Source organism: Sorangium sp. KYC3313 (assembly GCF_052075895.1).
Classification (GTDB): Bacteria; Myxococcota_A; Polyangia; order Polyangiales; family Polyangiaceae; genus Sorangium; species Sorangium cellulosum_B.
On record NZ_CP197255.1, the window covers coordinates 860,617 to 918,287 of the forward strand.

General features: G+C 67.4%; 42 protein-coding genes and 1 pseudogene (2 of these 43 only partly in view). 18 read left to right on the forward strand and 25 right to left on the reverse strand.

The window, feature by feature from the left end:
- From ACSRUE_RS03385 to ACSRUE_RS03410, 6 genes are all read right to left on the reverse strand, one after another.
- Positions 1-3,114, reverse strand: the 5' portion of a protein-coding gene (locus ACSRUE_RS03385) for a DUF4215 domain-containing protein (protein ID WP_441293051.1). The gene continues 777 nt to the left of window position 1, outside the view; the window shows 3,114 of its 3,891 coding nt (coding positions 1-3,114); its start codon is at positions 3,112-3,114; the stop codon falls past the left edge of the window.
- A 160-nt stretch (positions 3,115-3,274) separates the two neighbouring features.
- On the reverse strand, positions 3,275-3,403 hold the full coding sequence (locus ACSRUE_RS03390; RefSeq protein WP_441289752.1) for a hypothetical protein: 129 nt from the start codon (positions 3,401-3,403) through the stop codon (positions 3,275-3,277).
- 181 nt (positions 3,404-3,584) lie between these two features.
- Positions 3,585-4,514 carry a phosphatase PAP2 family protein gene (locus ACSRUE_RS03395; RefSeq protein WP_437762632.1) on the reverse strand — a complete coding sequence of 310 codons (930 nt, stop codon included), beginning with the start codon at positions 4,512-4,514 and terminating at the stop codon, positions 3,585-3,587.
- An 86-nt stretch (positions 4,515-4,600) separates the two neighbouring features.
- Complete coding sequence (locus ACSRUE_RS03400) at positions 4,601-6,796, reverse strand: beta-propeller domain-containing protein (RefSeq protein ID WP_441289753.1); 2,196 nt, start codon at positions 6,794-6,796, stop codon at positions 4,601-4,603.
- Between the two features lie 39 nt (positions 6,797-6,835).
- The gene (locus ACSRUE_RS03405) at positions 6,836-7,303 is read right to left on the reverse strand and encodes a hypothetical protein (protein ID WP_441289754.1); all 468 of its coding nucleotides are present in this window, start codon (positions 7,301-7,303) and stop codon (positions 6,836-6,838) included.
- Positions 7,263-7,496, reverse strand: coding sequence for a TIGR00366 family protein (locus ACSRUE_RS03410; RefSeq protein ID WP_441289755.1), 234 nt, complete (start codon positions 7,494-7,496; stop codon positions 7,263-7,265). The genes ACSRUE_RS03405 and ACSRUE_RS03410 overlap by 41 nt, the downstream gene beginning before the upstream one ends.
- A gap of 273 nt (positions 7,497-7,769) precedes the next feature.
- Between ACSRUE_RS03410 and ACSRUE_RS03415 the strand changes: the two genes are divergently transcribed.
- Positions 7,770-8,399, forward strand: a complete 630-nt coding sequence (locus tag ACSRUE_RS03415) for a polysaccharide deacetylase family protein (RefSeq protein WP_441289756.1) — start codon at positions 7,770-7,772, stop codon at positions 8,397-8,399.
- A 25-nt stretch (positions 8,400-8,424) separates the two neighbouring features.
- A complete protein-coding gene (locus ACSRUE_RS03420; RefSeq protein WP_441289757.1) occupies positions 8,425-9,852 on the forward strand; it encodes a glycosyltransferase in 1,428 nt (475 codons plus the stop codon).
- Here the strand turns inward: ACSRUE_RS03420 and ACSRUE_RS03425 are convergent.
- Positions 9,831-10,112: a TIGR00366 family protein gene (locus ACSRUE_RS03425; RefSeq protein WP_441289758.1), complete on the reverse strand. Its 282-nt coding sequence runs from the start codon at positions 10,110-10,112 to the stop codon at positions 9,831-9,833. The two genes, ACSRUE_RS03420 and ACSRUE_RS03425, sit on opposite strands and share 22 nt — an antisense overlap.
- A 146-nt stretch (positions 10,113-10,258) precedes the next feature.
- Here ACSRUE_RS03425 and ACSRUE_RS03430 point away from each other — a divergent pair, with 146 nt between their 5' ends.
- The 5 genes from ACSRUE_RS03430 to ACSRUE_RS03450 all read left to right on the forward strand — a co-directional run bounded on the left by ACSRUE_RS03430 (position 10,259) and on the right by ACSRUE_RS03450 (position 13,597).
- Positions 10,259-10,519: a DUF4291 family protein gene (locus ACSRUE_RS03430; protein ID WP_441289759.1), complete on the forward strand. Its 261-nt coding sequence runs from the start codon at positions 10,259-10,261 to the stop codon at positions 10,517-10,519.
- Between the two features lie 52 nt (positions 10,520-10,571).
- Complete coding sequence (locus tag ACSRUE_RS03435; RefSeq protein WP_441289760.1) at positions 10,572-11,495, forward strand: DMT family transporter; 924 nt, start codon at positions 10,572-10,574, stop codon at positions 11,493-11,495.
- Positions 11,496-11,834: 339 nt separating this feature from the next.
- Entirely contained in the window at positions 11,835-12,557 is a 723-nt protein-coding gene (locus ACSRUE_RS03440) for a hypothetical protein (protein WP_441289761.1), read from the forward strand.
- Between the two features lie 19 nt (positions 12,558-12,576).
- On the forward strand, positions 12,577-13,092 hold the full coding sequence (locus tag ACSRUE_RS03445; RefSeq protein WP_441289762.1) for a hypothetical protein: 516 nt from the start codon (positions 12,577-12,579) through the stop codon (positions 13,090-13,092).
- A gap of 34 nt (positions 13,093-13,126) precedes the next feature.
- On the forward strand, positions 13,127-13,597 hold the full coding sequence (locus tag ACSRUE_RS03450) for a hypothetical protein (protein WP_441289763.1): 471 nt from the start codon (positions 13,127-13,129) through the stop codon (positions 13,595-13,597).
- Positions 13,598-13,612: 15 nt separating this feature from the next.
- Here ACSRUE_RS03450 and ACSRUE_RS03455 read toward each other — a convergent pair whose 3' ends face one another.
- Positions 13,613-14,041: a MarR family winged helix-turn-helix transcriptional regulator gene (locus ACSRUE_RS03455; RefSeq protein WP_437762639.1), complete on the reverse strand. Its 429-nt coding sequence runs from the start codon at positions 14,039-14,041 to the stop codon at positions 13,613-13,615.
- 93 nt (positions 14,042-14,134) lie between these two features.
- On the opposite strand from ACSRUE_RS03455, the gene ACSRUE_RS03460 reads away from it, so the two are divergent.
- Positions 14,135-15,220, forward strand: a complete 1,086-nt coding sequence (locus tag ACSRUE_RS03460) for an aldo/keto reductase (protein ID WP_441289764.1) — start codon at positions 14,135-14,137, stop codon at positions 15,218-15,220.
- Between the two features lie 93 nt (positions 15,221-15,313).
- The gene (locus tag ACSRUE_RS03465; RefSeq protein ID WP_441289765.1) at positions 15,314-17,164 is read left to right on the forward strand and encodes a DUF459 domain-containing protein; all 1,851 of its coding nucleotides are present in this window, start codon (positions 15,314-15,316) and stop codon (positions 17,162-17,164) included.
- 244 nt (positions 17,165-17,408) lie between these two features.
- Here ACSRUE_RS03465 and ACSRUE_RS03470 read toward each other — a convergent pair whose 3' ends face one another.
- Positions 17,409-19,553 (reverse strand): TonB-dependent receptor, encoded by a 2,145-nt coding sequence (locus ACSRUE_RS03470; protein WP_441289766.1) that lies wholly within the window; start codon positions 19,551-19,553, stop codon positions 17,409-17,411.
- A 546-nt stretch (positions 19,554-20,099) separates the two neighbouring features.
- Here ACSRUE_RS03470 and ACSRUE_RS03475 point away from each other — a divergent pair.
- The 4 genes and pseudogenes from ACSRUE_RS03475 to ACSRUE_RS03490 form a co-directional block, all read left to right on the forward strand.
- Positions 20,100-20,566: pseudogene (locus ACSRUE_RS03475) on the forward strand (IS1380 family transposase); the annotation flags it as partial.
- Between the two features lie 734 nt (positions 20,567-21,300).
- Positions 21,301-22,668 carry a radical SAM/SPASM domain-containing protein gene (locus ACSRUE_RS03480; protein WP_437762643.1) on the forward strand — a complete coding sequence of 456 codons (1,368 nt, stop codon included), beginning with the start codon at positions 21,301-21,303 and terminating at the stop codon, positions 22,666-22,668.
- A gap of 214 nt (positions 22,669-22,882) precedes the next feature.
- Positions 22,883-23,785 (forward strand): P1 family peptidase, encoded by a 903-nt coding sequence (locus ACSRUE_RS03485; protein WP_441289767.1) that lies wholly within the window; start codon positions 22,883-22,885, stop codon positions 23,783-23,785.
- 116 nt (positions 23,786-23,901) lie between these two features.
- Complete coding sequence (locus ACSRUE_RS03490; RefSeq protein WP_441289768.1) at positions 23,902-26,037, forward strand: class I tRNA ligase family protein; 2,136 nt, start codon at positions 23,902-23,904, stop codon at positions 26,035-26,037.
- 48 nt (positions 26,038-26,085) lie between these two features.
- Here ACSRUE_RS03490 and ACSRUE_RS03495 read toward each other — a convergent pair whose 3' ends face one another.
- A complete protein-coding gene (locus ACSRUE_RS03495; RefSeq protein ID WP_441289769.1) occupies positions 26,086-27,474 on the reverse strand; it encodes an aminotransferase family protein in 1,389 nt (462 codons plus the stop codon).
- Positions 27,475-27,883: 409 nt separating this feature from the next.
- Between ACSRUE_RS03495 and ACSRUE_RS03500 the strand changes: the two genes are divergently transcribed.
- Positions 27,884-29,734, forward strand: coding sequence for an N-acyl-D-amino-acid deacylase family protein (locus ACSRUE_RS03500; RefSeq protein WP_441289770.1), 1,851 nt, complete (start codon positions 27,884-27,886; stop codon positions 29,732-29,734).
- Between the two features lie 172 nt (positions 29,735-29,906).
- Positions 29,907-30,713 (forward strand): hypothetical protein, encoded by an 807-nt coding sequence (locus tag ACSRUE_RS03505; RefSeq protein ID WP_437762648.1) that lies wholly within the window; start codon positions 29,907-29,909, stop codon positions 30,711-30,713.
- 284 nt (positions 30,714-30,997) lie between these two features.
- Here the strand turns inward: ACSRUE_RS03505 and ACSRUE_RS03510 are convergent, their stop codons facing one another.
- The 15 genes from ACSRUE_RS03510 to valS all read right to left on the reverse strand — a co-directional run bounded on the left by ACSRUE_RS03510 (position 30,998) and on the right by valS (position 53,970).
- Positions 30,998-32,362 carry a radical SAM protein gene (locus ACSRUE_RS03510; protein ID WP_441289771.1) on the reverse strand — a complete coding sequence of 455 codons (1,365 nt, stop codon included), beginning with the start codon at positions 32,360-32,362 and terminating at the stop codon, positions 30,998-31,000.
- A 186-nt stretch (positions 32,363-32,548) separates the two neighbouring features.
- Positions 32,549-33,841 carry a spinster family MFS transporter gene (locus tag ACSRUE_RS03515; RefSeq protein ID WP_441289772.1) on the reverse strand — a complete coding sequence of 431 codons (1,293 nt, stop codon included), beginning with the start codon at positions 33,839-33,841 and terminating at the stop codon, positions 32,549-32,551.
- A gap of 6 nt (positions 33,842-33,847) precedes the next feature.
- Entirely contained in the window at positions 33,848-35,164 is a 1,317-nt protein-coding gene (locus ACSRUE_RS03520) for a hypothetical protein (protein WP_441289773.1), read from the reverse strand.
- Complete coding sequence (locus ACSRUE_RS03525) at positions 35,157-37,736, reverse strand: pyridoxal-phosphate dependent enzyme (RefSeq protein WP_441289774.1); 2,580 nt, start codon at positions 37,734-37,736, stop codon at positions 35,157-35,159. Before ACSRUE_RS03525 ends, ACSRUE_RS03520 begins: the two co-directional genes overlap by 8 nt.
- A gap of 55 nt (positions 37,737-37,791) precedes the next feature.
- Entirely contained in the window at positions 37,792-38,319 is a 528-nt protein-coding gene (locus tag ACSRUE_RS03530) for a methyltransferase family protein (RefSeq protein WP_441289775.1), read from the reverse strand.
- A 161-nt stretch (positions 38,320-38,480) separates the two neighbouring features.
- The gene (locus ACSRUE_RS03535) at positions 38,481-40,274 is read right to left on the reverse strand and encodes a carbamoyltransferase family protein (RefSeq protein ID WP_441289776.1); all 1,794 of its coding nucleotides are present in this window, start codon (positions 40,272-40,274) and stop codon (positions 38,481-38,483) included.
- A 24-nt stretch (positions 40,275-40,298) separates the two neighbouring features.
- Entirely contained in the window at positions 40,299-41,303 is a 1,005-nt protein-coding gene (locus ACSRUE_RS03540; protein ID WP_437762655.1) for an isocitrate/isopropylmalate family dehydrogenase, read from the reverse strand.
- A 164-nt stretch (positions 41,304-41,467) separates the two neighbouring features.
- Positions 41,468-43,075: a B12-binding domain-containing radical SAM protein gene (locus tag ACSRUE_RS03545; RefSeq protein WP_441289777.1), complete on the reverse strand. Its 1,608-nt coding sequence runs from the start codon at positions 43,073-43,075 to the stop codon at positions 41,468-41,470.
- Positions 43,076-43,598: 523 nt separating this feature from the next.
- The gene (locus tag ACSRUE_RS03550) at positions 43,599-44,516 is read right to left on the reverse strand and encodes a 3-oxoacyl-[acyl-carrier-protein] synthase III C-terminal domain-containing protein (protein WP_437762657.1); all 918 of its coding nucleotides are present in this window, start codon (positions 44,514-44,516) and stop codon (positions 43,599-43,601) included.
- Between the two features lie 211 nt (positions 44,517-44,727).
- On the reverse strand, positions 44,728-45,606 hold the full coding sequence (locus tag ACSRUE_RS03555; protein WP_441289778.1) for a ferritin-like domain-containing protein: 879 nt from the start codon (positions 45,604-45,606) through the stop codon (positions 44,728-44,730).
- A 67-nt stretch (positions 45,607-45,673) separates the two neighbouring features.
- Entirely contained in the window at positions 45,674-46,975 is a 1,302-nt protein-coding gene (locus ACSRUE_RS03560) for an APC family permease (protein ID WP_441289779.1), read from the reverse strand.
- A gap of 48 nt (positions 46,976-47,023) precedes the next feature.
- Positions 47,024-47,332, reverse strand: a complete 309-nt coding sequence (locus ACSRUE_RS03565; protein WP_437762660.1) for an SCP2 sterol-binding domain-containing protein — start codon at positions 47,330-47,332, stop codon at positions 47,024-47,026.
- Positions 47,333-47,422: 90 nt separating this feature from the next.
- Entirely contained in the window at positions 47,423-50,332 is a 2,910-nt protein-coding gene (locus tag ACSRUE_RS03570) for an aminotransferase class III-fold pyridoxal phosphate-dependent enzyme (protein WP_441289780.1), read from the reverse strand.
- Positions 50,333-50,456: 124 nt separating this feature from the next.
- On the reverse strand, positions 50,457-50,924 hold the full coding sequence (locus tag ACSRUE_RS03575; protein ID WP_441289781.1) for a hypothetical protein: 468 nt from the start codon (positions 50,922-50,924) through the stop codon (positions 50,457-50,459).
- A 454-nt stretch (positions 50,925-51,378) separates the two neighbouring features.
- Positions 51,379-53,970 (reverse strand): valine--tRNA ligase, encoded by a 2,592-nt coding sequence (gene valS / locus ACSRUE_RS03580; RefSeq protein WP_441289782.1) that lies wholly within the window; start codon positions 53,968-53,970, stop codon positions 51,379-51,381.
- Between the two features lie 525 nt (positions 53,971-54,495).
- On the opposite strand from valS, the gene ACSRUE_RS03585 reads away from it, so the two are divergent.
- The 3 genes from ACSRUE_RS03585 to ACSRUE_RS03595 form a co-directional block, all read left to right on the forward strand.
- The gene (locus ACSRUE_RS03585; RefSeq protein WP_441289783.1) at positions 54,496-55,779 is read left to right on the forward strand and encodes an MFS transporter; all 1,284 of its coding nucleotides are present in this window, start codon (positions 54,496-54,498) and stop codon (positions 55,777-55,779) included.
- A gap of 78 nt (positions 55,780-55,857) precedes the next feature.
- Positions 55,858-56,115, forward strand: a complete 258-nt coding sequence (locus ACSRUE_RS03590) for an acyl carrier protein (protein ID WP_441289784.1) — start codon at positions 55,858-55,860, stop codon at positions 56,113-56,115.
- Between the two features lie 480 nt (positions 56,116-56,595).
- Positions 56,596-57,671 carry the 5' portion of a homocitrate synthase/isopropylmalate synthase family protein gene (locus tag ACSRUE_RS03595; protein WP_441289785.1) on the forward strand. Its footprint extends 85 nt past the window's final position, so 1,076 of the gene's 1,161 nt are visible here — the first part of the coding sequence; the start codon lies at positions 56,596-56,598; its stop codon lies beyond the right edge, outside the window.

Here is a 57,671-nt window from a genome sequence, read left to right on the forward strand (position 1 = left end):
CTCCTCACCCCACTCCTCGTCGACGTTGCCGTCGCCGCACCGCGGGGCGGGCGTGCAGTTCGGGTTGCACGTGCCGTAGAAGCCGTCGTTGCTGCCGTTGTCGCACAGCTCGGGGCCGTTCGTCGCGCCGTCGCCGCAGTACGGCCCGATCTCGCACTCGAGCGTGCAGCCGCCGTAGCCGCTCGCCGTGTTGCCGGAGCCGAGGTCGCACGCCTCGTACGGCGCGTTGACCGCGCCGTCGCCGCACCGGGGCGGGGCCACGCACCCCGGCGCGCAGGCGTTCGAGGCGTTGGCGTACGCGCTGTTGTTGACCCCGTTGTCGCAGGTCTCCGGGCCGTTCCTCTGGCCGTCGCCGCAGTACGGCCCGAGCTGGCAGTTGTTGCACCCGCCGTAGCCCGTCCCGTTCTCGGTGCCGTCGTCGCACTCCTCGCCCGGCGTCACGACCGGCGGGTCGACCCCGCACTGCGGCGTGCACACCGACGTGCCGGCGCTGAAGCCCGACAGCGTGAGCTGGTAGTTCGACCCGGTGACGTGGCGCTCGGCCTGGAACACCGCGATCTCGTAGACCTTGCCCGGCTCGAGGTTCAGATCGACCTCGTAGGGGTTGCGGGCGTCCGCCGGGCAGACGTTCTGGTTGCAGGGGGTCACGCGGGCGTCGCCGTTGTCCAGGATGGTCACGCTCTCCTGGAGCTGCCCGTGGATGCCGCCGATGTCCGCGGTCAACGTGTTCTTGATGAACACCCAGACGTCGTCGTCACCGAAGAAGGTGAGCACCGGATCGGCCGCAGCGCCGTTTGGCATGAACTGGAACCAGTACCGGACCTCGCTCGTGAAGTAGAAGTTGTGCCCCTGGTCCTGCGCCTTCTCCAGCCCGGCGGAGACCAGGTTGTCGAGCACGGGATCGCCGTTCGGCTGGGTGCGATCCACGGGCCAGAACGGGTTCCGCTGGTACACGTACCTGCCGGCGTCCGGGAGCAGCTCGATGGTGGTGACGAGCGTCCTGTTGTACGTCGGGTTGTCCCGGTACCACCACTGGAAGTTGTTCTGCCCCGTGGTCCAGCCGTTCGCGTCGCTCGGCGTGACGAAGCCGGGGCCGAACCTGCTCACGGGCTTGCCGTCGACGTCGAGAGTCGTCTGGACCGTGCGGTCGGTCTGAATGCCGCTGGCGTTGCTGGGCGCGATCTCGAAATCGAAGTGCCCGACGAGGCTGTCCGTCAGGTTGTTGTCGCACGCGGTGTTGCTGACGCTGCGGTCGTACGAGGTCGGGCACCAGCCGATGAAGTCGCGGATGACCATCGGCAGCCGCATCTCGCTGGGCTGAACGGTGCAGGTGTAGCCCGGCTCGATCGTGCACGTCGCGGAGCAGCCGTCGCCGCTCACGGTGTTGCCGTCGTCGCACGCCTCGGTGGTGTCGCCGGGCAGGAGCATGCCGTCGCCGCACTTCGAGATGCACGCGCCCCCGCTGCAGTCCGGCTCGCCCTTGCAGTCCGGCGTGCAGCCGTCGCGCCAGTTGCCGTTGCCGTCGTCGCAGGCCTCGGTGCCCTCGCGGATGGCGTTGCCGCAGACCGAGAGGCCCGTGCAGTCCTGGGGCACGCCGTTGGTGCACACCCGCCCGGGCTCGATGCGGCAGGTCTCGTCGCAGCCGTCGCCCGAGACGAGATCGCCGTCGTCGCACTGCTCGGCGCCGCGCTTGCGCCCGTCGCCGCAGATGGTCTTGCAGGGGAACCCGACGCGCGAGCAATCCCACCCGTCCTCGATCGTCTGGCAATCGGCGCTGCAGCCGTCGCCGCTCGCCGGGGGCTGCTGCCCGTCGTCGCACACCTCGGTGCCGCTGATCTTGCCGTCGCCGCACACGGGCGGCGGCGGCGGGGTGCAGCGCCCGCCCGCCGGCGGGCACGTCCAGCCGACCTCGATCTTGCACTGCGCGGTGCAGCCGTCGCCGCCCTCAGGGGACGTCCCCCCGCCGTCATCGCACTGCTCGCCGAGCTGCACCGTGCCGTCGCCGCAATAGGTCCTCACGGTGCAGGGCTGGCCGGGCTTGCAGACCCAGCCCTCCTCGAGCCGGCAGTCCGCCGAGCAGCCGTCGCCGCTCTCCGGCGGGTCGTCGCCGTCGTCGCACTGCTCGTTGCCGCTCACCCGGCCGTCGCCGCACAGGTAGAGCGGGATGCACGGCTGGCCCGGCGCGGGGCACACGTAGGCCGGGTCCTTCACCTGGCAGTCGGCCGAGCAACCGTCGCCGCCCACGGCGTTGCCGTCGTCACAGAGCTCGCCCGGCTGAACCTTGCCGTCGCCGCACTCGACCAGCCGCACGCAGGGCGATCCCGGGGTCGGGCAGTTGTAATAGGGCTCCTGCCGGCACAGGCTCGAGCAGCCGTCGCCGCTCGCGGTGTTGCCGTCGTCGCACCCCTCGCCGGCCTCCTTGGCGCCGTTGCCGCAGACCGGCAGCCGCGTACACGGCAGACCGGGCCGGCTGCACTGGTATCCCGCTTCGCGCTTGCAGTCCGCGCTGCAGCCGTCGCCGGACGCAGGCGGGTCGCCGCCGTCCTCGCACTCCTCCGAGCCGTTCACGCGGCCGTCGCCGCAGTCGTAGAGCAGGATGCACGGCTCGCCCGGCTTCGGGCACACGTACGAGGGGTCGACGTAGTAACAGTCGGCGCTGCAGCCGTCGCCGTCGATGTTGTTGCCGTCGTCGCAGAACTCGCCGGGGTCGACGACGCCGTCGCCGCACGCGATGGTCAGCTCGCAAGGCTGGCCGGCCGTCGGACACTCCCAGTAAGGCTCGACCTGGCACTGCCCCGAGCAGCCGTCGCCCGGCAGCGTATTGCCGTCGTCGCAGGCCTCGGACGCCTGGTTCAGCGCCGCGTCCCCGCAGGCGGGGTCGGGAGGCAGGAAGCACTCGGGGGGCGGATCATCGACCTCGCACGGGCCCGGCTCGCCGCCGCCGTTGCCGCCGAGGCCGATGCCGCTGCCCACCGTGAACTCGGGCTCACCGCCGGTCCCGCCGGCGCCGCCGACGCCAGGCGCGCCGCCGCCGGAGTTCGCGCCGCTCCCGGAGCCGGTCGCATCGCTCGTGGTCGCGCCGCCCCCGCCGCAAGCGACCGTGATCTGAAGCAATCCCACCGCCAAAGCCAGATAAGACGTCCTAAAACCCACGGCCACCTCGATAACGCACGTTGCGCTCTTCCCGAGCAAACGGCGCTAGACACACTTTATCGTAAAAGTGCACCCCGGCTCCAGGCGAAATCGGCGGCGCTGCTGTGCTCGGCGCGGGTCTTCATTCGTTGCTCGCCATCGCGCTCACCGCCAGTCGCCGCCGTGGTTCTGCGCCCCGGCTTCCACCTCGGTCCTGCACCATGGCCTCGGTGGTCTCGGTGAGAATTTCGACAACAATATCTTTTTCCATCGTGACTCAACTCGGCTTCTGCCGAGGAGCTCGCGGCCTGATGTCGAATCGGGCACGGCCGGAGTTCGATCTTGACATCGCCGGGCTCGCCGCGGATCAGGGCGGCGGCGAGGTTCGCGCGGGCCAGCCGCCGCTCAGCCGCCTGCGACTGCCCACCTCGCGGCGGGCGCGGCTGGCCGTCTCAGGCACGCAGCGGCTGCCCGTCGACCCGGCCCGGCCTGCGCCGCGCGACCTCGATCCCCGAGATGCAGACGGCCAGCCACACGGTGCCCGCGGCGAACCCCGCGAGCACGTCGCTCAGGTAGTGCACGCCGAGGTACATGCGGCTGAAGCCCATCACCACGGTCCAGCCGAGCGCGAGCGCGACGAGCACGAGGCGGGCGCGCAGCGTCCGGAGGAGCAGCAGGCCCAGGTACGAGAGCATGCCAAAGGCGACGAACGTGCCCATCGAGTGCCCGCTCGGGAAGCTCCACCCCGCGGCCACCGCGAGCGGATCGGCGAACGTCGGCCGCGGCCGGGCGAACAGCGCCTTGAGCGCGGTGTTGAGGAGCCCGCCGCCGACGAGCGCGAAGAGCCACCCGACCGCGAGGACGCGCCGGCCCCGCCTCAGCAGCGCCGCGGCCAAGACGACCGCGAGCAGCGCGAGCGCCCAGAAGCTGCCGAGGAGGGTGAACGCGCGGAGCGCCGCCACCCCGGCGCGGCTCGACGACGCGTGGAGCGCGCGCGCGAGCGCGAGATCGACGTCCACGATCGGCTCGCCCTCGCGCACCCCCTCCGCGAGCGCGACGAACACGAGCGCGGCCATGCTGAGCACCAGCCCGAGGCCGAGGTGGATCACGAGGTACTCGGCCGCGGAGAGCTCGCGCAGCACCCTCGCGACCGCGGGGAACCGGGCCGAGAGGCGCCGCGTGACCGGGTGCGCGGCCGCCGCGGCGTAGGCCCGGACGGCCCACGCCCACAGCGCCCGCGCGTGGCGGTCGGAGAAGCGCGCGACGGCGACGAGCCCGAGGAGCACCCCCACCGTTCCGATCAAGAGCAGCGCGAGCAGCAGCAAGGGCCGCGCGCCGACCGCCGAGGCCAGCTGCTCGGCGGGGAGGTCCAGCGCTTCCATGCCGGAGCTCTATAGCGGGGCGCATCTTCGCGCGCCACGGGCGCATCCGGGCCGTCCGGCTCGGTGCGGCGCACGTTCGATCTCGCTCAGGGGACGAGGGACACGACGGCTTCCGGCGTCGCGAGATCGCTGATGTTGGCGACCCGGATCTCGTCCTCGGAGACGGAGTAGACGTGATCCTCCATGAAGACGCTCCGCTTCACGAACGACGTCGCGTTGCTCCACCAGCTCCCGCAGCTCGGGCCGCTCCCGCCCGCGCTCGCGTCGGGCAGCGGGTGGGGCACGCCCCCGACGGACGTGAAGCCCGCGCCGGTGTCCACCTTGTAGACGAGCAGCCCGCTGAACGTCATCGTGTCGCCGAAGTCGCCGCCGCTCCCGCCCTCGCAGATGACCATGGGGATCCCGAGCAGCCCCCGCTGGGTGAAGTAGTTGAACGCGAGGTGGTCGGTCGCGGCGTCGCTCGCGGAGCCGCGCGTCCCGATCACCTCCTTGTGCGCGAGCCTCGGCGCGTCGAGGTCCGTCACGTCGAAGATCTGGAGCAGGATCCCCTGGAACCACGCGAAGTCGCCCTGGTCGTCGGCGTCGTAGCCGATGCTCATGACGTGGCCCTCGTCGATCATGTGCATGTAGGTCGAGAAGCCGGGGATCTTCAGCTCGCCGCGCACCCTCGGCGCCTCGGGATCCGAGAAGTCGATGGTGTAGAGCGGGTCGGTCTTCTTGAAGGTCACGACGAACCCGACGTCGCCGTAGAAGCGGGCGGATCGGATGTCCTCGCCGGGAGCGAGCTGGTCCACCATCCCCTTGACCACGAGCTCGCCGCCCTCCTGCTTCAGCGACGCGACGGTGTTGTGCGTGTCCGGGTCGGGCAGGTGCCCGGTGGTGGTCGCGATGCGGAGATAACCCTCGTGCTCGCTGAGGGCGAACTGGTTGAGCACGCGCCCCTTCACGACGCCGCTCCCCAGGTACGCGCTCGGCGCCGCGCGCTCGCTCAGCGCGAACTTGTGGATGGTCGTCGCGTCGGGCGTCGTCTCGCCGTCGTCGTAGAACCAGCCGTACGTCTGGCCGTACTGGTGCCGGCTCGCCACGTAGAGCGAGTCCGCGGTCGCGTAGACGGCGCCGGGCCTGCCCACGATCGTGGTCTGGCCGAACGCCTCGGTGCCGAGCTCGGTCGAGACGACCGAGAGGAAGCTCTGCCCGTCGCCCGTGTTCGACAGGTAGAAGTTCTCGCAGGAAACGAACGGGGCGTGGCTGCTCGGCGAGGCCACGCCGTCCCGGTACACCGTGTCCTCGACGGTGGGCAGCTGGATGTCGAGCGGGGCCGCGTCGATGAGGGCGATGTTCTTCTCCAGGAGCTTGTCGTACGCGCTGTTCACGGCGGCCACCGTGGACGGGTTGACCCCCTGGCTGGACAGGGAGCAGATATCGAGTCCCTCTGGCCAGGTAGAGAGTCCCTCCACCGTCGGCTCGGGGGAGGCAACGATCGTGTGCACCGCGGTCCCGATGCGCCGGGCGTTGAGGAACGATCCGGAGAACTTCAGCGTTCGCACGACGGCCGGCGCCGTGAGGTCGCTGATGTCGAGCTCGGTGACCAGGAGCGGCGTGCCGTCGCCCGTGAACTCGCAGTCGTATCCGTACGTGCACTCACGGCTGGAAGAATAAGAGACCTCGCCGTCGGGCGACGAGGACGGGGACAGCGACGAGTACACGAGGGCGCGCTTCTCGTGGACGAAGAGCTTCTTCGGCTCCCCCTCGATCGCGACCGACGCGACGCGGTGCATGTCGGCGGCGGGCCACGCGTCGAAGATCTGGAATTGCCCATGGGCCAGGATGTAGACGTGATCTCCGTCGTTCTTGATGAAGTCGGCCTCGTCGATGTCCGCTTCCTGCGTGTTGGTCGTCGAGTACTCCTTGGCACCCCCGGCGTCGACACCCCCGCCCCCTGCCTCCTCGGCCGGCGGCGAGACGGGCCCTCCCGTGGAGGAGGAGGAGCCGGAGGAGGCGGATGCGACGACCCCGCCGTCCGCTCCGGACCAGTAGCACCCGCCCTCGAGCTCCAGCAGGGCGTACTTCCGCGCCACGTCGACCGACTTGGCCATGTTCTGCTTCAGCCGTTCGCGCAGCAGCGCCTCGACATCGTCGCAGCTCGTCGCGGGCGTGAGGGCGCTCTGCGCCAGGCCCGTCTGCGCGGGCCCGCCCGATCCGCTTCCGCGCGAGCAGGCGGCGAAGCTGGCGCCGAGCGCAAGCAGAGAAACAAGCGTACAACCCCTGTAGAACGATCGCATGTGAGTCTCCGTGTCCGTCTGTCGTTCGGATCGATGGCATCAGGAGAAGCACTCGACATGCCGAGACATTTCATGAGCAATTCCATATAGATACGGTTGACGTCCATTGGCACATGTTGGCACACATTGCGCCTGAAGCCTCATCACGCCGAGTCGGTGCTCGGGCGCCGGCGGGCTCAGAGGAGGAATGGGAACGCCGTGGTGACCAGGGGCGTACACGACGAACGCGAGAAGCGGGAGCCCGAGCAGCTCCTCCACGCGTGCCACGGCGAGCAGCGGCAGCGCCCAGAACGGCAGCATGAGGTCCGTGGCCAAGTCTCCCCATGCGTAGGCCAGGACGACCTCGCGGGCGCCGAAGAGGAGGTTCCGCACGGGAGAGAAGCCGAGGAGGGACGCGAGCGACGGCCCGGCCGGGTCGAAGCGGCCGAAGCCCGCCACCACCTTCGGTTCGACCTTCATGGTGTGGTCAGGCGTCGAATGGAGGAGCCCCGCGAGCAGCGTCATCACGGCGACGACCGAGAGGAAGATCGCCTGGTGCCTGGTTGAAGGCGGAGAACAGCGTCTCGTCGATGGGGACGATACCGGTGGTCTTCTCGAGGAAGTGGCCCGGCGTGGCGATGCGGAGCGGCGCGGAGGCGGAGACCCCAGAGTGCCATGTCGCGCCCGTTCCAAAGTACGCGCAGCGCCCAAGCACGGTCATCTCGCCGCCGTCCCGGTCACCTCACGTCGAGCATCGATGTCTTCGACACACGCAGGAGAGAGAGCGCGCGATTACATACCAGCAGCGACAACATTGCAAAAACGCCACACCTTGCTAAACACACAGGGTCTGCATTTGCCGAAGTGCTCGCAGCGTCCGCCCTCGGAAGCGCGCGTTCGGCGACTTGGCGCTCACCCGCGGCGAGAAAGGACACTCATGCGCTTTGTACGACAGACGATCAAGCGACTTGCGACGCTGACGGTCCCCCGTCGCATGCTCCTGGAACGCGGTTCTTCGTCCTGCACGCGCGGCCTCATCGCTGGCCATTCCGGCCGGAGCGCCGCCAGTATAGCGCTGACGTTCGATGACGGCCCCCACCCCGAGCACACCCCCCGACTCCTCGACTTGCTTGCCGAGCACGGGGTGCGCGCGACGTTCTTCGTCCTCGGCACCATGGCCCGGAGCCGCCCGGCTCTGGTACGCCGGATGGTCGCCGACGGGCATGAAATAGGCAACCACACCCACACGCACGTCTCGCTGGAGCATGCGTCTCCTCAGCTGCTGCGCGTGGAGGTGGGGACGACACGGGCGTTCGTCGAAGATCTCACCGGAATCGCGTGCCCGCTGTTCCGTCCGCCCTGGGGGAAGGTCTCGGCGCGCGCCCTCCTCCAGCTCTGGAGCGATGGGCACACCGTGGTCCTCTGGAGCGCCGACCCGCGCGATTATGCCATGAAATCGCACGAAGCCGCAGTTGCATGGTGTGCGCGATACAGGCCTCGCAGCGGGGACATCATCCTCCTTCACGACACATCAAGTGTCACCGGCACGCTCGTCCACGAGCTCGTAAAGCACACAAACCGTCGAGACATCGAGTTCTCGCGGATCTCTCAGTACATCGCGTGAATGTCTCGTCATCAGGGGGGAGATCATGTTCTTCGACAACAGTGTTCATTTTGCTGCCACAGGACAGTACAGACCAGCCAACGGCGCCGACGCCCAGGACGGGGGCGTTCTCCGTCGAGCAGCTGGGTACCGGCGGCTCTTGCTCGTCAGCTACCACTTTCCGCCCGTCGGCGGAGCCGGGGTGCAGCGTCCGGTCAAGTTCGTGAAGTACCTGCGTCGCTTCGGCTGGGAGGCGAGCGTGCTCATCGCGGCGAACCCATCAGCGCCGCTCTCCGACGACAGCCTGCTTGGCGACATCCCGGCGGAGGCGCACATCGAGCGCGCGAGGACGTGGGAGCCGAACTACAGCATGAAGGCCAAACTCGCGTCCGACACGACGAGTACGACCACCGCAAACGGACCGCGCCGGCGCCTCGTCGGGGCGCTGCGCAGAGCGGCCACGCTCGCGCTACAGCCCGATCCGCAGGTGCTCTGGCTCCCCTCGGCGCTGCGCGCAGGCAGCCACCTCCTGCGCCGGATCCATCACGACGCCATCCTCGCGACCGCCCCGTCATACTCGAACCTCGTCCTTGGAGCCCTGTTGAAGAAGCGCTTCGGACTGCCGCTCGTCCTCGATTTCCGCGATGAATGGGACATCAGCCAACGTTACCTCGAGAACGCGCGCCATGACGCATTCTCCTATGCCGTCCAGGGCAGGATGCAACGCTATATCCTGCAGCAGGCCGACGCCCTCATCTGCACGACAAAATCGAGCGCCAGGCGCCTTCAGGACCGCGCTCGCGAGGCGGGCAGCCACGCCGCGTCGACGTGCATCTACAACGGCTTCGACGAGGACGACTTCGCTCCCGGGCGGGCTGCGGCCGACATCGCCAAACCGGAGCCGAACACCTTCCGGCTCGTTTATACGGGCACGCTCTGGAATCTGACGAGCATCGAGCCGCTGATCGCAGCGATTGAGGTGCTCGACGCGTCCGCGCCGGAGAGCCTCGCGCAGCTGGAGCTCGTCATCGTGGGCAGGAGAACCGAGCAGCAGGAAAGGCTGCTCGACCGTGTCAAGAAGACGCAATGCCGCCTGCGTCTCGAGCCCTATTGCGACCACTCGCGCTCGATCGCCTGGATGAGATCCGCCGACGCGCTTTGCATGCTCCTGAGCGACGTCGAGAACGCACATCGCGTCGTGCCGGCGAAGATGTTCGAGTATCTCTCGCTCGGGAAGGGGATCCTCGCAATCGCCCCTGACGGCGAGGCGACCGACATTATCAAAGAGCACAACGCGGGCCACCACTTCCAACCGGGCGAGGTGCTCGGGATCGCGAGCTGGCTGCTCGAGCGCATTCGGGGCGAGTCGCGCACGCTCCCGAACGACAACGCCGCCAAGATCGCGCAGTTCAGCCGGGCACAACTTTGCGAGCAGCTCGTGAACGTACTGGATCAGCTCCCCAGGGCGCCGTGAGCCGCCCCGCTGCGCGCGGCCCGGCGAGCGCCAGGAGATAGCCGCTGAACATCACGCGCGGCCATCCGCATGGAGAACGAGAGCAGCTCCCAGAAGCCGCCGCCCCAGCCCTTCACGACATCCATCGGCGCCGCGCCCGCCCGCGTGAGCCCGAGCCCGAACGCGAGCAGCGTGAGCAGCACCGCGATGGCGAAGGCCGAGGGCACGTACCGCGCGCTGAATCGCCCCAGCGCGTCCGCGATGCGAACGAGGGTTTCCATGGGATCCGCCGCAGCCGGTCCGGTTTCCCTGCGGCGTAGCACGGGCGAGCTATGCTGGGGTAGGCCTCGGGCAAGGAAAGCTGACTCGAGAAGAGCCCGAGGAGGGAGCGATGGAGGAGCGATGAAGAAGCTGGAGCTCGAGTCGTATGCTGCGCAGGCCGCCCGCTGGCCCTCGGCAGGACGTCGCGCGGAGGGCGATCCAGCTCGGTCTGCGGGGCGCGACGCTGCGGCAGTTCGTTGAGGAGTGGACGGTGGGCGTGGAGGACGTCTCGGCGCTCGTGGCGGAGCAGAGGGAGGTGCTGCGCGGCCGGGGTGCCGGGCAGATCGAGATCCCGCGGGAGGAGGTGTATTGGCCGACAGCGGCGGAGGCAGCGAAACCGGTTGGGATAGAGCGCTGGGGGGCGTAGCGGGACGGCGAGCCCTGGCCAGGGTAGCGGCGCTCCCCTACTGTCGGCGCCAATGGCTTCCAGCTCTCTCGGCATTGCCGAGTCCCGCCAGCGGCGCATCGCCCACGTCCTGCTGTTCGTCACCCCGGCGCTGTTCACCGCCAACATGCTGCTGGCCCGCGCCACGGCCGATTTCATCCCGCCGGTGGCGCTGGCGGAGCTGCGCTGGACGGGCGTCGTGCTGGTGCTGCTCCCCTTCTGCGGCCGCGATCTGTGGCGCGCCCGCGCCGCGCTGCGGCGGGACTGGGCCCGAGTTGCCCTGCTCGGCCTGCTCGGCATGGGCATCTGCGGCGCCGGCGTCTATCACGGCGCCGCCACCACCACGGCCACCAATATCGGCCTGATTTACGCCGTCTCGCCGGTGATCATCCTCCTGCTGTCGCGGGCCATGTTCGGAGAGCGGCTCAGCCGGCGCCAGGGCCTGGGCGCGGCGCTGGCGCTGGCCGGCGTGCTGGTCATCGTGCTGCGCGGCGACGCGGCGGCGCTGCTGGCGCTCAGCTTCAGCACGGGTGACCTGATGATCCTCGGCGCCGCGATCTCCTGGGCGCTCTACACCGTATTGCTGAAGCGCTGGCCCGATCCGCTCGGGGTCCAGGCGCGGCTCGCCGCCATCGCGCTGGCCGGCGCGATCCTCCTCTTGCCGCTGCTCGGCTGGGAGCTGGCCAGCCGCGGCGCGCCGCATTTCGACCTGCGCACCGTCGCCACCGTGCTGACCCTGGTCCTCGTGCCGGGCGTCGGCGCCTATGCCACCTACGGCTATATCACCGAACATCTCGGCCCCAGCCGCACCGGCCTGCTGCTCTACCTGTCGCCGGTCTATACCGCCGTGCTGGCCTGGCTGCTCCTCGGCGAGGCCTTTGCCCTCTACCACTGGCTCGGCGCGGCGCTCGTCCTGCCGGGCCTCTTCTTCGCCACGTACAAGCCGAAGACGACCTGAATGCCCTGCGCCTCGTTGGGCGCTCCGACCCAGCATGGCGGGAGGGGCCCGCTCCGAGCCTGGGAGCTCCGCCGAGTGGGCCGCGTCCGCGACCTCGGCGAGCGGGCGCGGTTCGCGGAGGACGCCGGTCACGCGACGGCGCCGGAGCGTCGGCGTTCGCGGATTCGCGGAGAGACGAACGCGCCGGGGCTCTCCCTGGACCTGGAGGGCCCCGTCAGGGAATACTTTGCCGAGCCGGGACTTCCAGCTCGGCGCGGACCCGTGCGCCGCGTTCAGCTCGAGCGCACCGCCCTGCCCGCTTGACAGAATCCCCCGTCGGCACCAGACAGATCGTTCCAGATGATGACGAAGACCACCCTGCCCGTCGTGCTCATGACAGCCCTCGCCGTCGCGACCGCCGGTTGCGATACCAGCGGCAGCGGCGGGCGGTCCAGAGAGCGGTGGGCGACCACCGAGAACACCACCGTCGAGCTCGACTTCGACAAGGTCAACGAAGCCTTCAAGGCGGCCGAGGGGCCCGAGGACTTCGAGCGGCGCGTCAACGAGATCTACCAGGGGAGCGAGGTCATCAGCGTCGCCGTACAGGACCTGGACGCCAAGACGCAGGTCGTCACCGGGTTCTTCGACAAGAACAGCGACGGCAGCGTGCAGGACCCCGAGAAGGTGTTCTCGATCCGCCGTGACGTCTCGGGCGAAGGCGCCGCGCAGATCCAGACGTCCGGGTTCGGCCCCTACGGGTACTACCACTCGCCGGTGATGAGCCTGGCGTCGGGCATGCTCCTCGGCGCCATGGTGTCGTCGGCGCTGCGCCCGAACTACGTGCCGGTGTACACGCAGCCGTACACCACGCCGCCCGGCCGCGCGCCCGATCTGCGATCCCACCGCGAAGCGTACCGCGCCTCGAACCCGTCCAGCGTCGACCACAGCAGGTCGTCGCAGACCGGGCGGCGCTACAACAACGCCGGCAGCAGCCGCTTCGGCAGCGGCAAGTCCGGCGCCGGCTCGCGCTTCGGCGTCCGCCGCGGCGAGCGAGGCCGCAGGCCCGAGCGCCTGGTCGCGTAGCCGCGCGCCGGCCGCCGCGATGCAGCCGCTGCGAAGCATCTCCGAGCTCCCGTTCCGCTGCCGTCCCGCGCTGGAGCTGCTGAACCTCGAGCAGCACCGTGACGAGCCGGACGTGGAGTCCACGCAGTTCGGCTGGTGCCGGGTGGACGCGCTCTGGCTGGACGGCCGCGCGGATCGAGGGCCGCTCCGGCTGACCGACGCGCTCGTCGTGGCGGTGCACGCCGCGGACGAGCCGGAGGTGCTGCCCGATGACGTGGAGCTCGAGTTCTTCGTCGAGGAGGTCGCCAAGGACTACTCGGTGACCGTGCTCCTGTCGGCGTTCCTCGAGCGCTGGCTGCCGGCCGCGCTCTCCGGCGAGCACGCCATCGTGCTCGCCATGTGCAACCCCCACGCCGCGCGCATCCGGCGGCCGGAGGCGGCGGGGCGCACCCCCGTGTACTACGCCGACGGCGACGTCGACGCGTGGCTCGACACCGACGCAGACGGTCGCCGGCACATCCGCCTCGAGGCGGAGGCGTGGCGCGCCGCGGAGTGAGGCGATGTTCGAAGGACGCAGACAGCAGCCGATCGTGTCACGCGAGCAGAAGCTGGTCTATGCCGGCATCTACGTGCTGAAGAAGATGGACCTGAAGCCCGCCGACGGAGGCATGGAGATGCCGCTCGTGCTGCCGTCCGAGCTGAGCCCGCTGGGGGACGTCCTGCAGGAGCTCGTGAACGCGGACCTCGTCGAGGTCAACCGCCGCAAGGCGCGGTTCGAGCTCACCAAGAAGGGCCTGGCCTACCTCGGCGAGATCATCGACGAGGCGGAGGCGCTGGTCGACGAGTTCGACGACGAGTCGCTCGAGGACGCGGTGGCCGAGCTCCGCGGGCGAAACGTGGACGTGCTGCGGGCCCGGTTTTTGTGGGGCTGGTACGACGGCGAGCTGGACGATCTGGTGCTCTTCCAGCAGCGCCGGGGCGTGACGCCGGTCGAGCAGTGGTGGGCGGACTACCTCATGAGCGACGCGTTCTACGAAGAGCTGCGGCGCGACTACGAGTGAACGCGAGGGCGGCCGTCAGCGCGGGCGAGCGCGCTCCCCCATCAGCCGCGTGAGGAGCCGCGCCAGCTCGGCGCGCTCGCCTGCCGAGATCCGCGCGAGCCTTCGCCCGAAGGCGTCGTCGAGGATCGCCCGCGCCGCCTCCATCGCCTTGCGCCCCGAGCGGGTGAGCGTCAGCCGAAAGCGCCGCAGATCGCCCGCCTCCGTCTCGCGCTGGACGAAGCCGGCCGCCTCCATCCGCTTCACCATGAAGGTGATCGAAGGCTTGGGCGTGATCAGCGCGCGCGCCAGCTCGGCAGGATAAGGGTGGTCGTCGAGCTTGCCGAGGAGGAGGAACTCCTTCATCTCGAGCCCCAGCGCGCGCACCTCGGGCTCCACCTCGGCCATGACCGCCATGCTGAACTCGAAGTTCAGCGTCCAGAGCTCCCAGGGCGAAGGCTTGTCCATGTTCTTTCTGCTCGCGCTTGACGATGGAGCGGCGCGGCGTTATTAGTTCAATATTAAACTGTTCCAAACGGAACCAGCTCCGGAGATGATGCGATGCCGCTCGATCATTATGTCACGCTCGGTCGCTCAGGTCTGCGGGTGAGCCCCTTTTGCCTCGGCGCCATGACGTTCGGAGAGGACCTGGGCTGGGGGAGCAGCGTCAAGGACTCCGAAGCCATCCTCGACCGCTTCATCGAGCTCGGGGGGAACTTCATCGATACGGCGAACCTCTACACCAAAGGACACTCGGAGAAGATCATCGGGGACCACCTCGGCCACGACCGGCAGAAGCGCGACCGGCTGGTGATCGCCACGAAATTCAGCGGAAACCTGTACGTCGGTGATCCCAACGGCGGCGGCTCGAACCGCAAATCGATCCTCGCCGCCTGCGAGCAGTCGCTCCGCCGGCTGCGCACCGACTACATCGATCTCTACTGGCTGCACAACTGGGACAAGTTCACGCCGATCGAGGAGACCATGGCGGCGCTCCACGATCTCGTCCAGTCGGGGAAGGTGCGTTATATCGGCGTGTCCGACACCCCTGCGTGGAAGGTGACGCAAGGGCAGCTGATCGCTCAGTTCCGCGGATGGGCGCCGTTCATCGGGCTGCAGATCGAGTATTCGCTCCTCGAGCGGACGGTCGAAGGGGAGCTGATCCCCATGGCCCAGGAGCTCGGGCTGGGGGTGACGCCGTGGTCGCCCCTGCGGAGCGGGATCCTGAGCGGCAAGTACACGCGGAGGAACGCCGCGACGGTCAAGCCGGAAGGGCGGCAGTGGACCGCGAGCTACCTCGACGAGAGGAGCTACACGGTGATCGACGAGCTCGAGCGGATCGCCAAGCAGCTCGAGACCACCGTCGCGCGCGTCGCCCTCAGCTGGGTGCAGGCGCGCCCGGCGGTGTCGTCCACGATCATCGGGGCGCGCACGCTGGCGCAGCTCGACGACAACGTGAGGGCGCTCGAGGTGAAGCTCACGCCGGAGCAGACGGCGGCGCTCGACGCGCTCACCGCTCCGAAGCTGAACTTCCCCGCCGAGTTCCTCAATCTGGCGCACATGATCCAGGCCGGGGGGACGACGATCAACGGCCAGCCGTCGCAGCTCATCCCCTTCGGCGTCACGAAGAAGGGGGATCACTACTGACGGGTAACCTCGACCACGGCGCGATCCGCGCGACGCGAGCGCGCGGCAAGGGAGGCGCCGCCCGGGCGTTTTGATAGTCTCGCCCCTCGCCTCGTGGACACTCCCGCCCGCCGCCCGCTCTTCCCTCACCTGCCCGCGCTCGACGGGCTGCGCGGGCTCGCCCTGCTCGGCGTCCTCTTCTTCCACGCGAACGGGATGCTGCGCGGCGGCTTCCTCGGCGTCGATCTCTTCTTCGTCCTCTCGGGCTACCTCATCACGTCGCTCCTCCTCGCGGAGCACGAGGCGCGCGGCGCGATCTCGCTCAAGGACTTCTGGATCCGCCGCGCGCGCCGGCTCCTCCCGGCGCTCCTCGCGCTCGTCCCGGTGGTCGCGCTCCACGGTCGCCTCTTCGGGCCGCCGAGCGCGCTCCCCGGCCTCCGCGCCGATGTCCTCGCGACGCTCGGCTACGTCGCGAACTGGCGCGCCATCTACGCGCACAGGAGCTACTGGGAGATCTTCACGTCGCGCTCGCCGCTCGAGCACACGTGGAGCCTGGCGATCGAGGAGCAGTTCTACGTCGTCTGGCCGCTCGTCATCGTCCTCGTGCTCTCGCGGTGGTCGCGCCGCGGCGTGCTCGTCCTCACGCTGGCGCTGGCCACGCTCTCCGCGACCGCGATGCTCGTCCTCTTCGCGCCGGAGAGCACGACGCGCGTGTACATGGGCACGGACACGCGCGCCTCCGGCATCCTCCTCGGCGCCGCGCTCGCGACGGTGCTCACGCCGCGCACCGCGCTCTCCACGGGCGCGGTGCGCCTCCTCGACGGCGCCGGCGTCGCCTCGGCGGTCGGCCTCGCGATCGCGTGGTCCGTGTTCGACGGCCAGTCGTGGCTCCTCTACCACGGCGGGCTCTGGCTCACGGAGCTCGGGGCCCTCGTCCTCATCGCGTGCGCGGTGCAGGGCTCGCGGAGCCTCGTGGCGCGCGCGCTCGCGTGGCGCCCGCTCGCGTGGGTCGGCACCGTCAGCTACGGCGTCTACCTCTGGCACTGGCCGGTGCACGTGTTCGTGTCGAGCGATCGCCTGCACGGCCTCGCCCTCACCGCGCTCCGCTTCGCGATCACCTTCGCGGTCGCGCTCGTCTCCTACCGCTTCCTCGAGAGGCCGATCCGCGAGCGCGGGCTGCCGAAGGGGCGCTCGTTCTGGGCGGTGCCGGCCGGCGCCACGCTCGGCCTGCTCATCGCCGTCCGCGCGACCCACGCGCAGGACGGCGAGGCGCCGAAGGGCTCCGCGATGATCCACGCGCTCGTCACCTCCGTCGTGAAGGACGAGGCCACGTTCCACGTCGTCGTCGTCGGCGACTCGACCGCGAACACGCTCGGCTGGGCGCTCCGCGGCCTGCAGGAGCGCGGGCTCGCGGTGGACCTCCACGGTCGGGACGGCTGCACCATCATGGCGGACCTCTGCGGCATGACCGAGTGGCCCGCGCTCCTCGCGCAGGCGAAGCCCGACGCCGCGGTCCTCTACCTCGGCGGCGCCTTCATGCACGGCATCACGGCGAACGACGAGTGGACGAAGGCGTGCAAGCCGGCGTGGCACGAGCGCTTCGAGACGAACCTCGTCACGAACCTCGACAAGCTCCGGAACCCCGACGTGCGCGTCTGGATGGCGACCGTCCCCTACGCGCTCGGCGACTGGGAGACGAAGGACGTCCGCGAGCAGGTGACGTGCATCAACCGCTCGATCCGGAAGGTCGTCGCAACGCTGCCCGACGTCGCGCTCCTCGACCTCCAGGAGCACATCTGCCCCGCGGGCGAGTGCCGGCGCATGTACGAAGGCGGGGCGATCCGGCCCGACGGCGTGCATTTCACGATCGAGGGGGCGCGCGGCGTGGCGCGGTGGACACTCGCGGAGCTCCGCGCGAAGCCGCGCGTGACCGGCTCTCCAGCGGACTCCGGGCCGCCCCGCTGAGCGGGAACGCCTGCTGGGGAAGCTCGACGCCCTCAGACAGGTTGCCCTTGCCGGGGACGTGGTTGATCTCGATCCGGATGCCGCCCGGATCGTTGAACAGGATCGAGCAGTAGCCTGCCGCCCGCGCCCCGTCCTGCGGCGCACGCACGAGCTTGCCGTCAAGCACCGCCAGCGTGCTCTCGCGCAAACAGCGGGCGGAACGCGCTCTCCGCGTACCCTGGGCGACGGCCGAGCGTTCGCGGGCTCAGAAGTTCAACGTCGCGGTCACGTAGCCCGAGCGGGCGGCACCCGGGTTGAACTGGTTCTCGAGCGTGCCGAAATCCTTGTACCAGGCGGACGCGTTGTAGACACGATTCAAGATGTTGTCCACCTGGACGGTGAGCACGAGCCGCTCGGTCACATCATAGGACGCGTTCGCGTTGAAGACGATGTAGTCCCCGACCTTGGCTGAGCTGTTGTCCTTGGTCAGGTAGTAATCTCCCTGCGCGTAGCACCACAGGGAGACGAACAGCCCCTGCAAGGGGCGGACGTCGAGCCCCGCTTTCGCGAGGAAGCTCGGCACGTGATCGAGCTCCTTGCCCTTGAGCTTGGGCCGGGTGGGACCCGGCTCGACCTGCTCGGAGATGGGACGGCTGAACGAGCCCCAGATGGAGACCGGCTCGATCGGGCGCACGGTGAGCTCGACATCGTAGCCGCGCCGCATCGTCTCTCCGACGTTCTCGGATTCGCCCGACTCGTCCGCCTTGGGCCGCACCTCGCCGCTCGCGAACTGCTGCCAGTACGCGAGGTGGGCATTGAGCCATGGGGACACGCTCGCCCTGTAGCCGATCTCCCAGCCGTCGTTGATCGACGGCTCGAGCGGCGCCCTCCCCGGAGCGGCGTAGGCGCCGATTCCGGAGCCGACCTGGAACGATCGCCCGTAGTTGCCGTACACGCTGTGGCCCTTCACCGGCGTCACCCTGACACTCGCCTTGGGCTGCCAGATGGTACCGTAGTCGTTGATGGGGAGCTCGACGTCGTTGAGCCGGTCGGTGAAACCGCCGGCCAGGCGATCGGCCCGCAATCCGGCCACCAGCAGGAGCGGCTCGATCGGCTTCACACTCGCCTGCGCATAGGTGCCGATGGTATGGAAGTTGAAGGCGTGATCGCGGAGCTTCGGGTCCGGCAGCCGCTTGCGGTTCGCCGTGGGGAAGCGCTGCTGGACGTTATCTTGAAACTGGTAGTCGATGCCCCACTCGGCGGCCACATCGGCCCCCCAGGGGCCGCGCGTCCGCAGGGTGAGCACCGAGCTGCCACCGTATTGCTTCTCATCATGGGCCCGCAGCTGCTGGACCGTGTCGGCCTCGTACGTTACCCAGCGGTCTTGCAGGAACGACTGCCCGTACGCCTTCAGCTGCCAGGACAGGCCGTCGGCGAGGGCGTAATCCGCGTGGAGGCTCGCGTGAAGGGTCGTCTGCCGGCCGCCGTCGCTCCCCGCATAGAGGAGCGACTTTGTGGGGTGCGAGCGCGCATCTTCGGGACCGAGATAGCCGGGCGCGTCTGCGTCGAGGAACATGGCCCTGACGATGAGCCCGACCTTGAGCTCCTTGGACAGCTCATAGAACCATTTGCCAGACCCGGCGGCCTTGTCCGTTCTCGAATGGTCGCGGTACCCCTCGGCCCCACGGTAGCCCGCAAAGTAGGTCTGGCTCAAGCCGCCGCTCTCATGGCCGACGAGCACTTGGGGCTCGATCGTCCCGAAGCTGCCGGCGAGGAGCCGGGCGAAGCGCTCGCTGCCACTCTTGCGCGTGGTGACGTTGATGTTGCCGGCGACGTTGAAGAGCCCGTAGCGCGGGTCGTTCGTGCCCTTGACGACCTCGATGCGCTCGATCTCGAGCGGAAAGACGGCCTTCATGTCGGGGTAACCGATGTGAAGGTTGGCCGGGATGCCGTCGATCAGAAGCTTCGTATTGGCGTCGGCCTGCGTGCTGAATCCGCGGATCCCTATCTCGGCATTGGCGATGCCCTGGTTATAGGAGTCCATGTAGACGGTCGGCACACGCTTGAGCAGCTCGAGCGGATCGCTCGGGCTCTGCTTCTTGATCTCCTCGGCTCCGAGGACATCGACCGACGTCACGATGTCGGCGCTGGTGAGCGGGCCCACCTGCCTGCCGCGGATGGTGACCTCGGGGCTCGGCTCAGGAGGAGGGTCGGCCGGTGCGCCGTCGGGAGCGTCCGCCGGTGCGGGCTCGGCGGCCGGAGGCGCGCCCGATGCGCGCGTGACGGCAGGCGCCGCGGCGGCAGGGGGTGCTGCCTCGGTGGCGTCGGGTTCCGCCGCCTCGGCGATCTGGGCCGAAAGCAGGACGAGGAGCGTGGGGACGAGAGCGTGGGGGCGAGCGCGCAGGGTCATGACAGGAGCACAGGCGTAAGAGCGGCGGGGGAGCCGCAGCGCTGGGGTGGCGAGTGGATCAGGGCGCTTGGGGTGCAGGCGACGCAGCGAGAGGAGAGCGAAAGGAAATCGGACTCGAATACGCCGGAAACGATTGCGAAATGCACCCGCTAGACGGCCCGCGTGAACGGCTATGAGAACCAAACGTTCTCCGAGAAGTCAAGTCTCTCTGGTACCGAACGCTTCCCGGCGCATTTCGATTCAACGGCGGTCCCTGGAGCCGGGAGACTGTGATCCAAGGGCAGCTGGATTGTAGTAAGCATTAGAATGATTGCCCATGTCAAGCCCTTCGTGAGGCGCGTGGGGCAGGCCCTGCGGCGCGTGTCTCAGTCCCAGCGCCCGGCAGCGCCGGTACCCCGCTCGCCTGGCCGCGGGCACACCGCCGCCTCGGCGACCTTTCAGCGTGGATTTCGCGCCCACGATGCCGATCCGAGGCCAGAGAAATCTGACGCCATCAACGGAACGCCTTGGAAGAAGGCTCCGGCATGGCAACCCGTCCGGGTTGCGATGTTCAACCGAAGGGGCACGCCGAGCACCGGCGGGGTGCGTCGGCGCGAGCCCGGGGTTCGAGAGGCGCGGCGACGGGCGGCAACAAAAACGAATCCGGCGGCCAGCCCCTTGCAAGATCCACGTCGCGCCCACGGAGAAGGACCTGACAGACGTCGCAGGGCTCGTCCCGTTACGCTCCTTCGTCCGGGAGCTCGGGGTCGACGCGGCCTTGCACCGCAGATTTTTCCGGTTCAAGACTTGTCGCTCGGTCATGTACCCGATGGCCGCGCAGATGCGGCTGCTGATGGACAGCGCGCTCGCCGGCGAGGAGCGCGTCTTCGGCATCGAGGCGCTCGCCGTCGATCCGCTCTTCTCACGCCTCGCGGGCGGGGCTGTCCCGCGCATCGACACCGTCTACCGGGTACCGGGACCTGCGCCGCTTCGATGAGGAGGCGCTCGAAGCGCTCCACAGCAGGGTCGCCGACCCGCGGACAGAGCCCGGCGTGCGAATTTCCCGCACCGGGCTCCCACCTTCGGTCTACGGACCGTGGAAGGGTCGTTCGGACCAGGGATGAACGATGCGGGTCGGCGGAGGCGGATAGCGTGCCTCGCATGTCTGGATCTTCTCCACCCTCCATCGCGCTCGCTGGGTTCGCCTCTGTAGCTGGTGATCCCAGGTATGCTCGACTTGCCGGCGGAACGTTTGCTGGCGCCCTTGCGTTGGCGGAGACGCCATAGTGGTTCAGCGCCCACGAATCACGGAGCAGAGCCACCGATGTTGCGGCGCCGGCGGCTCATGCATTCCTATCCGTTTGGGCCTCCCGGAGAGGGTGTCGAAGCCCGGCGTCCCCGTCATCTTTACCCTCCAACAGCTCCGCGTCCCGGTGCCGTCCTTGCCGCCGGTAAGCCGACCTTGGCCTCGTGACGAGACGGCGATTTCCAGTACACGTAAAATGCCACAGGCAAACGTCGCGGATCGCCGCCTCAGAAAGCCGTTGACACCGAGCACGCGTTGGCACATGCTGGCCTCGCGACGGAATGCCCCCTCGAAGCGATGATCCCTCGTGGATGGGCGGGCATATTCCGCCCACCAGGCGACGAATCACCTATCGTCGGTTCGCGAGCCGAGTCGGCTCTGCACACAGTGCTCAGACGGCACTGGCACGGACGCAGGCAGGATTCGGACATCCCTAAACGGCTCAGGGAGGATCCTAACTAGATGAGAGATCATCCGGACACGCCCGCGGGCAAGGCGCGGGGTGTAGCGCTCGTCGAGCGACACGTCACCCGTGCATTAAAAGAGGAAGAGCTCCTTCTGGGGAGGCATTCGCCCGCGGAGCCGGGGACGGTGCCGGTCGCGATGCCGTACTCCCGATTCCGCCGTGAATTCTTCGGCGGAGACGGCTATCAGTGTCTCAATGATCAGCGCACCCGGCTGGATGCCTTCGATATCATGCTCCTCGAGCAGATCGACGGCGCGCGAACCATCTCGGAGATCTACGACAATCTCTCGCGTGTCCCGGGCATCTCGGTGACCCTCGAGAGCACGCTGCACGCCATTGAGCGGCTCGTGAAGGGCGGTCTCCTCCGTTGGTCGACCGTGCGCTGTCCCGGCCGGCCGGTCAAGATCGAGGTGCACGAGCGGCAGAGCGACGTCTTCGATCGCCTGAGCTCCCCGATCAACGTGCTCTGGGAGCCCACGCTGCACTGCAATCTATCGTGCGACTTCTGCTACAATGCCTCCGGTCCGAGCGGGGACCGCGGCGAGCGCAGGACGGACGCTGTCAAGCAATTCGCCGATTCGGGCGCGCTCCAGCTGACGCTCATCGGCGGCGAGCCGATGATGCTGCCGGACTTCTACGACCTCGTTCACCAGGCCGAGGGGCTCGGCATGAGCACCGAGTTCGTGACCAACGGCTGGTTCATCGATGAGAAGCACATCGCGCGGCTGCTGGAGACGAACATCTTCCAGCTCGTCATCAGCATTGATGGCCTGGAGGCGACCCACGATCGCCTTCGTGGCAAGCAAGGCTCCTACAAGCGGGCGATGCGGGGGGTTCGGCTGCTGGCGGACGCGGGGTTCGACGTCAATGTCACCGTCTGCCTCCAGCGCAGCAACGTCAGCGAGATCGAGCCGCTCATCGACACGCTCGCCGAAGGGGGCGCGGCCCGCGTCAAGCTCCGCCCGATGGTCGCCGAGGGCCGTGCGCGCTCGATCTTCTCCGGGAGCGGCCTCACCCTCGCAGAGATCGAGCGCTATCAGCCCGTGATCAAGCGCAAGAAGGAAGAGTACCGCGGCCGCATGAGCGTCGCTCACCGGATGCCGGCGACCCAGCTGGGCGTCTGCGCCTGCGACTACAACCCGGAGAATCCGGGCGTTATCGCGCGCTACAAGGGGACGTGTGGCATGGGGCGTCTGCAGTGTTACGTGCGCGTCGACGGGGGCGTGACACCCAACTCGACGCTGCGCGACCACGTCCTCGGGAACATCTACGAGCGTTCTTTCAAGGAAATCTGGCAGGACGAGTCGCTGTGGACCGAGGCCAGGCCACCGAACCGCGCGGGTCTCAAAGTGCTGCATTTCTGATCCTGGTGCGGAGGTGGCTCGCGCGGGTCGATCTCGGCGGAGGCGGGTACGCTCCGGCCGGACGTTCAATCGGCGCAGGGTCGACGGTCAGGCCAGGGATGCCGTCGGGGATGCCTTGGCCGTAGAGGACGCTTGAGGCGCTCGATCCATGAGAGTCACTGACGTACCGGGCGTACGAGTCGGCCATTTTACGGACATCGAAGGGCGCACGGGCGTGACTGTCGCGCTGTTCGAGGGCGGCGCGACAGGCGTCGGCGTATTCCTGGGGAGCGCAACCAGCACCCGGGGCTTCGACAGCCTCCTCCCTCGCGGTATTGCCAGGCCGGTGCACGGCATCTGCTTCACGGGCGGGAGCGCCTTCGGCCTCTCGGCTACCGGTGGTGTCCAGCGCTACCTGCGCGAGCAGGGGCTGGGGCTTCGGATGGTCGATCTTGTCGTCCCTCTCGTGCCCACGGCCGCCATCTTCGATCTCCGCACCGGCAAGCCGGGCATCTATCCGACCGAGGACATGGCCTACCAGGCGTGCCTGAGCGCCGGGACGGAGGTGGCCGAAGGCAACGTCGGCGCCGGGACCGGCGCGACGGTGGGGAAGTTCATCGACTGGCGCCATGCCATGGCCGGCGGCGTAGGCACCACGTCGGCGCGCGTGGACGGCATCACGATGGGCGCGCTGGCCGTCGTCAACGCCTTCGGTGACGTGCGGGATCCCGAGAGCGGGCGCATCCTCGCCGGAGCGCGGACGGCGCCTGATTCGCATGTGCTACTCGACGCTTCCCGTGCCGCCCGCCGCGGGCTCCTGAAAGAGAGCCCGATCGCTGGCAGCAACACGACGCTCGTCCTCATCGTGACGGACGCGGCGCTCAACCCGAACGAGTGCGACATGACGGCAAGGATGGCGGGAGCCGGGTTCGCCCGCGTCATCTCCCCCGTCTTCACGCACTACGATGGCGACATCGTCATCGTGCTCTCCGTCGGAGACAAGCCGGTCCATCCCCTGGTCGCAGGGCAGACCGCGGCCGATCTCTGCGCGGAAGCGATCGTGCGCGGCGTGCGGGCCGCCCTTCCGGTGGACGGCCTTCCGTGCTCCGCCCAACTCGCGGGTGGACCCGGTGCATGACCGCGGGCACCGGCCTGCACCCAGGAGCCGCCCGCCGCGCGCAGGCGCTCCGACGCTGCTTCTGGTCTCGATCCATCTGCTGCGCTCCCCGTAACCGCGCCGAGGCACTGCACTTTATGGCTTATGATCGGAGCCTTCTCGCGCTCGTAGAAGATACAGAGAGGGAAAACTTCATCGCGGACGGGGCGTGCGCCTTCGACCTTGAGGGCGACGGGGAGCCTTATTTCGTGCTGATGCCGCCGCCGAACGTCACCGGCCCGCTTCACCTCGGCCACGGCCTCTCCCTCATCCTGCAGGACACGCTGGTCAGGCACCGGCGCCTCCAAGGCTACAACGTCTTCTTCCCACCGGGAACGGATCACGGGGGCGCCCGGATGGAGAACGTCGTGCAGCGGCAGCTCCGCCAGCGGAAGCTGGAGCCGCGCGCATTGGGCCGCGAGCGGATGCTGGACTACGTCCAGACATACGCGAATGAGTACCGCGCGCTGATCGTGCAGCAGATGAAGATGCTGAGCATCGCGGCGAACTGGGATCACGAGTGGTTCTCCATGGACGAGGAGCGGAGCCGGGTCCTCAAGGAAACCTTTGTCGAGCTGGTCGAACGCGACGTCATCTACCGCGCCGAGGCCGTGACGAACTGGTGCCCCGCGCTGAACATGCCCTTCCCCGGCGACGGTATCGAGTGCACCGAGGAGGACGGGCTCAAGCACGTGCTGCGCCTGGAGCACCCGACCGGCCCGGTCGAGCTATCCGTCATCCGGCTCGAGTTCCTCCTTGCCGCGACCGCCGTCGGCATCCAGCCGGAGCATCCCGCGTTCGAGCGTCTGCGCGGGACGACGATCGCCCTGCCGTTGGTCGACCGGCTCGTCCCGATCATCGCTGTCGGCGCGCGCAGCGGCATGGGGCGCGGCGAGGCGATCCTCGTCGTCCCCTCCGCGTCAGGGCTCGACTACGAGCTCGCCCAGCAAGGGATGCTCTCGGTGCCGGAGCTCTATGCCAGCGACGGGACCATTGCGGTCGGGCCTCACGCCTGCGGAGGGCTCGACATCGAGGTGTGCCGGCGCCAGCTGGCCGAGCAGCTCGAGGCGGCAGGAAAGATCATCCGGACCGCGCCGACCAAGGTGCAACGGGCGAACCCCATCGGCTTCGACGGCGTGCTGGTCGTGCCGAGGGTGACCGCGCAGTGGTATCTGCGCGTCCATGGGCTGGCCGAAGACGAGCTGAAACGGCTCGGCGAAAATGCCGTGAAGCTCAACGCGCGGACATGGGAGCTAGGTTATCGCTACTGGCTCCGGCGCTACCTGCAGATCCCTGGACAGATGCGTGGGCTCTGGTGGGACGGCGGCGATCTGAAGACGTCGCGGGGATTCTCGAACATCCGCGACTGGCTCGTGTCGAGCCAGTCGCTGTGGGGGCAGCGGATGCCCGTATGGGACTGCGTGTCGTGCGCGCGACCGACCGTCAGCACCACGCCGGTCGCGCGGTGCAAGGCGTGCGGCGCCACCCACCTTCGAGAGAGCGACGACGTGATGCAGCTCACCTTCAGTGGCTCTGTTTGGCCGCGCTCGGTCAGTGTCTGGCCTGAACGCGCAGCCTTGGCCGACCTGACGGTCACGGGTCATGACGTCTATCTCTATTGGATCGCGACCTCGAACATGGTTTGCGGTGAGGTCGAAGACAAGGCCGCCTACAAGAACGTTCATGTCCACGGCCTGATCGTGGACGAGCAGGGCGCGAAGATGACCAAGTCGAGCGGGAATACCGTCTCTCTCGCCGAGCTCTGCGCCCAGGAGGGGGTCGAGGTGGTCCGCGCGTACATCTACTACGGGCTGGCTGGCAGCAAGGAGGGGGACGCGTGGGTGCGGCTCGGGCCCGATCTGCTCGAACGCGCGCGCGCCACGGTCTTCGGCCTGCTGGAAGCGCTCATGGGGCTTCCGCTCCGCCCCGGCGACGAGGGCGGCGACGAGGCTGGTGGAGAGCCCACGCTGGATGCGCTGCAGGCGTCGATCGACGCGGATCTCGAGATCGGACGGGTCGGGATCGCCTACGGGCGCCTGATCGACCATCTCGACCGGGTGCGCTCAAAGGACGGCGGCATAGCTGCCCGGAGCCTCGATCGGTTCCTTGGCATGCTCCACCCGTTTCACCCGCTGCTCAGCGACCACATCTTTCGAACCCGGCTGAAGGGATCGAAGACCTTGTTGCTGGCGGCGCGGCGGCGCCGCTCGACGCCGGCGCACGCCCCGGCGTGAACCGCGAGCAGCTGCGGACACGCGCCTGGGGCGCGCTCGCCGCGCCCCTCATCGGTACCCGAACTTGTGCTCCACCTCCGTCAGGCTGCTGTCGAGGATCTCCACGATGCGGTCCGCTTCCGCGCGAGTGAGGCAGAGCGGAGGCGCCAGAAAGACGATGTGCCCCACGCGGGTCAAGAGCCCACGTTCTATGAGGAGCGTGCTGAGCGCCTTGATGGCGTCCCGCGCCAGGGGCGTCTTTCCCCCGCTCTCGCGATCTTTCAGCAGCTCGACGCCGAGCAGCAGGCCAAGCCCTCGCACATCGCCGACCGTCGGGTGACGTTTGAGCTCCTTCAGCTGCTCCAGCAGGTACGCGCCTACGTGCGCCGCGTTGTCGACCAGGCCCTCGCGGCGCAGGATCTCGATGTTCGCAAGGGACGCCGCGCAGGAGACGGCGTGGCCGCCGAAGGTGAGAAGGTGGGAGAGCCTCTTGTCGTGCATGAACGGCTCGACCACCTTGGGCCGGCACAGCGCGGCCCCGATGGGCGCATAGCCGCTGCTCAAGCCCTTGGCGACCGTCATGATGTCTGCGGTGACGTTCCAGTGCTCGGAAGCAAACATCTTTCCGGTGCGCCCGAAGCCGGTGATCACCTCGTCGAGGATCAACAGCACGCCGTGCCGATCGCAGATCTCACGCAGCCGCGGGAGGTACTCCGGCGGAGGGACGACGATGCCGTTTGACGCCGAGATCGGCTCGGCAATGACAGCAGCGACCGTCTCCGGGCTCTCGAACTCGATGAGCTGCTCGATGGCGTCGACGCAGTACACGCCGCACTCCGGATACGTCCTCCGGTAATCGCACCGATAGCAGTAGGGCGGCGACACGTGCAGCGCACCGTGCATGTAGGGGCTGTGGTACGGCTCGCTGAGCGCACGGACGCCGCTGACGCTCATGGCCCCGTGCGTAGCGCCGTGGTAGGAGCCGCGCCGGCCGACGATCTTGAACCGCTTCGGCATGCCCTTCAGGTAGTGGTGCTGCCGCGCGATCTTGATGGCCGATTCAACGGCCTCGGAGCCCCCGCTGCAAAAGAAGGTCACCGAGAGGTCTCCGGGCGCGAGCTCGGCGAGGGTCTTGGCCAGCTTGATCGCTGGCACGGTGGTCGTCTGGGTCGCGCTGCCGTACGCCAGCGTGGCAGCCTGGGCGGCCATCGCCTCGCCGATCTCCTTGCGACCGTGGCCAACGTTGACGAGCCACATGCCCGCAAGGCCGTCGATGTACTCCCTGCCGTCCACGTCCTTCACCACGCACCCCCGCCCCTCGGCGAGGATGCGCGTCTCCTCCTGGCTCGCGAGCGCCCGCCACGGTGAGGCGTGTAGCCAGACATGCTCGCTTCCAGCCTCCAGGAGGGAGGCTGCGTCTACGTCCGCAACGACACCGGGGGCCGCTCGCATCGTCATGGGGAAGGGAGCTCCTCTTTGAAAAAGGGCACAACGTCCGCATAACATCATCGCAGGATGGATACAACGGGCGCCTCGTGCCCTGTGCGCCCAGGAAACGTCGTGTCGGCTGGACGGCTTCCGGCAGGAGAAGCCGCCGGCCCTGCCACGATGCGGCCAATGTAGGACAACGCAGCAGCGAGCGGTCGTTGAAGCGACCGTGAAACGTACCCTGCTTTGCTGCGCAGCCGCCCGGGGGATCTGGTCTGACCCTCGCCTGACCCTCTCCTGACCCTCGCAGGAGAGCGTCACTGGTTCGCCTCTTCGGGCAGGCGGTCTTCGAGTCGGCAGCAAGCGGCCATGCGCCTCTTCAGTGGAGAGGGCGTGCGCCTGCACCCGTGTCGAGCGCCTGCGCGCCTCGCTGGCCGCCTTGACCTCGCTCCGTCCGCCGTGCTACATCGGCGAAGCGCTTAGCTACGTGCGGACCTTTGTCATCGTGCCAGAGCGTAAAGGTGGAGCCTTGCCGGATTTCGATATCGTTATCAAGGGCGGGAAGATCGTTGATGGCACCCAGGTGCCTGCCTACCTGGGCGATATCGGCATTCGGGATGGCCGCATTGCGGAGATCGGACGCATTGCGGAGCACCGGGCGGCCCAGGTGCTCGACGCGTCCGGGCTGATCGTCGCGCCGGGCTTTATCGACCTCCACACCCATTACGACGCCCAGATCCAGTGGGACCCCTACTGTACCATCTCGGGCTGGCACGGAGTCACCTCCGTCGTCCTCGGCAACTGCGGATTCGGCTTCGCCCCGGTGCGCCCCGAGGAGCGGGAGCGCGCCATGCTCTCGATGACGCGCACCGAGGCGATCCCGTTCGAATCGATGAAGAAGGGGATGCTCTGGGACTGGGTCACCTTCCCGGAATGGCTCGACTCCCTCGAACGCATGCCGAAGGGGGTGAACTGCAAGACCTATGTGCCGGTGTCCCCGCTCATGATCTGGGTCATGGGCCTCGAGGCGGCGAAGTCGCGCGACGCGACCGAGGCGGAGACGCGCGAGATGCAGAGGTTGTTGAACGAGGCCATGGACCACGGCGCCTGCGGGTTCTCGGTCCAGCGCCTCGGGGAGTCCTCCATCCAGGCCGATTATGACGGCACGCCGATGGCCACCGACACCATGTCGGATCGGCTGGTGCTGGCGCTGGCCGACGTCCTCCGACAGCGGGGGGACGGCATCATCCAGATCACCCAGTCGCTCAGGGACATCGGGCCCGAGGTCTTCGGGACCGAATGGGAGACGAACCCCGATTGGGATTTCGAATCGGAGCTCGCCGCCGCGTGCGGGCGGCCTGTCCTTCACAACCTCATCATTCCGCTGGATATCAGGCAAGAGATCCATCAGAAATCGATTCGTTGGGTCGAGAAATCCAACACGCGAGGTGAGCGTATCTTTGGTCAGACGCTCACCGGGCGTGCTCCCTACACGTTCACCCTGGAGGACTGGAACCTCTACGATACCGGGCCGGCGTGGAACAAAGCGCTCCTCGGGACCGCCGAGGACAAGATGCGGAACATCGCGGATCCCGAGATGCGGCGGCAGCTCGTCGAGGACAGCGACGAGAAGCGCCTGGCGACGGCGATCCTGGGCGGCCCGATCGCCGATCTCCTCATCGTGGATGTGGCCGGAAGGGCGGAGTTTGACAGGTACCTGGGCCGATCGGTGGGCGACCTCGCGCGCGAGACGGGCAAGCACCCCGTGGAGGCGCTCCTCGATCTGAGTCTGGCGACCAGGCTGAAGGCGGCTTTCCAGACGGGCAACGGAAATTCAAACTCGCCCGATGTCATCGCGCAGGCCATGGAGTCGCCGTACACGCTCCCGGGCGTGTCGGACGGCGGCGCGCATACCAAGTTCCTTACCGGGGGCTCCTACTCGACGGATTTCCTCACCTGGCTGGTGCGCGACACGGGCAAGATCTCCCTCGAGAAGGCGCACTACAAGCTCAGCTTCCTGCCCGCGCACGCAGCGGGCTTCCGTGACCGCGGCTACCTGCGTGAAGGGGCCGCCGCCGATATCATCGTCTACGATCTCCCGAACCTGCGCCGGACGCCCGAGTGGGGCGGGGATGTCGTCTACGACATCCCCGGCGGGGAGTGGCGGCGGGTCCAGAGGTCTGAAGGATATCGCTGGGTGCTGGTCAACGGACAGGTGACGTTCGAAGACGGAAAGTGCACAGGCGCCACGCCGGGCAGGCTGCTTCGCCACGGCAGAAGCACAGGCTGACGGCACCCGGGGGAGCGTGTACCCGCACGCGCAAGGACGCCTCTGCGCGCCCGCGCACGAAGAGACACCGCCTCCTGAAGCAGATCGGCCCTGAGTAGGAAGCCACACGTTCGAGGGTGTCAGCGCGAGCATTATGATATCGATCCATGTAAAGCGTTTTATTCGACGTGCGTTGAAGGAGGCGACTGTCTGGCTCGAGGAGGAGCCGCACGACGGGTTCGTCTACACCGACCTCAACCGACTCTATCGCCGTTGGATGCGCGAGGAGAACGGCGCCCTGCGAGATAGCTACACGTGGGGTGCGATCCAGGCAGCGCACCTCGCCCGGTCGCTCGGCCTTGGCAGCGTCTCTCTTGTGGAGTTCGGCGTCGCCGGAGGGCGCGGGATACTCGCGCTCGACCGGCTGGTGGCTCGGCTGGAGGAGCATTTCAAGCTGCGGGTCGAGGTCTACGGCTTTGACACGGGCGCTGGCCTCCCTCCTCCCGAGGACCATCGGGATCTGCCGAACCTGTGGTCAGAGGGGTATTTCCCGATGGACCAGGCGAAGCTCAAGAGCCGGCTCACGCGGGCCGAGCTGCTCCTCGGCCTGATCAAGGATACGCTCCCCAGCTTCCTGGCCCGAAAGCCCGCACCGATTGGCTTCGTCTCGATCGACCTCGACCTGTACAGCTCGACAGCCCACGCCCTGCAGATCCTCGCGACCGAACCGTCGCTGCTCTTGCCGCGCGTCCACTGCTATTTCGACGACATCCAGGGCTTCACGTTCAGCGAGTTCAACGGGGAGCGTCTGGCGATCGACGAGTTCAACAAGACGCACGAGAAGCGAAAGATCTCGCCAATCTACGGGCTGCGGCACTTCGTCCCGCGGGAGACGGCGAACGCGCAGTGGGTCGAGCTGTTTTACATGGCCCACGTCGTCGACCACCCGCTCTACGGGGCCAACGACGGGCTCCTTCGCCGAAAATCTCTCGACATCTAGAGCGGCGGTCACCCGCTTCGGATACGGGCCCATCTCGACGTTTTCGGTGCTCAGCGCACAGGAGTGCGCTTCCGCGCCGAAAACGCCGATCTGGGCCCGTCTCCTGTGCGGGTGACCGCCGCTCTGCGACGCTCGTACCAGGCTCAGCTGAAAACCGCTCTAGATCTCTGATCCAGATTCGGGGACGCTGGCAATCTACAGCGGGGGGCAGGTTCGTGCGCTACGGGCTCGGCCGCCAGGCAGGCGAGTGAGGCGCACGAAGGTACGCCGCGTGGCTACCCGGCTCAGGGGCAGGCGGCCGCCCAGCGCGCATCGTCTTGCCAGATAGTTTTCAGCGGCTCGCTCGTAATGTTGCCCACGACATGCTCACGGACGAAGGCGTGCGGCGCAACGCCGCCGTCCTGGCGCACGTAGGCCAGCGTCCGGCCAACGAAGCAGGGGCCGCCACCGCATGTCCGGAAGGCCTTGTCCGACGGATCGTTCGGGCAGAAACAGCCACCGACGACATTGACCGGCGCCGTATGGACGAACCTGAGGGCGCCGCCGAATTCTTCGAGCTTGCGTCGAAGAAGAGGTTGATACCCGAGGACATCCGCCGGCGAAACAGCCTCCGACTGGTCGACTTCATCCTGAGCACGACCGGAGTTCACGATCGGGCGCAACTTCAGGTAGCTTGCCCCCGCGTCGGCACAGAGATCGATCATCGCTTCCAGATCGTTCAAATTGCTGCGCAGCACCGTGAGCGACACCGTCACGTCGTACCCTGCATCGCTGAAGCGACGCACCCCCTCGATGGCGCGCCGGAATGAGCTCTGCCGCCCACGGATCCGATCATGCATCTCCTCGGGCCCGTCGACGCTCACCATCAGCTCGCAGATGCGCGTGCCCTCGATGCGCTTGAGGTACTCTTCCGTCAAAAGCCAGCCGTTCGTGACGAACTCAACGCCCATCCCGCCCGCCTCGAGCGCGAGGACGTTGTCCACGAACTGGCGCTCGACCAACGGCTCGCCGCCCAGGATCGTGGTGAGGAACGTGCCCGAGGCCAGAAGCTGCGGGATGACGATGTCGGAAGCCACGCCGTCCGGCCCGTCCGGCCCGGACGAGTTGTAGCAGGTCGTACAGACGAGGTTGCACTTGAGCGTCGGCTCCCAGTGCACGACCAGAGGCGCGCTGAGCCGCTCGATCGACGAGGGCACAGGTGGCCGGTGATCCTCGATGTTGACCGCGCGACCAGGCCGCCGGATCTTCGACCAGCGGACGAGGTGGGCCGATATCAGGCTCGCGAGCGCTGCCTCCGCACGCGACGGCCCCGTGGAATCGCCGGGCGCGATGGCTTCGGCCAGATTGATGATGCTTCGCTCTCCGTCGATGAGCTGGAGCACCCGCATCGCGTCGTCATCGAGCCGGGTCGCCCTCTCATTGTAGGGGCTGTAGCCGAAGCCGCCTCGTGCTTCCCGCCGAAAGCGCGCGCGCGGCGCTGCCACCGGAATCACCCCGGGCTCCGCCACGCCGCACGCGCCGGCCTGGGCGAGCTCCTCGCGCTCGACGGCCTCCACATCGCGCGCGAACAGCGCGGCTCGCCGCCGGGGCACGCTTCGTTCAGAAGCGTTCTTCCTGTGGTTCCTTACGAGCTGCGATGTCGGGATCATCGTGCACTCCTGGTTGGTGCCGGGGCCTGACTGCGAGCGCCGGCGCAATGCTCGGAGAGGTATCGAACTGTATCAGCTGGGGCAGCTCACGTGAAGGGAGATCTTGCCCGCTCGCGCATGCCGCAGTGCAATGATTGTGCAGTATGTTGGTACTTCAACTTGGCGCCGCTCGCGAGCGCGGAGCTCTCAAGCTGCTGTCGATACAGCAACGGTCGCATGCGCCTCCTCCGGCGCGCGCCAGGCGACGGCCCAGAGGAGCGCAGCGACCAGGAGCCCCACGGGAGTCAGCGTGAGCGCCAGGCCGACGCTTCCCGTGAGATCCGCGATGTACCCCGCGATCGGCGGGCTGAGCGCGTCTCCGAGCATGTGTGTCACGAGGACTGCGAGCGCGAAGGCACGCGCACGAGAGTGGCCGTCCACGAGGTTGATGAGCACGGCGTTGATCGGCGCGTTGTAGAACCACATGAAGAGCTGCGCGAAGAACATGCACGTCAGAATGGCGAGCCGGTTCTCCAGCACGATCGTCAGCATCGCGAAGAGGGCCGCAGCGACCGTCGAGAGCGCGCTCAGCGCGAGGTAAGGCCGCCGGGTGAAGCGCCCGAGCAGGTCGGCGCCGAAGCCCCCGAGCAGGGTCCCCCCGAGGCCCCCGACGATCATCGTGATTCCCATGGCGCTCCCCGCCTCGCCGATGTTCATGCCGCGCGAGCGCGACAGGTAGGTCGGCAGCCAGTCGCCCATGGCACCGCCTGCGAAGGTCACGGCGGTATAGCCCGCCACGGCCAGCACGTATTCGCGGTTCTTTACGAGCGAGCGGAGGACCTCGAGCCAGCTCGGCGGCGAGACCGGGCGGCTGTTGTCGTAGATCCCCCGCGGAGGCTCCCGGATGAGCAGCACCAGCCCTGCGGCGAAGACACCGGGAAATCCGCAGATCATGAACGCCGCCCGCCACCCCAGGTGATGACCGATCAACCCGCCCGCCACGTAGCCGAGCGCGAGGCCGACCGGCACGGCCGTGTAGAAGAGCGTCAGGATCCGGTTCCGCTTCGCTGGAGGATAGAAGTCGCTGAACAGCGAGGGGCAGAGAGATACATACGCCGCCTCGCCGATGCCGACGAGCGCGCGGGATATCACGAGCGACCAGAAGCCTGTCGCAAGCCCCGCGAGCCCGGTCGCGGCCGACCAGAGGGCGGCCCCAGCTGCGAGGATTTTCTTGCGCGGCAGGCGATCGCCCAGGGAGCCGAACAGGGGACTCGTGATCATGTAGACCACGATGAAGGCCGACAAGGGCAGGCTGGTCTCCGTATCGGAGAGATGCAGATCCCGCTTGAACAGGTCCTTCACCGCGCTCGTGATGAACCGATCGGCGTAGTTGAGGAGGTTCACCGCGGTGAGCACAGCGACCGCGAAGCCGGCGCCAGGAGCCGGCGGAGGCAGCCGAGCGGCGGGGAAAGGTGGTCGCGCGGGCGCTTGGAGAGCCATCGTCGCCTACCTGCTGGTAGCTCGGACCCGCGCAGGCATGCCCGGCTCCGACGTGAAGGTCAACCGATCCCGAACGTACTCGAGCACGACGGCCTCGTCCGGGCTCATGGCCTCCTGATCGAGGTAGTACGGCTGGACGACGGCGAGGTCGGGGCGGGGCCGACTCCAGAGCCCGAGGGGCGGGAACGCGAGATCCCGCCGCAGGCCGTCGCGAACGACCCATGTGCGCTTCGGCGGGACGACCGCCGTCAGCCGGAAGCCGCGCGCGAACAGCCACGCCTGAAACGGCGCCAGGGTGGGATCGTCGAGGCGCATCCGCACCACGCTGCAGCAGACGCCGCTCTCCATCAGGCGCTCGACCGCGACGTGCGCCGCAAGCGCCTCCGCGTGCGGCGCGCCGTCCGAAGAGAGCAGGACCGTGCCGTGGTTCGATGCGATAAGCGACTCCGAGGGCGGAAGGAGCAGCCGTGACGGGGTCGTCGAGGCCGATTGCGCTGCGTCGACGATCTTGATCGGGGGGCGCACGCCGAAGTTGAGGAGGGCCATCGCCTCGGCGTACGCCCCCTCTCGCGCGTCGGCGAACACCCATGGGTCGGAGCTCCGGAGGGCGCCGAGGATCTCCTCGGGATCGCGGTTGCTTTCCCGGAACTCCGTCTGCTCGATGACGCCCCCCTGCATGACGTAGAAGGGCGCAAAGCCCCAGAAGCACGAGCGGACGTAGTGGGTGTGGATGCGGTGGATCGCCTCGCCGCCGCGCACCTCGGCCGTCGACGGGCGGTTCCGCGGGGCCAGGATCAAGGTGTGATAACGCTCTCGCAGCCACGTCTCGCGGCCGTTCAGGTAGTTGAGCGTCCTCGACACGATGGGCGCCTTGGCCCCGAGCGTGGGATCGACGCTGCCTGAGCGGCAGAGCTCGCCGTAGCCGAGCCCGAACTCCTCTTCGGCGGACAGCACCGTCACGGTGCCCAGCGCCAGATCAGGCGGTTCGGCGGTGGGCTCCCGGAGCAACTGGCGCAAGCGCGCGATCTCATCCTTGTGGCCCCAGAACCAGATGGCCTCTCGACCCGAGCGCACCTGGGCGGCGAGGCGCTCGAACTCGAACGAGTCCGTGTGGTAGTCGCCGCGGTAGGCCCGCAGCAGAATCCTCAGGCGCACCTTCAGGGCGACCTCGGGGCTCTGCGCGGTCTCAGCGGGGCCGACGCAGTTGGCGACGGGGTCGAACTGGGGCACCCCCGCCAGAACTCGCTCCATGCCCTGCACCATCTCGTCGGTGCCGCGGTACGGAACGCAGAGACACGGCTCGCCGGATCGCGCGCTACTCATTGCTCATGCTCTCCATCACCTCGATGAGGACGTGGGCAAGCAGATCGGCTTGCCGGGCGCCCCGGTCGCCGACATAGAGGCGCAGAAAGGGAGGCTCCGACTCGGCCATGCTGGCCGCCGCCGAGATGCGCGGCGCCGAGAAGCCGAAGCTGACGCCCTTGGTCAGGTGCAACCCGAGCGGGCGCGCGCGCTCGAGGATCTCCTCGATGACCGCCTCGAGCTGGTCGCGATGGTTCATGCCAGGCTCGCGGAACAGGAAGGTGACGCAGCCGCCCGCGTAGGGGAGGCGCTGGGCCACGGCGTGGTCGGGGTGGCTGGGCAGCCCGGGGTAGATCACCTCCACGAGGTCAAGCACCTGCTTGCGCTGGGAGAGCAGGCTCGCGACCCGCAGCGCGTTGTTCGATATCCGGAGCATGCGCTGATGGAACCGGGTGCGGTCGTAGACCGGGAAGAGGTGCGCGCCGTGCTTGTAGAGGATCGATCCGCAGTTGCGCCGCAGCCGCTCGAACGTCGCGCGCGCCTCGACTGGGTAGGCGACCAGGCCAGCCATGCTGGCGTCGAGGCCAAGCTGTAGATACTTCGAACAGCTCTCGTAATAGAGCACCTCGACGCCGTCGCCGCCTCGGATCACCTCGAGAGACACTCCCCCCGAGATCATCGTGCCGTCGATGACCAGCGTCATGGGGCCGAGCTTCTGGCGCCGCAGCCCCGCCACGAAGGCGGGCAGGTCGATCATGCGCTGCGTCGCGGTGTTCGCGAGCGAATCGAGGAAGACGACGCTCGGACGGTGCTCGGCGACGAGGGCGAGCATCGAGGCGACCTCGTACTCCTTAGCCCATACGCACCGGACGCTGCGCAGGGAGGTCAGCTGCTCGGACGCCTCGAAGTAGATGTAGGGCGCGAGGAGCACCGTGGCGCCGGGGGCGAGCCGCTCGCGGAGCAGGAATGACTCGATAAGCATGTATGCGGCCATGCCCGAGGACGTGACCGTAACAGCGAACTCCTCGGGGGGCAGCCCGAGCACGCCGACGAGCTGCGATTCGATCCGCTGCACCGCCGCGCTCTCGTAGCGCTCGTAATTCACCGTCGGGTTGTTCTGCGCCCCGAGGTTGTAGAACTGGGTCACGCGCGACTGATCATACGAGGGAGAACACCACTCGAGGCTGCCGCGGACATAGGCGATGGTGCTGAGCCCCCATCGGAGCGCCGACTCCCCGATCGCGAGCCGGTCGGAGTCCTGCTCGGCGTCGCCCTCCTCGAGGAGCTGGATCGCCTGCCGCACGCTGGCAGCGATCGTCTCGATCTCATGCGCCAGCGCATGCACGACCTTCTCGTCGAACAGCAGGTTTTGCGAGCAGCAGTATTGCTCGAAGTCGCTGATCTCCCGGCTGCACAGCCCGATGTCGTCGATGCACAGCCTGAGCTGCTCGATGAGAGCGGCCTGCGGCGTCGCGATGTCGGCCTGCGCCGTCTCGTCGTGCGAGAGCCGGGTGCGCGCCACGGGTAAATCCACCGCACGCCGGCCGCGCAGATCGAGCAGCCGCAGCAGGAGAGGGTCGCTGTACGGGAAGCGCTGGATGCGCGAGAGGGCGATGTGGTGGAGATTGCCCCCGCAGATCGGGATGCCCACGGGCCCCCGCAGCCGCCCCTTCTGGGAGAGCCGGATGCACGCGACGATGGCGGCGGCGCCGGCAGGCTCCACGAGCAGGCTCTCGTGCACCAGCATGGCCAGCGTCGATGCGGCGAGCTCCTCCTCGCTCAGGCAGACGATCCCCTGCACATGCCTGGAGACGAGCTCGAAGGTGATCGAGTTCGGCTCCAGGTTGACCGCGAGCCCGTCGGCCAGCGTCGGCTGGTGCACCACCCGGACGATCTCTCCGGCTTTCAGGCTGCGGGTCAGCGAGTCGTAGCGGGCCGGCTCGCAACCGAAGACGTCGAGCGTGCGGCCCGTGCAAGCCGCTCCGAGCGCCATGCCCGAGATGAGCCCGCCCCCGCCCACGGGAACGACCAGCGACTTGATCTCTGGCACCTCATCGAGGAGCTCGATGCTGATCGTCGCGTTGCCCGCAATGACGTCGGGGTTGTTGTAGGGCGAGATGAAGTAATGGCCCTTGGACCGGGCGAGCTTGAGCGCATGCTCGATCGCCTCTTCGAGCGAGTTGCCGTGCTCGATCAGCCCGGCGCCGGTCGCCACGATATGCTCCCGCTTCAGCCGGCTGGCGGTGGTCGGAATGCAGATGTTCGCGGGGACGCCGAGCTGGCGGGCGACCTCCGCGACGGCGAGGCCGTGATTGCCGGCGGAGGCCGCGATGACCGGGCGCGTCGTCCCGTTGCGGTGGAGCGCGTAATAGGCGCCTCGGAACTTGAAGGAGCCGGTGTGCTGCTGGGACTCCAGCTTGGCGTAGACGGGAACGCCGACGTAGCGCTCCAGCCAGTAGAGCCGGCGGACAGGGGTCTTGATCGCGCGACCCTGAATGACCTCCATCGCATCCGATGGGTCGATGAGGGACGGGTCGCCAGCAGCCTGTGACGGCCCCACGGAAACCGAGCCTGGTTCGAAGTAGTTCAGCATCTGCTCGACCTCCTGTGAAACGGAAAACAAGGCCGCCTCGGCCGGCCGCTCCGACCTACCGACCCGTCCTCCCGAACGGCATCCAGCGCGGCGTGCGGGCCTGGTACGCACGATAGGCTTCGCCAAGCTTGCTGACGAGGGCAGTCTCCTCGACCCGGACCCGATAGAAGTTCGCGACGAGGGTCGCCGCAACCGTGGCCGCGAGAGCGAACCACGTGCCCGCCGCGATGGACGGGCCGGCATTCAGAAACAAGAGCCCGACGTACGACGGGTGGCGAATGAATCGATACGGCCCCCGATCGCAGACCGCGTGATCCTGCGCTATCGAGACGTGGGCCGTGAAGAAGCGGCCAAGCGTCTTCACCGCCACGATCCGGAGCGCGCCGCCCGCGACGATGCAGCCGAGCCCCACCGCCGTCCGCGCCACGGACGCCGGCGTCTCGCGGATCGCGACCTCCGCGAGCGGCATCCACCACGCGAGCAGGTGGGCTCCGAGGACGAGCCGGCGGGTGCCTGCGTCTTCCGAGCTGGTCACCGCCTGGCGGTTGGAATCCTCGTCTTCGGCGAGCGCCTCGCCGACCATCCACGCGGCGAGCCCCAGCAACGCGAGCACCAGATCGGCGCGTCTCAGGCCAGGGATCGCCGTCACCGCCAGGGCAGGAGGAAGCGCCCTGACGAGAACGAGCCCCACAACGCGCGTGTACTTCAATGTCCGTCTCACGGGCGCGTCACCCGCAACATGGCTCACGTCTCCACCCCTTTGCTGACGACGTAGGGACCGATGTAGAGGCGCTCAAGCCCCGAGGCCGCATAGCACCGGAGCGCGTCCTCCGGACTGCACACGATTGGCTCATCCCTGACGTTGAATGAGGTGTTCACGACCAAGGGAACGCCGGTGAGCTCCTTGAACGCCTCGATGAGGCGGCGAAACGAAGCGACCGGCACGTCGCGCGGCACGGTCTGCGGCCGCGCCGTGCCGTCCACGTGCACGACCGCCGGCGCGCGCTCCCGCGCCACGTCTTTGACACGAACGATCTCGCTCATCCGGCGGCTGCGGGTGATCTCGAAGTACTCCGGCGCGTCCTCCTCGAGGATCGAGGGGGCAAAGGGACGATAGCTCTCGCGGCGCTTGACGAGCGCGTTGATCCGATCCCGCGTCGCCGCGTCGCGCGGATCGCCGAGGATGCTGCGGGCGCCGAGCGCGCGCTCGCCGAACTCCATCCGGCCGTCGAACCAGCCGATGATCCGACCTGCGGCAAGCTCGCGCGCCGCTTCGACGGCGGGATCCTCCGCGCGGCGGTAGCTCCAGCGGGCGTGCTGAAGGACCTGCTCGATCTGATGTTCGCTGTAGGAGGGCCCTTGGTAGGGGTTGTCCAGGCCCTCCCTGGAGAGCTGCGCGGCCCCGTCCCGGCGGAGCAGCGCGAGCGCGGCCCCGATGCAGGCTCCCGAGTCGGCCGGCGCAAGGGGCACGTAGACCTGCTCGACGAGCCCCGAGGCCCGGAGCCGACCGATGGCGCATGCGTTCATCGTCACCCCTCCGGCGAGGACGAGGCGGCGCGCGCCCGTGCGCTGCACGAGCCGGCGCACGAGCCCCGTCATGGCCACTTCGAGCCGCTCCTGGGTGGCATAGGCGAGCGCCCGCGCCTCGTCGGTCAAGCCGTTCTCATCCTGGAAGCGACCTGGAAAGAGCGCCTTGCCTGCGGCGTTGAGCCACGAAAGCGGCGAGCCCGAGCACCGCTCCGGGTGGAGGTAACGGAGGCTCAAGCGGTAGCGGCCGTCCGGGTACAGAGCGAGGAACTGCGCCATCCGCTGCTGCATGGCCGCATCCGGCGCTCCGTACGAGGCGAGGCCCATGACCTTGTACTCGTCCGACAACGCTCGGTAGCCAAGGTGCTGCGTCAGAGCTCCAAAGAAGACGCCCAGCGAGTTCGGAAACGCATAGTCTTCGAGGAGGGAAGCGCTGCCCCGGCCGCCCGATGCCGGGTTGATCCGATAGACCGACGTGGCCGCGTACTCGCCGCGCCCATCGAGGATGAGCGCGGCATCCGGCTCGAACGGCGCGCTGAGCCACGCTGCGGCGAGGTGCGCTTCGTGGTGGGCGATACAGTGGATGGGCGGCAGGGCCTTGAAGTCGCCGTCGCAGTGCGCCGCCAGCCGCTCGCGGAGCACGGTCGGGCCCCAGTAGCTGCCGAGCCGGTCGCCGAGCAGGCGCAGCATCCCGCCAGGGTGCTCAGGGAGGTGCGCGAGCGTGCGGCCGACGACGGCGGGGAGCATGCCGCGGTCGTCCCAGTAATAGGCGATCGCGTCCAGGTCACGAAACGTGATGCCCCCCTTGGCGAGTACGAACGCGATAGCGCGATGCGGGAAGGCCTCGGTGCGCCGCTGGCGATTCAACCGCTCCTCTTCCACGGCGGCGACGAGGACGCCGTCCAGGAACAGGCATACCGCCGGGTCGTGCCCCAGGGCGGCGAGCCCGAGGACAGCGCGAAGGGGGCGCCCCCGGCGCTCGCTGGAGCGCAAAGCGTTACCGTCCATCATCGGCCGGATGGATTGAAGTGTCGCTCAAGCCGAGCCTGCCACTTTCGCCGGGTCCACCTGACCGAGGCGGCGGATGATGTCGTCCATGATCTCCGCCGTGCGAAGGGGCGAGCCCGCCTTGCGGCTCACCAGGTGGCCGTTCACCGCCTCGTTCAACTGGGCTGCGAAGTCGCGGATCCCGAGGTGATCGAGCAGAAGCCCCATCGACAGGATCGTCGCGACCGGATCCGCGAGCCCGCGTCCTACCAGATCGGGTGCCGAGCCGTGAATCGGCTCGGCGAGCGGCACCCCTTTGCCAAGGGAGAGCGAGGGGACCAGCCCGAGGCTGCCGACGACGGCCGCGCCCACGTCAGAAAGGATATCGCCGACGTGGCTCGTCATCATCATGACGTCGTACCGTCCGGGATCGAGGACGAGGTGGTAGCCTGCGGCGTCGGAGAGGGCTTCGTTCCACTTCACCCCCGCCGCCTCCACGGTCTCGATCGAGAGTTGACGAAAAAGCCCGTCGGCGTGCCTGAGGACGTTCGCCTTGTGCACGATCGTCACGTCGCCCCGTCGCCTGCGCGCCATCTCCGCTGCGGCGCGTGCCAGCCGCACCGTCGCGCCCCGCGTGACCTGGTAGTCCGCGATCACCCCATCTTCCACGTGCCGCTCGCGCTCCACGTAGAGCCCCTCGGAGCAATCGCGCAGCATCACCACGTCGAGCGGCCGACCGCCGACCGAGCGACAGTAGCGGATGTTGACCATGAGCCCGAGCCGATGCCTGAGGACGAGGATCGGGCTCTCGTAGCCGGGGGGAGGCGGCGAAGGGGTCCCGGTACAGCCAAACAGCACCCCGTCGGCCGAAAGCGCCGCTGCGACCACCCGCTCCGGGATGGCGTCGCCCGTCTGGCGCCAGAGCTCGTAGCCGGCGTGCTCCAGCTGGACCTCCACCCGGGGCTCCCGCTTCAAGAGCTCCGCAGCGAGCGGCACGACCTCCCGTCCGATCCCATCTCCCGGAATCACCAGGATACGACGACGATCTGCCATTTGTGAAGGGCTCTTTCCCATGACGGACGATGGGCACATTGGCGAGACGGCAGCTCGAAAGACGAGGTTGAACCAGAGCCGGTGAATCGAGCGCGCCGTGGCGAAGCGGGGTGTCGCAGCGATGGCTCTGTGACGGCCCAGCTCAGCAACGCCGGCTCCAACTATCAGTACCGAGCGGAGGAGTTGATCTGGAGTGCGCCCCCGGTGCGGCTGTACGGGGAGGTGAACTTCCCAGTGACGGAAACCTCGCCCTCCGCGCGGAACGCCATCCTCGTGAACTCCTTCAACGTCTCGGGCTTCTGGCCGCCGTTCATCTCCTCACGGGCCAGGCTGTTGTGCAGGATCCCGAGCTGCCGCACCTCGTCCACGGAATAGCCGTGGTCGAGGAGGATCTTCGTGATCGATGAGCCTCGATCGATGTACGCCGAATTCGTGACCTCCTGGAACACGCGCCGGCATTGATCGATCGCCTCGCGGCAGGTCATCGTATCGTGGGACCAGTCGTTGAAGCCGCCCCGGAGCCCGAACGCAGCCGCCTCGCGCGCGACGGGCGAGTTCGGGAACACGAAGAGCGGAGAGTGAACGTAGGCGTGGAAGCCGCCCTCGTTCAGGAACTTGATCGTCTTGCCGACCGACTTCTCCGTCTCGCCGGGGAAGCCGAGGAGAACGAACGCGAAGCCCAGGACCCCGAACCGCTGGAGGTTCTCGGCGGCCATCCAGTTGTGCTCCTCGCGGGTCCCCTTCAGCATGTTGTCGAGGACCTGCTGGTCCGCCGACTCGATGCCCACCAGGACCAGCTTGCAGCCGGCATCCTTCAGGTAGCGCACGCACTCCTCCGTCAGCGTGGAGGCGCGCAGGTACGCCGTCCAGGGCAGCGAGAAGCCCATGTTGATCATGCCCTTGCAGACATCGATGAGCTGCCGCCGGCTCAGGAAGAGCGTGTCGTCGACGAAGCGAACCGATTTGATCTGCGGCATCTTGCTGATGTCGCGCAGCTCCTCGAGGATCGTCTCCGTCGTCATCAGATCGACGTTCTGATCATTGTAGCTCGGAAACGTGCAGAATTTGCACTTGAACGGACACCCCCGACCGGTGCGCATGTTGACCGAGCTGCGCAGGATGTACGAAGGGAGGGCCGACCACTGGACGTGGTTCGTGTTGATGTCGACGCCGTCATGGCTGCTGACCGGCGAGCGGACAAACTGGCCGTCGTAGTAGGCGATGTTCGGGAGGTCCGAGATCGGCCTTCCTTCGTGGAGGCGCTCAATCACATGGAGCAGCGTCGTCTCGCCGTTTGGCGAGAGGACGAGCGCGTCCGCGACCTTCGCCGACTCGTGGATCTCCGAGTCGTGCGCGAACTGGGTCAGCTTGGCGCCGCCCACGACGACCTTGACGCGGGGGTTCCAGGACTTCAGGACGCGCACGACGCGGACAATGGTGTCCGCGCTCGTGATGAAGGTCGTGGAGAAGACGACGATATCGACCGCCTCCACCAGCTGCCGCGCACGCTCCGGCTCGAGATCCATGTTGTCGACGAGCTCGACGCGCCCGTCGTAGCCGGAACGGCAGAGAAAATTGTAGATGTAGACGCCGTTCAGTGCGGAGGAGTTATGCTCGTTGATGACCGCGCGTGAGCCCATGCTCCGTCGGACGTGGTTCACCGCGTCGACGATCTCGAGCCGCCCCTCTCCCAGGGTCGGAATCATCTCGCGGTAGTGACTCAGATAATGTTCGTTGTTCCGATCCAGGACCTCCGGATCGGTTGCATTCATGCGGTAGTGAGCGAGCGTCTCATCGACCGTCTGACATGCATTGGCGATCACCAACAGCCTGGCGCTGGTAGCCCTGGGAGTCTGCGTAGCGGTGTCGGAAGTAAAGGTGCGCAGCTTCATCAAACATCCCCTGTCGATGGCCAACGCACGACACTGGTGCGTCCAGCGTGATCTTGCCCGACGCTATGGCGATGTCAAGCGGCTTCTGGCTCCATTTTCGCCCTTGGTTCGCGCTCCGTTCGCGCTTGGTTCGCGCTTGGTTCGCCTTGGGTTAGCCCTCGGTTCGCGCTCCGTTCGCGCTCCGTTCGCCCTCCGGCGTCATAGCGATCCCTGAGCAATGTCTGGTATCTTACGAGCAATTGGCTTGTGTCTGGCCGATGTCCTGCCGGTGTCTGGTCAGGGTCTTGTTGCTGGTGTCGGCGCCGTACACGTACATTGCATTGCTACAGTCGCGCGACGACGGCGCGATCTCGGGGTCGGCGGTTTGCGAGCCGGCGCGCCGAGGCCCGGACGCTGCCATCGTTCATGCCACCTTGAGGATCGAAGCCCCCCACGAAGCCTGCCCCGTGCTCAGCGTCAGTGCGAACTCGCCGGATTTCAGGTCGCCTTGCTCCAAGGCGTCCTGCAAACCAATGAGGTTGTCCGCGGAGAAGGCGTGCGCCACCCTGCCGACGTTCTTCAGGTAAAGCGCTCCCGGGCGGACGCCCGCCTGCGCGGAGAAGACGCGCAGAACCGAGTAGCTGTAATTGTTGGTGATGAACGCCTTGATCTGGTGGGCGTTCAAGCCGGTGTCCGCGAGCAACTGCGTGATGGTGAGCTTCACCCCGTCGGCGGTGTACTTGAGGCGCTTGACGGACTCTTTGGCGTTGTCGACCATCCAGAGCTTCTGGTTCGCGCCCTGTCGGACCCCGAGGATCTCGAGCTCGCCCTGCCGTTCGGAGCTGACGATGCAGCTCGCGGCGCCATCGCTGAGCACGGACACGAGCGGGTCGACGAGCCGCTTGCCCGCGGCCCGATCGGTGGTCACGAGGAGCACGGTCCGGCAATCTCCGCTCCGGATCAAGCCGTATGCGCTCCTCAGCGCGCTGGCGAAGTTGCCGCACTCGCCCAGCGTCGTCCCGAGCGTGACTGCGTGCTCGAGGCCGAGCGAGCAGCAGAGCTCACCGATGTGCCTCGTGTAGAACTCCTGGCTCCAGAAGCTCGATGAGGCGTAGAGGACGGCGCCGATGTCCTTCGGATCGAGCCCCGATTTTTCGATCGTCCTGGCCAGGCTTTCGCGCGCCAGCTCTGCAGGCGAACGGGACGAGACAGCGTAGGTCTCCAGGCCAACGGCCTGGAGCGTGCCCAGCCCATCCTCGTCGTCCTTCAACTCGTCGAGATCGCTGATGCTGCGCGACTCCCCGAGCACGTGTGCGATGGAACCGAGATAGATGCTCGTCACCTTGCTTTTCCTTGGTCAAAGCTGCCTCGCGCCGAGCGCGCGGGCTGCACAGGTCAAGGCGTCACCGGCGCCACCGCCAACCGATCGATGGCGCCGCGTGCGCGGACTCCGCGCACCTCGTGTCGTGCCCCTTCACGTGGTGCGCTCCGGCCCTGGCGGTCCCTCCGGTGCGGACGCAAACCTCTCCCGTGGAGGGCGCACATCGCTCCGGTCAGGCGAGCTCCACGCCGACGGACGCCATCCGCGAGCTGTACTCCTGCTCGACCTCGTGCATCACGATGCGAACCTGCTCCTCTTCGCTCGTGTCCGCCATCTTCCTGCCAGGGAAGATCTCGAGATCGCCGATCTCATCCATGTGGTTGTTCGCGGCCTCCTGGTAGAGACCTATGTAATGGCGGATGATGCTCTCGAACACGTCCATCATCAGCCTGTGGAACTCGGGCGCCAGCTTCTGGACCTGGTTCCGCACCGCCACATCGTCCTTGATCATGTGCCCCAGGGTCGTGGTGCCGAAGCCCACGTGCTGGACCTCGTCGGCGAAGGCATCTTTGATGAGCTGGCTGAGGCCGACGTCGAAGCGCGACCAATACTTCATCTCATAGCGGTACACAGGGTACGCCATGCCCTCCAGGATGGAGTTCAGCGCGAGGCTGCCCGCCACGAAGTCCCCCTTGTCCACCTGCTCGAGGATGAGATCGTAGAACGTCTTCATCGCCTTGGTCGTGACGTGCGCCATCAGCTTCTCCCGCTGCGGCGGCGTCACGCCGACGTCGGCGAGGCGGCGGCAGAAGACCTCGAAATGGCGGGCCTCGTCGAGCGTCTGCGTGGCGATGTAGACCTGACAGTTCTCGTTGGGCGCGCACCGCATGAGCCCGGCCACCCCGCACATGGAGACGCGCTCCGCCGTCAGGAAGGTCGCGATGTCCATCTTGTAAATGTGCATCAACAGCGGATCGTCCCAGAGCGCCGGGTGGGGCTCAGGGGTGCCGTTCTTGACGCCGAAGGTGCTGTCTTTCAGGCGCCTCCAGGCCGTATGCTCCATCCAGTGCTGGATTGAAAATCGACCGTCGTCCCAATCCTGATTCGACAACGACGGAATTGTACGGTCCAGACGTGAAGGGCTCGCATCTTTAAAGCCGTTCATAGACACCTACAGGTCAGTACCCCGCCTGGCGTTTGGCCAATTGCTCGGGCGAATCGAGCCTCCTCTGGTGGGCGAGGGACCACCATGAGAGCAACCCCGTGCCCACGATCAGTAGCACGAAAGACGAGACGGACAGTAGCCTCACGTCTGGCTGGGCGACCAGCGCGGCGACGCCGAGGAGCGGCAGCATGACGCCCAGGCAAACCTGCACCGCGGCGGGCACCCGGTTGCGGTAGGGGATCTTCGCCTTGTCACGGGTCTTGCGCAGCCGGAGGGCCGCGAAGATCAGGGCGCCGTACGTGAAGCACTGGATCGCAGCCCCCACCGCAGCGGCCGAACCATAGGCTTGGAAGTGCTGGACCGTCAGCGCGGCGGGGATCGAGATGGCCCCCAGCACGAGGATGGCGCCGATCGGCGCGCCGGTGGAGAGCGACGTCGTGGCGCACCACGCCGGCACGCTCCGCTCCCGGGCGAGGCTGTACACCAGCCGGGACGCCCCCATGATGCCCGCGTTGAACGAGGTGGTCGTCGCTAGGAAGGAGATCGATGCGGCCACGATTCCCCCGGCGCGATCGGAGACGCGCGTCGCGAGCACGTAGTGCGGGATCGGCGTGGACGCGAGCTCCTTCTGCCCGATGTGCGCCTCCAGCGCCGCCGCGAAGACCGTGTAGAGCACGATGAGGATCGCGAGCGCGAGCGGCATCGATAGCGGGACCAGACGCTCGTAGGCCTTGGGGGAGCGCCCGAGGGGCGTCACCCATTCGAACCCCAGATAGAGGAACAGCGCGAGGCCGACCGTGCCAGGAAAATCGGTCAGCAACGATCCGGGAAGCGGGGAGGTGGCCATCGCCTCCTGAGCGGCTCCGCCCGAGGCCAGCGACCAGACGGCGAGACCGAGGATCCCCAGCACCAGGACGAGCGTGGCCGACCACTGTGTGCGCTGGGGCGGCTCGACCCCCAGCAGGTTCAGGAGCACGATCAGGACGAGCAGCCCCACGGTGGCCAGCGTCGAGGAGAAGCCGGGGAACAGCGCCACCATGAGGATCGAGATCGCGTAGCTCTCGACGCTGGCCAGGATCACGACCTGGGTCAGGTAGAGGAGCACCATGATCCGCGAGGCGGAGCGGCCAAAGGCCGCCTTCAGGTAGGTGCCAAGCCCTGGCGCGGACGGGAACATGCTCGCCAGCTCTGCGATCGAGAAGGACACGGCCATGCACACCAGGCCGGCGACAACGATCGCAGGCAGAATCCAGGCGCGATCGATCGACTGGTACAGGGCCGAGTAGATGGCAAAGTTGCTCGCGGCGAGCGCCATCCCGGTGCTGATGGCGATGTACCCGCCGAGCTCGCGCCACTGCTTCACTCAGATCCCCCACAACACGAGGCTGATAGCGTCCAGCTTGACCCGATCCCGATCGCTGCCGAACACCTCCAGATCGCCGTCGAGGAACACGCGCGACGGGTTCTTGGTCCCCGAGAAGATGTCGATGAGGAGCTGGTGCGTGGCGCGCAAGCGCACGGTGTGTTCGGACTCCTTCGCCCCCGACTCGAGCTCCTGCAGCTTGCCCGAGTCCACGCGGATGCTGAACTCCTGGAGGGAGTCGGTCGCCTCCAGGACGAGCGTGGGGCTCCAGCCCTTGAGGAGCGAGGCGAGCCTTTTGTTCTCGTTCACGTCATTGCGAAACTTCCGCAAACAACCTGCCAGATCCTGCGCCGTATCCATAGTGAATCACGCCTCTCTGCGACTGTTTCAACCCGTGCGCTAGTAGCTCCGCTTCACCTTCGCGTCCGCCAACTCGAAGCCGTGAATATGAGCGAGCTTGGCCAGCTTCTTGACTTGGACCTTGCTGATGTGACCGCGGCTTGGGCTCTTCTTGATACCGCTGAGCCCCAGGATGATCGTCTCGGCCATGCACGCGAACGACCTCCCGGGCGGGAGAGGGATTCCCCGCACCTTGAAGTCCGGGTTCAAAGGCAGCTTGACGATCCCGCCCTGGATCACGGTCACGTCCGGACGCTCCCGGACCACCGAGTCGTCCACGTCGTGAGGAATGGCGATATCGCAGATGACGATCGGGCCCTTGCCGAGGTGCTCGGGGAAGATCACAGGCTTCGCCGAGCTCGTCGCCCCCATGATGACGTTCGCCTGCCGGAGCATGGCGTAATCGGAGGTCATCACGATAGGGGCCTTGTCCTTCATCTCGGCGCTGAGGCTCTCCAGGAGTCGAACCCCGATCCGGTCGTGCTGCCGGAACTCCTGGAGCATGTTCTTGACCGCGCGTGTATCTGCGATCTCTTGGGCTACGCCCCGGAGCTCCTTCGCTTCCATCGTGGCAGTCACGGGCCCCCAGCCGGGTGGCAGCAGGGAGTGGCACGCGAGCAGCTCCTTGAACGCGTCGAAGTAGATCTCCGAAGCGACATTCGCGAGCGCCCGCTCCCGCCCGGACCTGCCGATCAGGATGATGCGGGGCGCCTGCTCGGCGACGATGCGGGTGTAGATGCTGGAGATGTTGCCGCCGGCCCCGATGGCGGCGAAGCACGCCTTCTGCAGCGCGACGCCCTCCTCCGCGCAGCTCCGGTGGAGCGCCTCGAGGCCCATCGCGACCGTGAGGGCGTTGCCCGTCGTGAGGGCCATCTGGTCGCTGGCGACGTCACAGCAGTTGTTCGTGATGATGGAGCTGTAACCGCCGAAGCCGAGCACCTTCGCGCAGTTCTCTTCGGCCAGCCGCACCGCCGCCTCGACGCTCTCGTCGAGGAACGTCTTGTCGCGGTTGATGAGGTATTTCTCGATCTCGGTCGACTGGATCGCCAGGCCGATGAAGCTCATGCTGACGCACTGGCCCGTCTTCGACATCACGGTGATCTGGTCGACGACCTGGGGCCTGATGTACCGGTGGAGCTTCGTCAGGTACTCCGCGATCTGCTCGTCGGTGAAGAGCGAATAGCCCTCATCCCAGAGCTGCATGTCGCGCGCTTCGACGAAGTGCCCGAGGAACGCCACGTTCTGCGCGTACTTGGGCTTGCGGTACTCAGGGAGGATCTTGCGGAAGTTGGCGATCTCCTTGGTGCTCCAGGGCTCCTCCAGGCCGATCACGAACCGCGTCAGCTCGTAGACGTTCTGCTTGTAGAGCACCTCGCAGAGCCGCTCGATGCTCGCGATGAGCCGCGCGCAGTCGTCGGCGCCGATGAGCGCCGACGGCTCGAGGCGGATCACGTCGGGGTTCGAGAGGCACAGGGCGACCCGGATCCGGTGCTCGTGGAGCAGGTAGCCCGCCGCGAGGTAGTTGAGCAGCTGCTGCGCCGAAAAGGTGTTCAGCGCGGCGGAGCCGCTGTCGCTCTGCCCGGCGAGCTCTATCCCGATCATCAAGCCGAGCCCGCGGACCTCCTTGATGATGGTGGGGTACTTCTCGCGGACCCGCTCGAGGCCCTCGAGCAGCTGCGCACCGCGCTCGCGGCAGTTGGCCATGAGCCGACCGTCGCTCTCCAGGAGCTCGAGCGCCGCGATCGCGATGCGGGAGCTGTGATCGTCCTCGGCGAACGTCGATGCATGGATGACGCTGAAGTCCGGGTCGTAGCAGTCCCTCCGGATGAGGAGGGCGGATATCTTGGCCAGACCGCCGCCCAGGCTCTTGCCGATCAAGTAGTAGTCCGCGGCGACGCCGCTCTGCTCGGAGCAGAGGAAGGTCCCGGTGCGGCCCATGCCGCACTGGATCTCGTCGAACACGAGCGGGATCTGGTGCTCGTCCGCCAGACGCCGGCAGTGCGCGAGGAAGGACGACGGGATCACGCGGATGCCGCCCTCTCCCTGGACGGGCTCGAGGAACATGGCCGAGATGCCCGCGTAGCGCTTCGTGACGAGCACCAGGTTGTTATCGCCGTCCTTCTCGAGCCAGAAGTAGTTCAGCGCCTCCTCTTCGAGGGTCCTCTGGAGCTGCTCCACGTTCTCGGTTTCAACGAAGATGACCCGCTGCGCGATGCGGGCGAACGGCTCGCGGTACTCCAGGGATTCGGTGAGCTGGACTGCGCCAGTGGTCAGCCCGTGGAACGCTTGCCTGAACGCCACGTAGGCCGCCGGACGGCTGAAGTTGCTCCGGATCGTCTGCAGGATGACGGCGAAGATGTGCTCGATATCATCGCCGGCCCTGACGTTCAGCCGCGCGCGCGCGGCTGCGTAGAAGGCCGGCGGTACCGTGATGGTGCCGTCGTGGATGGCCTCGCGGATGTCGGTGATCTTCTTGCGAAGCTGCTTCTCCAGCGTTTCGAGGCGCCTGTGGTGGTAGAGCGCCGCGTGCTTCAGGGCGGCCTCGGTCGCCTCCGAGCCGGTGTTCACCACGTGGACCACGTAGTCCTTCCCGAGGGACGTCTGGAGCATCTCGTTCAGCTTCCTGCCGAGCCGGGCCGTCTCGGTCCGACAGCTCGCCTGCGCATTGAACGGAAGCCGGTCGCGGTAGCTCGAGATCGCTACTTCCACGAGCTCGGGGTGGTTGTGACCGAACAGAGAAGCTCCATAGCCTCCCAGGAAGTCAGTCACCTCAGTCTCCGCACCAGTCGCGTCGTAGTAATAGAGGTGGTTCCCCTCCGCGCGGTGGTATGATTTGTCGAGGCGGATCGCCTGCAGCACAGCGCCGAGGCGAGGGCGGCAATACGTCGTGTAGGCGTCGTTGACGTTCATTTCATTTACGGCTCCCCTGAATGGCCGACAATTTCAATGAAGCATCGTGCCCGCCCCTCGGAATGACTCGTAACACTGTTATTCTCAGAGGGGTGAGGAGCACGAGCGTGCCCGCGTCGTGTGTCTAGCTGGCTTCCATGGCGATGAAGATCCCGATCGAGACAAAGCCTCCGGTCGTGGTGATGAAGCTCAGGGTCGAGACCAGCCCCATCAAGGAGAAGGGTGACCTGTTCACCGTCGGATGGATCGACATGATCAGGAACAGCATCGGGTTCATGACCGCGCCGGCGATGGCGAGCGCGCATAGCGGCAGAGGCACCTCGACGCGAATGGCGTAGAACACCATCAAGAAGAGGGACATGAAGAGATAATCGATGTGAGCGCGCAGGAGGTTCGGAGGGTCCTTGAAGACCTTCTGGAGCGAGCCGACACGGAGGTGCTTGACCGCGACCAAGAGCCAGGCGAGGAGCAGTGAGAACGCCAGGAGCACCACGCCGCTGATCAGGAGAATTTTCATCGTGCGTATCAAGCCTTCGTGACGTGCTGGCCGCTCACAGTGCCCTTCGAGCCGGCCCACTGCCAGGCTTCGCATGTGCGTCCGGCTAGGGACGCTCACTATCCCTGGCGCTCTAGTGGGCTGATGCCCACAGGTGGCTCGATAGGAATTACCTCAATCGGATACATTCTCGAAACGAGAACTCTCGCAGTAATTTCAAGAGATCGCCAAAATAGTAATTAAGGCATTGTATCCCGCCCCACTCAGGGGTGTCAAGCGGCATCGCGCAGCCGCGGCATCGCGCAGCATCGCGCAGCGCCCGACAATTCCAATGCCATTGCACAATAACCGTGCGGCTGGCATGGGCAGGGCCACGCGAGTGCGGCGCAGCAGACTGGGGCTGTGTGGGGGTGGGAATCGACCGCGCGCCCTCGCGGATGCGCGGTCGCGTCGTTTACGTGGTTACGTGGTCACGTGGTCACGTGGTCACGTGGTCACGTGGTCACGTGGTCACGTGGTCACGTGGTCACGTGGTCACGTGGTCACGACGTCACGAGGTCGGCTCGGGGTCGCCGACGGCAGGCTCGAGCTCGACCATGACGACCGCGAAGACGTCGTCGGCGAGCGCCGCGTCCTCTGCAAGCTCGTGGTGCTTGCATCGCACGGCGCGCATCACGTCGCTCACGGCGAGGCCGAGCCGAGCGAGGGTGGCGGGGTTCCCGGCGAGCTTGATGTGGGTGATGACCCGGCCGACGGAGGCTCCCATCTCGCTCTTGCGCTTGTTGATGGCCGAGACGCAGGCGATCGCCGTCTCGAAGCCGTCGGCGTCTGCCGGGGGCGCGACGTCCTGGAAATCCTCGACGCCCGGCCACGGCGCGCGGTGGATGCTGCGGTGACCGGTCTCCTCCGCGAAGACCCAGCTCCAGACCTCCTCGGTCACGTACGGCAGCGCCGGCGCGAACAGCCGGAGCAGCACGTTCAGCGCGCGACGCAGCGCCGCGACGGCCGAGCCGCGCGCCTCCGGGCTGACCCCGTCGTCGCCTCGGGCGCGCCCCTTGGCGAGCTCGATGAAGGTATCGGTGAACTTGGCCCAGAAGAACCCCTCGACCTCCATGAGGGCGCGCGCGTAGTCGAACTCGTCGAACGCCTCCGTCGCCCGCGCGGTCAGGTGCGCGAGCTTGTGGAGGAAGGCGCGATCGAGCTCGACGCTGATCGGCGCCACCTCCGCGGTCTGGGAGAGCACGAACTTGCCGGCGTTGAAGATCTTCGTGACCAGCCGCTTGCCGACCTTGAGGACCTTCTCGTCGAACGCCGTGTCGATACCGAGCCGGGCGCTCGCCGACCAGTACCTCACGCCGTCGGAGGTGTAGTTGTCGAGCAGGTGGCCGGGGGTGAGCACGTTTCCCCGGCTCTTCGACATCTTCTTGCGATCGGGATCGAGGACCCAGCCCGAGATGACGACGTGTTTCCACGGGGTCGCGTCCTCGTGCAGCATCGCCTTCGCGATCGTGTAAAACGCCCAGGTCCGGATGATCTCGTGGCTCTGAGGGCGGATATCGGCAGGGAAGAGCTGCTTGTGCCGCTCCGGATCGAGCGTCCAGCCGGAGTTGATCATCGGCGACATCGAGCTCGTGAACCAGGTGTCGTAGACGTCGGTCTCGGCGGTGAAGCCCCCCGGCTTGTCGCGCTGAGAGGCGTCGTATCCTGGCGGAATGTCGGTGGTCGGGTCGATTGGCAGCTGAGACGCCTCGGCGAGGATCGGGTGATCGTGATCGATCCGCCCCTCGTCATCGACGGGGTACCACAGCGGAAACTGAACGCCGAAATAGCGCTGGCGGCTGATGCACCAGTCGAGCAGCAGGCCCTCCGTCCAGTTCTCGTAGCGCGTGCGCATGAAGCTCGGGTGCCACGCGATCTGCCTTCCCCTCTCGAGCAGCTGCTCCTTCTTGTCCATGAGACGGACGAACCACTGGCGCGTGGAGATGAACTCGAGCGGCTGGTCGCCCTTCTCGTAGAACTTCACCGAGCGCTCGACGGGCCGCGGCGTGCCCTGCAGCGGCGCGCCGGCGCCGGGAGCGCTCGCGCCCTCGTCGCTCTTCAGCATCTCGACGACCGCCGCCTGCGCCTGCTTGAGAGTGAGACCTTGCAGGCGCGCGTAGAAGCGGTTGGCCGCCGCGGGGTCGTTGCTCTCCCAGCCGTCGGTCCCGAACGTGACCGGCACGAGGCGGCCCGCGCGGCCGAGGATTTGCCGAAGCGCTAGCTTCTGCTCGCGCCACCAGAGCACGTCGGTGGCGTCGCCGAAGGTGCAGACCATGAGGATGCCAGTCCCCTTCGTCGGATCGGCGAGGCTGCTCGGGAAGATCGGGACCGGGGCCCGGAAGAGCGGCGTGATCGCGCGCTTGCCGAACAGGTCGCGATAGCGCTCGTCGTCCGGGTGGGCCGTGATGCCGACGCAGGCGGCGAGCAGCTCGGGCCGCGTCGTCGAGATGACGAATTGGCGGTCGGACCCCTCGACGCCGAACGCGATGTCGAAGAACGCGCCGGGACGCGGCCGGTCCTCCACCTCGGCCTGAGCGACCGCGGTCTGGAAATCGACATCCCACATCGTGGGCGCCACAACGCTGTAGACCTGCCCCTTCTTGAAAAGGTCCAGGAACGACAGCTGCGCGAGCTGACGGCAATGTGGATTGATGGTCGCGTACTGCTGCGTCCAGTCGACCGACAGCCCGAGCCGGCGCCAGAGGTTCAGGAAGACCTGCTCGTCCTCCTGCGTGACCTTCTGGCAGAGCTCGATGAAGTTCGGTCGCGAGACGATGCGCGGCGGTTCCTTCTTGGCCTTCTCGTCGCTCGCCGGCTCGAGCCTGAGATCCGGCTCGTACGGGACGCGGACGTCGACCCGGACGTGGAAATAGTTCTGCACGCGCCGCTCGGTCGGGAGCCCGTTGTCGTCCCACCCCATGGGGTAGAAGATGTTCTTCCCCCGCATGCGTTGATAACGGACGATGAGGTCGGTATGGGTGTAGCTGAAGACGTGACCGACATGGAGCGAACCCGAGACGGTGGGCGGCGGCGTGTCGACGATGAACGTCTCGTCCCGCGGACGGGACGGGTCATATCGATACGTCCCCTGGGCCTCCCACAACGATTGCCAGCGTTTCTCGACGATCTCCGGCTCGAAATGCTTGGGTACGGCTGTCGTGTCTATCGAGCGGAATGTGGGTTTTGATGTAGTCATTGACGTCGCGTGGTTCGGAATCGTTGCCAGGGGCGCAACCTACCACAGATCCCCCGGGTTGGTCACGATGGCATGCGCGGGACGCCAGGACCCAGACGAGGCAGCCGGCACGCTCGTCACGCAGCAGCGGCCCGAGATGCTGACCGAAAGGAGCCCACACGAACCCACACGGGCCCCATGGGAGACACGGGCGACGCGGGCGACACGGGCGACATGGAAAGGACGGGATTTTTTCTCTTGCCAACCCCCTGGTCGGGGGCGCTAGTATGCCCTCCGACTGAACAACGGGTGAGCCATGTGCGCCGCGGTGGCCCGCGGGAACGCTGGGGACTCGGAGTGCTGGGGTCATGTTGAGCGGACCAGGCGAGCGGCGCTGCACCACGACGGGATGCGCGGGGGTGTCAGGATGATCATGCCTGGACTGAGAGCGCCGTGAGCCTGGATTACTCGGACGCGAGCGGCGGCGCAGCAGGCACGCCGGAGGCCCTCCAGGAGGTGCCTCTAGCGCGCAATCGCGATTACAGGATTCTTATGCTGGGCCAGTGCCTGTCAGCGCTCGGCGGCGGCATCAGCTACACCCTGCTCCCGCTGATCGTCGCCGATATCACGCGTTCAGGCGCCCAGACAGGCCTCGTCGGAACCCTCGAGAGCATGCCGCACCTGCTCTTCGGCCTGCTCGCGGGCGTCGCGGCCGACCGCTGGAGTCGCTGGCGCATCATGGTCTACGCCGACGCGGGCCGGGCGCTGCTCACGCTCCTGCTCCCGCTCACGCTCCTGCTGAGCCTTCCGTTCATGCCCGTGCTGTACACGGTGATCGTGCCGATCACCACGCTCGGGGTGTTCTTCGTCGGCGCTTACCAGGCGTGGGTGCCGAGCGTGGTCGGCATCAACCAGGTGGGTGCTGCGATCGCCTACGGCGAAGCGGTGCTCGCGGGGGGCTTCATCGTCGGCTCCGCGCTCGCCGGGCTGCTGATGGTCTGGGTCGGCCCGGGGCCGACGCTCGCGCTCGACGCGTTCTCCTTCATGATCTCCGTGGCGACGCTGCTCGCGTTGCGCCATCGGAGCCAGGGGACGGTGGCGCCGCGCGCAACGACGTCCGTCGTCCTGGAGATGAAGGAGGCCATCAGCTTCATCCATCGGCTGCCCGCCCTGCGGTCGATCATCGTGCTCTGGGCGTTCATCAACTTTGCGCGCGCACCGATGGTCGCGGCATCGACGTTCTACGTCACGATCGATCGACACAAGCCGGCGTCGCACTTCGGCATATTCATCGCCTCCTTCATGGGCGGCTTCATCTTCGGGGGCATCGCGGCTGGCCGCGTCAAGCAGCGCGCCGGCCTGGCGATGCTCGCCGGGAACGTCGTGACGGGCGTGGCGATCATGCTCATGCCGCTCGTCGGCAGCTACGGGTTGATGATCCTGCTCGCGCTTCTCGCCGGCGCATCGAACTCCTTCGTCCTCTCCTTGTACCTCTCGCTCCGGACGAAGCTCACCCCCGACAAGCTGCTCGGCCGCGTCGGAGCCACCGCCCGTTTCCTGCTGTTCGCCTTGAGCTCCGTGGGCTCGCTCGCCGGCGGTCTCGTCATCGACGCCGCCGGCGGGTCCGGCGCGCTCTACGCGATCGGCGCGGTGATGATCCTGCTCAGCGCGCTCTTCGCCCTGGTGCCATCACTCCGCAACGCGCGCCCGCCCGAAGCGGCGGTGCCCGCCAGCTGATCCTCCCCTGCCGCGAGCCGCGCGCGGCCGTCTGTCCACGCGGAGTGCAGCTCGACGACTGGAGGACAAAGGGCAACGATGAGCGAACTCGAGCCGATTGTGGTGCGCGTACTGCGCGATATCCCGGACCTGCGGCTGCCGGAGGGGAGGATCGATCCCGACGTGCCGCTCGCCAACTACGGCATGAACTCGCTGTGCACGATCCAGCTCATCGCTGGAATCGAGGCGACATGCCATATCACGTTCGAGGACGCGGATCTGGTGGACGAGAATTTCTTGAATCTCCGCAATATCTGCGCCTGTGTCGCGCGGCGCCGCGGTGCGGCGTCGCGCTGAGGTCAAAGAACACTTGCCGAAAAATCGCGGAAACGAGCGGGGAAAGCGCGACGGCCTCCGCGCTAGCTAAATGAGATGAGGTGACGCGCGCGCAACCCGACATCCTGACGAAGCGCGTGGACGTGTCGTGGCGCACCTCAGAAGCGCTGTCGGCTGCACGGCTCGAACGCGGTGTAAACCGTCGTCAGGGCGCGGTCAGCGAACGCAGAATCTGGCAGTAACAGCGAAATTTTCTCTCGACGCTGCCATCGCACACGCCGGCGCGGGCCTCTGGCAAGACGACGCGCAAGACGACGCGCAAGACGACGCGCCGTTACCAGGTAAATTTGCTTGACACGAACCTGACCGGAAGCGATACCATCAATAGTATGGCCATGGGTTTGCAAACTTATGCTGAAACGGCATGCTGAACCCGTGTGATTGGTGATTCGATCGGGCGGATCGGGCTCAAATGCTCCGTCTTCGACCTGCGGATGGCATATGGACCAAGTACAGACCAACCAGGAACCGCCGCAGGAGCGGGGCGGTCGGGTCATCACATTCTACGATACGACGCTCCGCGATGGCGAGCAGATGCCCGGAGTCGCGTTCTCGCGCGGGCAGCAGGAGCACATCAGCCGGGCGCTCGACGCCATGGGGCTCGACGAGATCGAGATCGGCTTCGCCGCCTCGGGCCCCGCGCAGCGCGCCGACATGGCCCACATCGCGGGCCTCGGCCTACGCGCGCGTCTTCTCTCGCTCTGCCGGCCTCTGAAAGAGGACATCGACGCGGCTCGGCAGACCGGCGTCAGCGGGGTCATCCTGGTCACGAGCACCTCGGATATCCTGATGAAGCACAAGCTTCGTAAGGAATACCCGCAGGTGATCGACCAGGCGTGCCGCGCCGTGGCCTACGCAGCGTCCCTCGGCCTCTTCGTCCAGCTTTCGCTCGAGGACGCGACCCGTACCAGCGAGGAGCGGATTCAGGACGTCGCGAAGCGCGCCGTGCAGGCCGGCGCGATGCGGATCGGCGTCTCCGACACGGTCGGCGTCGGAACGCCCCGGCTCATGACGCGCCTGGTGCAGGCGCTGCGCGCCGTGGTGAGCGTGCCGATCGCCGCGCACTGCCACGACGACTTCGGCCTCGCGGTCGCCAACTCGCTCGCGGCCGTCGAAGGGGGCGCGGAGGTCCTGTCGACGACCATCAACGGCATCGGCGAGCGCTCCGGCAACGCGTGCACCGAGGAGTGCGCCCTCGCGCTGGAGCGCCTCTACGGCTACAAGACGAACTTCAACTTCGCGCGTGTGTACGACGTCTCCCGGCTCGTGGCGGAGTGCGCACGGGTGCCCATCCCGCCGAACAAGGCGATCGTCGGACAGAACAGCTTCCGGCACGAGTCGGGGATACACGTCGCCGCGATGCTGCAGCACCCGGGCTGTTACGAGCCATACGACCCGGCGCTCATCGGGGGCAAGCGCGAGATCGTCCTCGGAAAGACGAGCGGGCGCGCGGCGCTGCGTCACTTCGCCGGCGAGATCGGCGACACGTTCGACGACGAGACGTGCCGGCGCATCCT

What these genes read in the sequence shown, in the direction of transcription:
- ACSRUE_RS03395 (WP_437762632.1), bottom strand. Translation starts at nt 4,514, where the DNA reads ATGGAAGCGCTGGACCTCCCCGCCGAGCAGCTGGCCTCGGCGGTCGGC.
- ACSRUE_RS03510 (WP_441289771.1), bottom strand. Translation starts at nt 32,362, where the DNA reads ATGATCCCGACATCGCAGCTCGTAAGGAACCACAGGAAGAACGCTTCT.
- ACSRUE_RS03390 (WP_441289752.1), bottom strand. Translation starts at nt 3,403, where the DNA reads ATGGAAAAAGATATTGTTGTCGAAATTCTCACCGAGACCACCGAGGCC.
- ACSRUE_RS03495 (WP_441289769.1), bottom strand. Translation starts at nt 27,474, where the DNA reads ATGACGATGCGAGCGGCCCCCGGTGTCGTTGCGGACGTAGACGCAGCC.
- ACSRUE_RS03440 (WP_441289761.1), top strand. Translation starts at nt 11,835, where the DNA reads ATGATGACGAAGACCACCCTGCCCGTCGTGCTCATGACAGCCCTCGCC.
- ACSRUE_RS03590 (WP_441289784.1), top strand. Translation starts at nt 55,858, where the DNA reads ATGAGCGAACTCGAGCCGATTGTGGTGCGCGTACTGCGCGATATCCCG.
- ACSRUE_RS03400 (WP_441289753.1), bottom strand. Translation starts at nt 6,796, where the DNA reads ATGCGATCGTTCTACAGGGGTTGTACGCTTGTTTCTCTGCTTGCGCTC.
- ACSRUE_RS03415 (WP_441289756.1), top strand. Translation starts at nt 7,770, where the DNA reads ATGCTCCTGGAACGCGGTTCTTCGTCCTGCACGCGCGGCCTCATCGCT.
- ACSRUE_RS03535 (WP_441289776.1), bottom strand. Translation starts at nt 40,274, where the DNA reads ATGATGGACGGTAACGCTTTGCGCTCCAGCGAGCGCCGGGGGCGCCCC.
- ACSRUE_RS03540 (WP_437762655.1), bottom strand. Translation starts at nt 41,303, where the DNA reads ATGGCAGATCGTCGTCGTATCCTGGTGATTCCGGGAGATGGGATCGGA.
- ACSRUE_RS03425 (WP_441289758.1), bottom strand. Translation starts at nt 10,112, where the DNA reads ATGGAAACCCTCGTTCGCATCGCGGACGCGCTGGGGCGATTCAGCGCG.
- ACSRUE_RS03545 (WP_441289777.1), bottom strand. Translation starts at nt 43,075, where the DNA reads ATGAATGCAACCGATCCGGAGGTCCTGGATCGGAACAACGAACATTAT.
- ACSRUE_RS03515 (WP_441289772.1), bottom strand. Translation starts at nt 33,841, where the DNA reads ATGGCTCTCCAAGCGCCCGCGCGACCACCTTTCCCCGCCGCTCGGCTG.
- ACSRUE_RS03410 (WP_441289755.1), bottom strand. Translation starts at nt 7,496, where the DNA reads ATGACCGTGCTTGGGCGCTGCGCGTACTTTGGAACGGGCGCGACATGG.
- ACSRUE_RS03480 (WP_437762643.1), top strand. Translation starts at nt 21,301, where the DNA reads ATGAGAGATCATCCGGACACGCCCGCGGGCAAGGCGCGGGGTGTAGCG.
- ACSRUE_RS03470 (WP_441289766.1), bottom strand. Translation starts at nt 19,553, where the DNA reads ATGACCCTGCGCGCTCGCCCCCACGCTCTCGTCCCCACGCTCCTCGTC.
- ACSRUE_RS03455 (WP_437762639.1), bottom strand. Translation starts at nt 14,041, where the DNA reads ATGGACAAGCCTTCGCCCTGGGAGCTCTGGACGCTGAACTTCGAGTTC.
- ACSRUE_RS03435 (WP_441289760.1), top strand. Translation starts at nt 10,572, where the DNA reads ATGGCTTCCAGCTCTCTCGGCATTGCCGAGTCCCGCCAGCGGCGCATC.
- ACSRUE_RS03420 (WP_441289757.1), top strand. Translation starts at nt 8,425, where the DNA reads ATGTTCTTCGACAACAGTGTTCATTTTGCTGCCACAGGACAGTACAGA.
- ACSRUE_RS03530 (WP_441289775.1), bottom strand. Translation starts at nt 38,319, where the DNA reads ATGGTCGGCGAGGCGCTCGCCGAAGACGAGGATTCCAACCGCCAGGCG.
- ACSRUE_RS03525 (WP_441289774.1), bottom strand. Translation starts at nt 37,736, where the DNA reads ATGCTGAACTACTTCGAACCAGGCTCGGTTTCCGTGGGGCCGTCACAG.
- ACSRUE_RS03430 (WP_441289759.1), top strand. Translation starts at nt 10,259, where the DNA reads ATGCTGCGCAGGCCGCCCGCTGGCCCTCGGCAGGACGTCGCGCGGAGG.
- ACSRUE_RS03490 (WP_441289768.1), top strand. Translation starts at nt 23,902, where the DNA reads ATGGCTTATGATCGGAGCCTTCTCGCGCTCGTAGAAGATACAGAGAGG.
- ACSRUE_RS03460 (WP_441289764.1), top strand. Translation starts at nt 14,135, where the DNA reads ATGCCGCTCGATCATTATGTCACGCTCGGTCGCTCAGGTCTGCGGGTG.
- ACSRUE_RS03570 (WP_441289780.1), bottom strand. Translation starts at nt 50,332, where the DNA reads ATGAACGTCAACGACGCCTACACGACGTATTGCCGCCCTCGCCTCGGC.
- ACSRUE_RS03560 (WP_441289779.1), bottom strand. Translation starts at nt 46,975, where the DNA reads ATGGCGCTCGCCGCGAGCAACTTTGCCATCTACTCGGCCCTGTACCAG.
- ACSRUE_RS03445 (WP_441289762.1), top strand. Translation starts at nt 12,577, where the DNA reads ATGCAGCCGCTGCGAAGCATCTCCGAGCTCCCGTTCCGCTGCCGTCCC.
- ACSRUE_RS03575 (WP_441289781.1), bottom strand. Translation starts at nt 50,924, where the DNA reads ATGCGAAGCCTGGCAGTGGGCCGGCTCGAAGGGCACTGTGAGCGGCCA.
- ACSRUE_RS03520 (WP_441289773.1), bottom strand. Translation starts at nt 35,164, where the DNA reads ATGAGTAGCGCGCGATCCGGCGAGCCGTGTCTCTGCGTTCCGTACCGC.